The organism is Paenibacillus glufosinatiresistens, from assembly GCF_031470375.1.
Classification (GTDB): Bacteria; Bacillota; Bacilli; order Paenibacillales; family Paenibacillaceae; genus Paenibacillus_AQ; species Paenibacillus_AQ glufosinatiresistens.
In genome coordinates this window covers 115,343-173,013 of the sequence record NZ_JAVFHT010000005.1, presented here as the reverse complement: position 1 = coordinate 173,013, position 57,671 = coordinate 115,343, and the positions used below count along the sequence as shown (strand labels likewise).

51 protein-coding genes (2 of these 51 running past the window's edge) are annotated in these 57,671 nt (G+C 53.7%); all 51 read left to right on the top strand.

The annotated features are described in order from the left end of the window. Window positions 1-941, top strand: partial view of a F0F1 ATP synthase subunit beta gene (atpD, locus tag RBI05_RS08580; protein ID WP_150459517.1) — the 3' portion only. The gene continues 460 nt to the left of window position 1, outside the view; 941 of the gene's 1,401 nt are visible here — the last part of the coding sequence; its start codon lies off the left edge, out of view; its stop codon occupies window positions 939-941. Window positions 942-994: 53 nt separating this feature from the next. Then, window positions 995-1,411, top strand: coding sequence for a F0F1 ATP synthase subunit epsilon (locus tag RBI05_RS08575; RefSeq protein WP_150459516.1), 417 nt, complete (start codon window positions 995-997; stop codon window positions 1,409-1,411). A 274-nt stretch (window positions 1,412-1,685) separates the two neighbouring features. After that, window positions 1,686-1,943, top strand: a complete 258-nt coding sequence (locus RBI05_RS08570) for a DUF1146 family protein (RefSeq protein WP_310550778.1) — start codon at window positions 1,686-1,688, stop codon at window positions 1,941-1,943. Window positions 1,944-2,147: 204 nt separating this feature from the next. Then, the gene (gene murA / locus RBI05_RS08565; protein ID WP_310550777.1) at window positions 2,148-3,518 is read left to right on the top strand and encodes a UDP-N-acetylglucosamine 1-carboxyvinyltransferase; all 1,371 of its coding nucleotides are present in this window, start codon (window positions 2,148-2,150) and stop codon (window positions 3,516-3,518) included. A 169-nt stretch (window positions 3,519-3,687) separates the two neighbouring features. After that, a complete protein-coding gene (locus RBI05_RS08560; RefSeq protein WP_310550776.1) occupies window positions 3,688-4,857 on the top strand; it encodes a SpoIID/LytB domain-containing protein in 1,170 nt (389 codons plus the stop codon). Between the two features lie 53 nt (window positions 4,858-4,910). Beyond that, on the top strand, window positions 4,911-5,666 hold the full coding sequence (locus RBI05_RS08555; RefSeq protein WP_150459512.1) for a M23 family metallopeptidase: 756 nt from the start codon (window positions 4,911-4,913) through the stop codon (window positions 5,664-5,666). Window positions 5,667-5,869: 203 nt separating this feature from the next. Beyond that, window positions 5,870-6,157: a sporulation transcriptional regulator SpoIIID gene (spoIIID, locus tag RBI05_RS08550; protein WP_310550775.1), complete on the top strand. Its 288-nt coding sequence runs from the start codon at window positions 5,870-5,872 to the stop codon at window positions 6,155-6,157. 128 nt (window positions 6,158-6,285) lie between these two features. Next, window positions 6,286-7,284, top strand: a complete 999-nt coding sequence (mreB, locus tag RBI05_RS08545; RefSeq protein WP_150459510.1) for a rod shape-determining protein — start codon at window positions 6,286-6,288, stop codon at window positions 7,282-7,284. Between the two features lie 37 nt (window positions 7,285-7,321). After that, window positions 7,322-8,203 (top strand): flagellar hook-basal body protein, encoded by an 882-nt coding sequence (locus RBI05_RS08540; protein ID WP_150459509.1) that lies wholly within the window; start codon window positions 7,322-7,324, stop codon window positions 8,201-8,203. A 15-nt stretch (window positions 8,204-8,218) separates the two neighbouring features. After that, window positions 8,219-9,052 carry a flagellar hook-basal body protein gene (locus RBI05_RS08535; RefSeq protein ID WP_310550774.1) on the top strand — a complete coding sequence of 278 codons (834 nt, stop codon included), beginning with the start codon at window positions 8,219-8,221 and terminating at the stop codon, window positions 9,050-9,052. A gap of 8 nt (window positions 9,053-9,060) precedes the next feature. Beyond that, on the top strand, window positions 9,061-9,288 hold the full coding sequence (locus tag RBI05_RS08530; protein ID WP_150459507.1) for a DNA-directed RNA polymerase subunit beta: 228 nt from the start codon (window positions 9,061-9,063) through the stop codon (window positions 9,286-9,288). 231 nt (window positions 9,289-9,519) lie between these two features. After that, entirely contained in the window at window positions 9,520-9,942 is a 423-nt protein-coding gene (gene fabZ / locus RBI05_RS08525; RefSeq protein WP_150459506.1) for a 3-hydroxyacyl-ACP dehydratase FabZ, read from the top strand. 26 nt (window positions 9,943-9,968) lie between these two features. Beyond that, window positions 9,969-11,690, top strand: coding sequence for a phospho-sugar mutase (locus RBI05_RS08520; protein WP_310550773.1), 1,722 nt, complete (start codon window positions 9,969-9,971; stop codon window positions 11,688-11,690). Between the two features lie 161 nt (window positions 11,691-11,851). Next, entirely contained in the window at window positions 11,852-13,909 is a 2,058-nt protein-coding gene (locus tag RBI05_RS08515; RefSeq protein ID WP_310550772.1) for a DUF5693 family protein, read from the top strand. After that, window positions 13,885-15,027, top strand: coding sequence for a polysaccharide pyruvyl transferase CsaB (gene csaB, locus RBI05_RS08510; RefSeq protein ID WP_310550771.1), 1,143 nt, complete (start codon window positions 13,885-13,887; stop codon window positions 15,025-15,027). Before RBI05_RS08515 ends, csaB begins: the two co-directional genes overlap by 25 nt. Before the next feature lie 63 nt (window positions 15,028-15,090). Then, window positions 15,091-15,792, top strand: a complete 702-nt coding sequence (locus tag RBI05_RS08505) for a WecB/TagA/CpsF family glycosyltransferase (RefSeq protein WP_310550808.1) — start codon at window positions 15,091-15,093, stop codon at window positions 15,790-15,792. Between the two features lie 112 nt (window positions 15,793-15,904). Next, on the top strand, window positions 15,905-17,032 hold the full coding sequence (locus RBI05_RS08500; protein WP_310550770.1) for a glycosyltransferase family 4 protein: 1,128 nt from the start codon (window positions 15,905-15,907) through the stop codon (window positions 17,030-17,032). A gap of 176 nt (window positions 17,033-17,208) precedes the next feature. Next, entirely contained in the window at window positions 17,209-20,820 is a 3,612-nt protein-coding gene (locus RBI05_RS08495; RefSeq protein ID WP_310550769.1) for an S-layer homology domain-containing protein, read from the top strand. A gap of 165 nt (window positions 20,821-20,985) precedes the next feature. After that, entirely contained in the window at window positions 20,986-21,327 is a 342-nt protein-coding gene (locus RBI05_RS08490) for a hypothetical protein (protein WP_150459500.1), read from the top strand. A gap of 467 nt (window positions 21,328-21,794) precedes the next feature. Next, a complete protein-coding gene (locus RBI05_RS08485) occupies window positions 21,795-24,551 on the top strand; it encodes an S-layer homology domain-containing protein (RefSeq protein WP_310550768.1) in 2,757 nt (918 codons plus the stop codon). An 83-nt stretch (window positions 24,552-24,634) separates the two neighbouring features. Next, window positions 24,635-25,204 carry a hypothetical protein gene (locus tag RBI05_RS08480; RefSeq protein WP_310550767.1) on the top strand — a complete coding sequence of 190 codons (570 nt, stop codon included), beginning with the start codon at window positions 24,635-24,637 and terminating at the stop codon, window positions 25,202-25,204. A gap of 173 nt (window positions 25,205-25,377) precedes the next feature. Further along, complete coding sequence (locus RBI05_RS08475; RefSeq protein ID WP_150459497.1) at window positions 25,378-25,647, top strand: alpha/beta-type small acid-soluble spore protein; 270 nt, start codon at window positions 25,378-25,380, stop codon at window positions 25,645-25,647. 161 nt (window positions 25,648-25,808) lie between these two features. Continuing rightward, window positions 25,809-27,011, top strand: a complete 1,203-nt coding sequence (metK, locus tag RBI05_RS08470; RefSeq protein ID WP_310550766.1) for a methionine adenosyltransferase — start codon at window positions 25,809-25,811, stop codon at window positions 27,009-27,011. A 246-nt stretch (window positions 27,012-27,257) separates the two neighbouring features. Continuing rightward, complete coding sequence (locus RBI05_RS08465) at window positions 27,258-29,987, top strand: stalk domain-containing protein (protein ID WP_310550765.1); 2,730 nt, start codon at window positions 27,258-27,260, stop codon at window positions 29,985-29,987. Between the two features lie 56 nt (window positions 29,988-30,043). Next, on the top strand, window positions 30,044-31,204 hold the full coding sequence (locus RBI05_RS08460) for a sensor histidine kinase (protein ID WP_310550764.1): 1,161 nt from the start codon (window positions 30,044-30,046) through the stop codon (window positions 31,202-31,204). 5 nt (window positions 31,205-31,209) lie between these two features. Then, complete coding sequence (locus tag RBI05_RS08455; protein WP_150459493.1) at window positions 31,210-31,932, top strand: response regulator transcription factor; 723 nt, start codon at window positions 31,210-31,212, stop codon at window positions 31,930-31,932. Between the two features lie 75 nt (window positions 31,933-32,007). Next, window positions 32,008-32,436, top strand: a complete 429-nt coding sequence (locus RBI05_RS08450; RefSeq protein ID WP_310550763.1) for a hypothetical protein — start codon at window positions 32,008-32,010, stop codon at window positions 32,434-32,436. A gap of 163 nt (window positions 32,437-32,599) precedes the next feature. After that, window positions 32,600-34,567 (top strand): DEAD/DEAH box helicase, encoded by a 1,968-nt coding sequence (locus tag RBI05_RS08445; protein ID WP_310550762.1) that lies wholly within the window; start codon window positions 32,600-32,602, stop codon window positions 34,565-34,567. Next, window positions 34,564-35,472, top strand: a complete 909-nt coding sequence (locus tag RBI05_RS08440; protein ID WP_310550761.1) for a double zinc ribbon domain-containing protein — start codon at window positions 34,564-34,566, stop codon at window positions 35,470-35,472. The genes RBI05_RS08445 and RBI05_RS08440 overlap by 4 nt, the downstream gene beginning before the upstream one ends. A 135-nt stretch (window positions 35,473-35,607) precedes the next feature. Continuing rightward, window positions 35,608-36,018, top strand: coding sequence for a TIGR03826 family flagellar region protein (locus tag RBI05_RS08435; protein WP_150459489.1), 411 nt, complete (start codon window positions 35,608-35,610; stop codon window positions 36,016-36,018). Window positions 36,019-36,133: 115 nt separating this feature from the next. Continuing rightward, the gene (flgM, locus tag RBI05_RS08430; RefSeq protein ID WP_150459488.1) at window positions 36,134-36,421 is read left to right on the top strand and encodes a flagellar biosynthesis anti-sigma factor FlgM; all 288 of its coding nucleotides are present in this window, start codon (window positions 36,134-36,136) and stop codon (window positions 36,419-36,421) included. A 12-nt stretch (window positions 36,422-36,433) separates the two neighbouring features. Further along, window positions 36,434-36,934, top strand: a complete 501-nt coding sequence (locus RBI05_RS08425) for a flagellar protein FlgN (RefSeq protein WP_150459487.1) — start codon at window positions 36,434-36,436, stop codon at window positions 36,932-36,934. Window positions 36,935-37,134: 200 nt separating this feature from the next. Then, window positions 37,135-38,739: a flagellar hook-associated protein FlgK gene (gene flgK, locus RBI05_RS08420; protein WP_310550760.1), complete on the top strand. Its 1,605-nt coding sequence runs from the start codon at window positions 37,135-37,137 to the stop codon at window positions 38,737-38,739. A gap of 17 nt (window positions 38,740-38,756) precedes the next feature. After that, window positions 38,757-39,650 (top strand): flagellar hook-associated protein FlgL, encoded by an 894-nt coding sequence (gene flgL, locus RBI05_RS08415; protein ID WP_310550759.1) that lies wholly within the window; start codon window positions 38,757-38,759, stop codon window positions 39,648-39,650. 11 nt (window positions 39,651-39,661) lie between these two features. Beyond that, on the top strand, window positions 39,662-40,225 hold the full coding sequence (locus RBI05_RS08410) for a DUF6470 family protein (protein ID WP_310550758.1): 564 nt from the start codon (window positions 39,662-39,664) through the stop codon (window positions 40,223-40,225). 116 nt (window positions 40,226-40,341) lie between these two features. After that, window positions 40,342-40,794, top strand: coding sequence for a flagellar assembly protein FliW (gene fliW / locus RBI05_RS08405; protein WP_150459483.1), 453 nt, complete (start codon window positions 40,342-40,344; stop codon window positions 40,792-40,794). Window position 40,795: 1 nt separating this feature from the next. Beyond that, complete coding sequence (gene csrA / locus RBI05_RS08400; protein WP_150459482.1) at window positions 40,796-41,035, top strand: carbon storage regulator CsrA; 240 nt, start codon at window positions 40,796-40,798, stop codon at window positions 41,033-41,035. A 150-nt stretch (window positions 41,036-41,185) separates the two neighbouring features. Further along, window positions 41,186-42,082, top strand: a complete 897-nt coding sequence (gene hag, locus RBI05_RS08395; RefSeq protein ID WP_310550757.1) for a flagellin Hag — start codon at window positions 41,186-41,188, stop codon at window positions 42,080-42,082. 178 nt (window positions 42,083-42,260) lie between these two features. Continuing rightward, on the top strand, window positions 42,261-44,144 hold the full coding sequence (locus RBI05_RS08390) for a glycosyltransferase (protein WP_310550756.1): 1,884 nt from the start codon (window positions 42,261-42,263) through the stop codon (window positions 44,142-44,144). An 82-nt stretch (window positions 44,145-44,226) separates the two neighbouring features. Continuing rightward, a complete protein-coding gene (locus tag RBI05_RS08385; RefSeq protein ID WP_310550755.1) occupies window positions 44,227-44,616 on the top strand; it encodes a flagellar protein FlaG in 390 nt (129 codons plus the stop codon). 21 nt (window positions 44,617-44,637) lie between these two features. Continuing rightward, window positions 44,638-46,146, top strand: a complete 1,509-nt coding sequence (gene fliD, locus RBI05_RS08380; RefSeq protein ID WP_310550754.1) for a flagellar filament capping protein FliD — start codon at window positions 44,638-44,640, stop codon at window positions 46,144-46,146. Between the two features lie 32 nt (window positions 46,147-46,178). Further along, on the top strand, window positions 46,179-46,568 hold the full coding sequence (gene fliS / locus RBI05_RS08375) for a flagellar export chaperone FliS (RefSeq protein WP_150459479.1): 390 nt from the start codon (window positions 46,179-46,181) through the stop codon (window positions 46,566-46,568). Further along, a complete protein-coding gene (locus RBI05_RS08370) occupies window positions 46,561-46,896 on the top strand; it encodes a hypothetical protein (protein WP_310550753.1) in 336 nt (111 codons plus the stop codon). Before fliS ends, RBI05_RS08370 begins: the two co-directional genes overlap by 8 nt. A 173-nt stretch (window positions 46,897-47,069) precedes the next feature. Next, window positions 47,070-49,535 carry a hypothetical protein gene (locus RBI05_RS08365; protein WP_150459477.1) on the top strand — a complete coding sequence of 822 codons (2,466 nt, stop codon included), beginning with the start codon at window positions 47,070-47,072 and terminating at the stop codon, window positions 49,533-49,535. Beyond that, entirely contained in the window at window positions 49,532-50,929 is a 1,398-nt protein-coding gene (locus RBI05_RS08360) for a metallophosphoesterase family protein (RefSeq protein ID WP_310550752.1), read from the top strand. The genes RBI05_RS08365 and RBI05_RS08360 overlap by 4 nt, the downstream gene beginning before the upstream one ends. Further along, window positions 50,916-51,737 carry a LicD family protein gene (locus RBI05_RS08355; RefSeq protein WP_191089632.1) on the top strand — a complete coding sequence of 274 codons (822 nt, stop codon included), beginning with the start codon at window positions 50,916-50,918 and terminating at the stop codon, window positions 51,735-51,737. Before RBI05_RS08360 ends, RBI05_RS08355 begins: the two co-directional genes overlap by 14 nt. Before the next feature lie 7 nt (window positions 51,738-51,744). Further along, the gene (locus RBI05_RS08350) at window positions 51,745-52,752 is read left to right on the top strand and encodes a Gfo/Idh/MocA family protein (RefSeq protein WP_150459474.1); all 1,008 of its coding nucleotides are present in this window, start codon (window positions 51,745-51,747) and stop codon (window positions 52,750-52,752) included. Continuing rightward, window positions 52,745-53,860 (top strand): glycosyltransferase, encoded by a 1,116-nt coding sequence (locus RBI05_RS08345; RefSeq protein WP_310550751.1) that lies wholly within the window; start codon window positions 52,745-52,747, stop codon window positions 53,858-53,860. The genes RBI05_RS08350 and RBI05_RS08345 overlap by 8 nt, the downstream gene beginning before the upstream one ends. Then, complete coding sequence (locus tag RBI05_RS08340) at window positions 53,847-55,166, top strand: glycosyltransferase (RefSeq protein ID WP_150459472.1); 1,320 nt, start codon at window positions 53,847-53,849, stop codon at window positions 55,164-55,166. The genes RBI05_RS08345 and RBI05_RS08340 overlap by 14 nt, the downstream gene beginning before the upstream one ends. 25 nt (window positions 55,167-55,191) lie before the next feature. Further along, window positions 55,192-56,445 (top strand): glycosyltransferase family 2 protein, encoded by a 1,254-nt coding sequence (locus RBI05_RS08335; protein ID WP_150459471.1) that lies wholly within the window; start codon window positions 55,192-55,194, stop codon window positions 56,443-56,445. A gap of 22 nt (window positions 56,446-56,467) precedes the next feature. Beyond that, on the top strand, window positions 56,468-57,671 hold the 5' portion of the coding sequence (locus RBI05_RS08330) for a glycosyltransferase family 2 protein (RefSeq protein WP_150459470.1). The gene runs 92 nt beyond the window's last position; only the first 1,204 of its 1,296 coding nucleotides appear in the window; the start codon lies at window positions 56,468-56,470; its stop codon lies off the right edge, out of view.

The following is a 57,671-nucleotide window of genomic DNA, read 5'->3' as shown; positions in this document are numbered from 1 at the left end:
TCGGCGGCGCCGGCGTAGGCAAGACCGTTACGATCCAGGAACTGATCAACAACATCGCCCAGGAGCACGGCGGGATCTCCGTGTTCGCCGGCGTCGGCGAACGTACTCGCGAAGGAAACGACTTGTACCATGAAATGACGGACTCCGGCGTTATCAAGAAAACGGCGATGGTGTTCGGACAGATGAATGAACCGCCGGGCGCGCGCCTGCGCGTGGCACTGACGGGTCTGACGATGGCGGAATACTTCCGCGATGTAGAAGGACGCGACACGCTGCTGTTCATCGACAACATCTTCCGCTTCACGCAGGCGGGTTCCGAAGTATCCGCCCTGCTCGGCCGCATGCCGTCCGCGGTAGGTTACCAGCCGACGCTGGCTACCGAAATGGGCCAATTGCAGGAACGGATCACTTCCACCAAGAAGGGCTCCGTTACTTCCATCCAGGCCATCTACGTGCCTGCCGATGACTATACCGACCCGGCTCCGGCTACGGCGTTCGCTCACTTGGATGCAACGACCAACCTGGAGCGTAAAATTTCCGAGAAGGGCATCTTCCCGGCCGTGGACCCGCTGGCTTCCAGCTCGCGTATCCTCGCTCCGGAGATTGTCGGCGAAGAACACTACAATGTCGCTCAGGGCGTGAAGCAGCTGCTTCAGCGCTACACCGAGCTTCAGGACATTATCGCCATCCTCGGTATGGACGAATTGAGCGAAGAAGACAAGCTGATCGTGGCCCGTGCCCGTAAAGTCGAACGCTTCCTGTCCCAGCCATTCCATGTTGCGGAACAGTTCACCGGATTCAAAGGCAAATATGTGCCGATCAAGGAGACGGTTCGCAGCTTCAAGGAAATTCTGGACGGCAAGCATGACGATCTGCCCGAAGCCGCCTTCCTGTTCGTTGGAACGATCGAAGAAGCCGTGGAGAAAGCGAAAACGTTGTAATCCGGAGGCTCATGCCCCGGGCGCATAGGTAAAGCGGTTAGGAGGAATGGGAAGTGAACACCTTTTTGCTTGAAATCGTCACGCCGGATCACCTGGTCTACTCCAAGCGGGTCAACAGCCTTAGCGTGGTTGGCGCCGAAGGGGAGCTTGGGATTCTGCCGGGACACGTTCCGCTGGTGACTCCGCTCCGGGTCGCGCCAATGACCATCAAGTCGGAAGAAGGCACGACAACGCTCGCCGTTCATGGCGGTTTTCTCGAAGTGCATAAAGACAAGGTAACCGTTCTCGCAGAGAGCGCCGAGCTGCCCGCCGAGATTGATCTGGAACGGGCCGAGGCTGCCAAGGAACGCGCGCAGCGCCGTCTTCAGTCCCGCGGCAAGATGGACGAGGTCGATCACCGCCGGGCCGAGCTGGCTCTCCAGCGGGCGGTTACACGGATTAAAGTGTCCTCCCGTAGTGGACACCACTAAAAACAGGAGCAGTCTCGCCTTGGGCGGGGCTGCTTTTCATTTTGTCATAAGAAATTAAGGGGGGACGCAAGGAATTCGCTGTTAAGAACGAGCCGGAGTGAGAAGGAAAAGGCAGCAGCTGATGTCAGATTGTAATTGCTGACTGGACATTGATGCTAGATAGCGTTTACAAGTAACAAGTTGCTTAAATATTTGTAAAAGTACTGGATTCTTTCTTGAAGCGCAAGTATGATATAAGAGTCGATTTGCGACAGGCATAGACAAGGGGGTTCCCATGGAAGAGAATTTAGCCACCGAGCTGTCGAACACGACGGGTGCCGCCGGCATTCTGTTCATGGCCGTATCGCTGCTCTGTGTGGCCATCGCATGGTGGTCCTTGCAGAACCTCAAGCTGGATACGATCATAAGATATCCCAAGAGCCCTCAAGGGCGGCTTCTCCATCTGCTGCTTGCGATCGTGCTGGGACACTTTGTGGCAAACTTCCTGCTGGATTACCTGGGCTGGAGCCTGCAAATGCGCCGCCTGTTTTAAGGTGCGAAGGTTCGGTTATTAATGTCTTAAGCTATAGAGCCAAGTCATTCGCCGAATAATAACGATTTCAATGGCAAACACTGAACGAAAAGCAGCACTCCTTCGGGGAGTGGCCGCGGCGGCGGACGCGGAAGACGCTGAACTTGATACGGAGTAATGACACAAGCGACAATGAAAATAATGGACGCGGAGGGAACGAAGAAGATGAGCAAATTTATCGTCCGCGGCGGCAGAAAATTGACCGGAAGCGTAAAGGTAAGCGGCGCTAAAAACTCTGTATTACCGATCATAGCCGCCTCTCTATTGGCAGAAGAAGGAGTCAGCGTCATCATCGACGCACCTCCGCTCGATGATGTGATGACCATCAGCAGAGTACTCGAATCTCTGGGTGCGGGCGTTACATATTCCAATGATGTAATTGAAGTGGATGCACGCGAACTGGCGACCTGTGAAGCACCTTATGAGTGGGTGCGGAAAATGCGGGCTTCTTTTCTCGTAATGGGACCTCTTTTGTCCCGATTGGGCCGGACGCGTATTTCGCTGCCCGGCGGCTGCGCCATCGGCACCCGGCCGATTGACCAGCACTTGAAAGGTTTTGAAGCGCTGGGCGCGGAGATCAGTCTGGGCCAAGGCTTCATCGAAGCCCGGAGCCACGGAAGACTGCGCGGTGCCAAAGTGTATCTGGATGTCGCCAGCGTCGGCGCGACGGAGAATATTATGATGGCGGCGGCACTTGCCGAAGGCGTAACCACGATCGAGAACGCCGCCAAGGAACCGGAGATTGTCGATCTCGCCAACTATTTGAACAGCATGGGCGCGATCGTCCGCGGCGCAGGCACCGGCGTCATCCGGATCGAAGGCGTAGAGCGCCTTCACGGCGTGCGGCACACGGTCATTCCGGACCGGATCGAGGCCGGCACCTACATGGTGGCTGCCGCGATTACGGGCGGCGACGTCTATGTGGAGGGCGCAATTGCCGATCATCTGGGCCCGGTTATCGCCAAGATGGAGGAAATGGGCGTCACGATCCTTCCCGATGAGAACGGGGTGCGGGTAATCGCCGACAAGCCGCTGAAAGCGGTAGATCTTAAGACCCTTCCTTACCCGGGTTTCCCGACGGATATGCAGTCCCAGATGATGGCGCTGCTGCTTCGCTCGGAGGGAACCAGCGTAGTGACGGAGACGGTCTTCGAGAACCGCTTCATGCATGTCGATGAATTCCACAACATGAACGCCGAGATCAAGATTGAGGGCCGTTCGGCCATTATTACCGGCGGGGCACAGCTCGTCGGGGCCAAGGTATGTGCGACCGACCTGCGTGCGGGAGCGGCCATGATTCTGGCCGGACTCGTAGCCGAAGGCACCACCGAAGTCAGCGGTACACATCATATTGATCGCGGCTATGTACATCTGGCCGAGAAGCTTCAGGGCCTCGGCGCCGATATCTGGCGCATCTCGCTGGAGGAGAAGGCGACCGAAATCGGAAGCAAGCCGGAGACGGCGAAGGCCGAGGCAGCCGCTGCCCAGGCCGAGGAGATCGTTCCGCTGTTTCAGGTTCAGCCTACCTTGGGCTGAGAGCTTCTATGGCAGACATCCCTATAACTTTGTTATATAAGACGGGACCTTAGGGTCCCGTTTTTTTTGTGCGCGGGCCGAAGCTTGTTCCGTTACAGGGTTCTGTCCTGCCTCCTAATCTCATAACTATGAGTATACGGATGAATTGAGGCAAGGAGGATGAACCCGAATGAAAGAGTTCCGCCGCCGTTACCCTTACGGCCGGGGCGCGCGCCGCTTCGCGCCCGCGGTCCTGGCGGCGGCGCCGCTGCTTGCGGCGCTGCTGCTGCCGCTGGCCGTGGTGCCGCTGCGGCACCACGCGCCGGCTCCGCTGCCGCCCGCGCCTGCGGCGGCGCCCTCTCCGGCTGCGGACGAAGCCGCGCAGCCGGAGGTATCCGTCTATTTGTCGCGGAGCGGACAAATGGAGACGCTGCCGCTGGAAGACTACGTCAGCGGCGTGGTTGCGGCCGAGATGCCGGCCGACTTCGCGCTGGAAGCGCTGAAGGCCCAGGCTATCGCCGCCCGCACGTTCATTGTCCGCCGGCTGCGGGCCGGCGACCACAGCGGCGTGCCGGTTCCGGAGGCCGATGTCACCGACACGGTCAGCCACCAGGCTTATATCTCGCGGGCCGTCTTGAGGCGGGACTGGGCCAAAGGAGGCCGGTCAGCCGACCTCGCCAAGATCCGCCGCGCTGTCCGGGAGACGCGGGGCATTGTAATGACGTACCGCGGAGAGCCGATCACGGCGTCTTTCTTCGCTTCCAGTGGGGGGTATACGGAGAATTCGGAGGATTACTGGAAGGCGACGATTCCCTATCTGCGCAGTGTCGCGAGTCCCTGGGACAAGGAGCTGGCTCCCAACTACGCGGTGACCGTCACCTTCAGCCGCGAGGAGCTGCGGGAGAAGCTTGGTCTATCGGCTGTTCGGGCAGGGGCCGAGGCCCTGGGGGCCGCCGGGACTCCGGAGAATTCCGGGTCCGCCGGCGCGGCCGCCGCCGTGGGCGTCAAGACCCGGCATCGTCTCACGGGACTGCGCGGGCTGTCCGCCGCCGGTGCGGCCCCGCAGCTCCGGCTGGAGGCTGTGACTGCCGGCAAGCGGGTCAAGGCCGTCGAGATTGACGGCGTGACGTTCACCGGCCGCGAGGTGCGCGAGAAGCTGGGGCTCCGCTCCAGCCAGTTCACCTGGAAGCTTACGCCAGACGGCATAGCCATTACTTCTTACGGCAGCGGCCATGGGGTCGGAATGAGCCAGTGGGGCGCGAACGGGATGGCGCTGGAGGGATCGACAGCGACCATGATTCTCGAACACTACTACACGGGAATCGGCTTTGCCCAAGTCTCGACTCTTTTGAAAAAATAACGTGAAAGAAACGTATAAATGCCCAAACCCCGGTAACACTGGTTACTGAGGTGATGAGCAAAATGAATGAAAATCAAACAAACAAACCGTCCCAGGAGGAATCTCTCAAACCTAAATCGGGAGAAACCAAGCATCAGCCTTCCACCTGGAACAAAATGTTGTCCAGACGCTGGGTGTTCCCGGCGGTGTATACGGCGGCAGCGGCTATCATTCTAACGTTGGTGTGGGTCTACCAGGACGCCGGCACGCAGACGCCGAAGACCGACACCGCCGCTGTAGTCTCGCAGGATGTCGGAGGAATGCAGTCCGGAAGCGCCGATGTCAAGACGCCGGATCAGGACGCCGCTCCGGTAGTAGCCTCGGCCGAGAATCTGGCATGGCCGGTCGCAAGTCCGGGCGAGATTGAAGTCGTGAAGCCGTATTACGACCAGAATGGTACGGATGAGAATCACGTTCAGGCCATGGTGCAGAGCGGCGACACGTTCATGACGAACAACGGCATTGACCTGGCCCGCAAGGACAATCAGGAGTTCGACGTCAAGGCGGCCCTGAGCGGCAAGGTAACCCGGGTCGAAGATGTGCCGGTGCTCGGAAATGTCATTGAAGTTACGCATGACGGCAATCTGAAGACGGTATACCAGAGCGTCGGCGAAGCCAAGGTTAAGGTCGGCGACGAAGTCAAGCAGGGCGAGACGCTGGCAGCCGCCGGACGCAACGAACTGGAGAAGGATCTCGGAAACCACCTGCACTTTGAAGTGTACGAGAACGGCAAGGTGGTCAATCCTGCGGATCTGCTTCCGCAAAAATAAGTCTGCCCGGCCAGGAGCACGCCGCTCCTGGCTTTTTTGCGCAAACCGGAGGTAGGCGTCAAGTATCGGTTAAACGGGACTATCCGACGGTTGTCCGGCAAATTAAATGGGTCTGTCCCGGCATGTCTGGCCCGCAAAGCGCGAATATCTAGGCCCGCCCCTCATATAATGTACCAAACTATCCACAGTTGGGAGGCGGGAGCGTGCACGATTACATCAAGGAACGGACGATCAAAATCGGACGCTGCATCGTGGAAACCAGGCATACGGTCCGGACCATAGCCAAAGAATTCGGGGTTTCCAAAAGTACGGTGCATAAGGACCTGACCGAGCGTCTGCCGGAGATCAACCCGGATCTGGCCGATCAGGTGAAGCACATTCTCGAATATCACAAGCAGGTCCGCCATCTTCGGGGGGGAGAAGCCACCAAAATCAAATACAAAAAGTCGACCGTAAAGAAACGGGAAGTGGCGGTGGCGGCAAAGTCGTAAACTTTTGCATTTTTCGGCGGTTTTCCAGGGTTCTTGCATTGTATCCGTCCCCTAAAGTATGGTATTTTTAAATTTGGTATCAACCTCGGTTAATCCAATTAAAATAATACTTTGGGGGCTTTTTCATTATGCTTAGCAAGGATATCGGAATCGATCTCGGCACGGCTAATGTGCTTATACATGTTAAGGGAAAAGGAGTCGTGCTGGATGAGCCTTCCGTGGTTACGCTGGAAAGCGACACCAAGAAGGTCCTTGCGGTAGGCGAACAGGCCCGCCGGATGGTCGGGCGCACACCGGGCAATATTATGACTATCCGTCCGCTTCGCGACGGAGTCATCGCCGATTTTGAAATTACGGAAACGATGCTCAAATACTTCATCGACCGGGTTGGCGGCCGGAGCTGGTACGCGCGTCCCCGCATTCTGATCTGTGCCCCCACGAATATTACATCCGTTGAACAGAAGTCGATCCGGGAAGCGGCCGAACGCAGCGGCGCCAAGGAAGTCTTTATGGAAGAAGAGCCCAAGGCGGCAGCTATCGGAGCAGGAATGGATATTTATCAACCGAGCGGCAATATGGTCGTCGATATCGGCGGCGGAACGACGGATGTAGCCGTACTCTCTATGGGCGACGTCGTGACCGCCTCCTCCATCAAGATTGCGGGGGACAAGTTCGACGAGGCCATTTTAAAATATATCAAGCAGAAGTATAAGCTTCTGATCGGGGAACGGACGGCCGAGGATGTCAAGCTGGCCATCGGCAACGTGCGCCCTGGCGGCATGAAGGCGGAAATGGATATCCGCGGCCGCGATATGGTATCGGGACTGCCGCTGACGCTGACCATCTCTGCCGAAGAGGTGCAGGAAGCGCTGTGGGACCCGGTCTCCTCCATTGTTGCGGCGGCGAAGTCGGTGCTGGAGCGGACGCCGCCGGAGCTGTCGGCGGACATCATCGACCGCGGCGTTGTGCTGACCGGAGGCGGGGCGCTGCTGAACGGATTGGACGAGCTGCTTGCCGAAGAGCTGCATGTTCCGGTGTGGGTTGCGGAAGATCCGATGCACTGCGTGGTCAAAGGCACGGGAATCATGCTCGATCATTTGGACAAAGTCGTTAAGAAAAAGTTCTGACCAGCCGATATATACCTGTAGCAAAGGAGTGATCCTCATGATTCGAGGTTTATATACGGCTGCTGCCGGGCTTGTGACCCAGCAGCGCAGACATGACACGGCGACCCAGAATATCGCCAACCTGAATACGACCGGATACAAGCAGGTCGACAGCGTGAGCCATTCCTTCCCGGAAGCGATGATTACGGCCATGCAGGGCGGCGTTCGCCAGCCGATCGGCAAGCTGAACACAGGGGTGTTCGCGGAACAGGCGATTAACCAGTACCGGCAGGGCGATCTGATCGAGAGCGGCAAATCCACGGACTTCGCGCTCGCCGGCGAACTGGAGGCCGTCGATCCGGCCACGGGCCAGAATATTGTTTTTGATGCGACAGGCAAATTCATTAATGACCAGGGCGAGGTCAAGTACCGGCCGCAGGCATTCTTTGCGCTGCAGGACGCCAGCGGCCGGGCGCTGTACACCCGGAACGGAAGCTTCGCCGTCACGGCGGCGGGCGAGGTGCTGAGCAGCGAGGGATACCGGGTGCTCGGCGCCGACGGGCAGCCGCTGACGCTGAAGGGCGATGCGCTGAACGTTGCGGACGGCGGCCTTCGCGTGGACGGACAGGGCCGGATTCTGGACAAGACCGGACGGCCTTCGGGCGCAGCGATCGGCATCAGCGTGGTGGACAACCCCGAGAAGCTGGTCCGGGACGGCAGCGGTGTCTACCATGCCGAAGACGGAGCCGGAGTACGGCAGCCGACGACCGCTGACAATATTGATCTGCGCCAGGGCTATGTTGAAGGCTCCAATGTTGACGCGACCCAGGTCAGCGTCGATCTGAATGCCGCTTATCGCGCCTATGAAGCGAATCAGAAGCTGATTCAGATCTATGACACCAGCCTGCAGAAGACGGTCAACGAAGTCGGCCGAGTATAAGGGAGGAACGGGTAAATGAACAACTCCACCATCAGCGCGCTGGTCTCGATGAACGCCATGCAGCAGCGGCTGGATCTGATCGCCGATAATATTGCTAACCTGAACACGGCCGGCTACAAGACCAAGGAATCCTCGTTCGAGGATACGCTGACCCGAGTCCAGCAGCAGTCCAAGGATTATCAGATGGACGGCCGGGCTACGCCGCTGGGCTTCAATCTGGGATTTGGCAGCCAATTGTCGCTGCGCGGAGCGAACTGGGAGCAGGGAGCGATGCAGGAGACGGGCAATCCGACCGATCTGGCGCTGCAGGGGAACGGGTTGTTTGCCGTGTCGGTAGGCGGAACCACTACTTATACCCGTCAGGGGGATTTTCATTTTGAGCCCGATTCCGCCAATGCCGGCCGGATGCGTCTGGTGGACAACAGCGGAAATGCGGTTCTGAACACGGCGGGGGCGCCGGTTACGGTGCCGGTTGGGGTGGACGCTGCCATCAACGAGAAGGGCCAGGTGCTGACCAAGCGGGGCGAGAACGAGCCGGCGGTGGTTGCTTCCACGCTGAAGATTGTCGCTCCGCGGACCGAGAACGTTCTCCAGGCGGTCGACGGCAGCCGGTTCGTGCTAGCCGCCGGGCTGACCGAAACGCAGGCCTTCAGCGCGGCCGGCAATGCGGCGGTTGATGATCCGGCATCGGGCGTCGGCGTCCGCTCGGGGTATCTGGAGCAGTCGAACGTGGATCTTGGCAAGCAAATGTCCGAATTAATGATGGTCCAGCGTAATTATCAGCTGGCCGCCCGGGCGCTTTCCTCCGGGGACCAGATGCTGGGCCTCGCCAACACTATGCGCGGGTAGGTGATGCAATGAGCCGTCAGGCTGAAGAACAGGTCAAGGACGGGGAACCGCCGCAGAAGCGGCGCAAGCGTTCGGCCTGGAAGATCATCCAGTGGTTCCTGATTCCCCTGCTGCTGATTGCCGCCCTCGGCGGCGGCCTTGTTACCGGATACGTGGTAATGGGCAAGAAAGAGATCGCCGATGTGTTCCAGTGGAGCACATGGCGGCATGTGTATGATCTGGTCTTTGCCTCCTGAGGCAAAGCATTCCGTGAAGCGGACTCCCTTGTGCATTTCCTGTGCAAAGGGAGTTTTCTTTTTGTTCAAGGAATGGGTATAATGAGGGGGACTGTCAACGCAAAAGGGCCCTCTTGGCGAAGGCCCCTTATTTTAACCTCCACTTCTGCAGCGGGTGAAGGATATCTGTTATTCTTGCCTGCTCGGACGCTGTTTATGCATGCCTGTGAATGGGGAAGGAGTTATCGTCACATGATGGATGTCAATCAGATTCAAGAGATTATTCCGCACCGGCCGCCGTTTCTTCTGGTGGACAAGATTATCGAGATTGAGATGGGCAAGCGGGCCGTCGGTCTCAAGAATGTAACGGTGAACGAGCCGTTCTTTACCGGACATTTTCCCGGCTATCCGGTAATGCCCGGCGTCCTGATCGCCGAAGCGCTGGCCCAGGTCGGTGCCGTCGCCATCCTTGGCGTAGAGGCCAACCGCGGCAAGATCGGTTTTCTGGCCGGACTGGACGGATTCCGTTTTCGGGGACAGGTGGTGCCCGGAGATACGCTGACGCTTGAAGTGGAGATTACCCGGCTCAAAGGCAGCATCGGCAAGGGAAGTGCGGTTGCCAAGGTTGGAGACAAGAAAGTGGCCGAAGGCGAGATTATGTTTGCTCTGAATTAGACCATAGAGATGAAGGAGAGATTCTGATGACTGAACTTAGTCCAAAAGCTGCTGAGACCCTGGAGCGATGGCTGCAGGACGCATCCGTGGACGAAGAGACGAAGGCGGAATTGCGTGCCCTGGAGAATGACCCGAAGGAGCTGGAAGAGCGCTTCTACCGGGATCTGGAATTCGGTACGGGAGGACTTCGCGGCGTCATCGGCGCGGGAAGCAACCGCATCAACCGCTATACCGTGGGCCGGGCGACGCAGGGCTTTGCCCAATTCATTCTGGAGAGCCATTCGGGAGAAGGACGCCCGTCAATCGTCATTGCCCATGATTCGCGGCGTTTCTCGCCGGAATTCGCGCTGGAAGCGGCGCTGGTGCTGGCCGGCAACGGGATCAAGGCGTATCTGTACCCCTCCCTGCGTTCCACGCCGCAGCTCTCGTTCAGCGTCCGCCATTTGAAGGCGACCGGCGGCATTGTCATCACCGCTTCTCATAATCCGCCGGAGTATAACGGTTACAAAGTGTACAACGCCGAAGGCGGACAGCTGGTACCGCACGAAGCGGAGAAAGTTATTTCCTACATATTCCAGGTTGATTCCTTCGACGCCGTCAAGCGGATCACCCGGGAAGAAGCGGAAGCCGCCGGCCTCCTGGAATGGCTGGGCGAACGCGAAGACGAAGCGTATGCAGATACGGTTGCAGCCGTAAGCGTGGGCGCCGAAGAAATCCGGAACCGTCTGGGCGGGGATTTCAAAATCGTCTACACGCCGCTGCACGGCACCGGCAATCTGCCGGTCCGGCGCGTGCTGGAGAAGGTGGGCTTTACTCAGGTAACCGTTGTTCCCGAGCAGGAACAGCCGGATTCCGAATTCTCGACGGTGAAGTCGCCGAATCCGGAGGAACGGGAGGCCTTTACGCTCGCCATGAAGCTCGGCGAGGAGATTGGCGCGGATCTCTTGATCGGAACCGATCCGGATGCCGACCGCATGGGCGCCGTTGTGCGTGACAACGAAGGCAAATTCGTCGTCCTCTCCGGCAACCAGTCCGGCGCCATCATGATCTACTACTACCTCAGCCGCCTGCAGGAGCAGGGCAAGCTTCCGAAGAACGGCGCCGTCGTCAAGACGATTGTTACGAGTGAAATGGGCGCCGCCGTCGCCGAACATTTCGGAGCCACCGTATTCAATACGCTGACCGGCTTCAAATATATCGGCGAGAAGATGACCCAATTCGAAGAGTCCGGCGAATACACGTATTTGTTCGGATACGAAGAGAGTTACGGCTACCTGGCCGGCGGCTACGCGCGGGACAAGGACGCGATTGTCGCCTCGATGCTGATCGCCGAAGCCGGCGCCTACTATAAGGCGCAGGGGAAGACGCTGTACGATGTGCTCCAGGAACTGTATGCCAAGTTCGGTTATTTCCTGGAGAGCCTGGAGTCGCGGACGCTCAAGGGCAAGGACGGCGTCGCCCAAATTCAGGGCATTATGACCGACTGGCGGAGCAACCCGCCGACCGAGATCGCCGGGGCTTCCGTTCGCGAAGTGCTGGATTATTCGCTCGGTCTTGACGGTCTGCCGCAGGAGAATGTGCTGAAATATCTGCTGTCCGACGGCTCCTGGTTCTGCCTGCGTCCGTCCGGCACCGAGCCGAAGATTAAGGTTTACTTTGCCGTTCGGGGCAGCTCTGTCGAGGATGCGCGGAGCAAGGTGGCTGCCCTTTCCGGGGAAGTCATGGCGCGCGTCGACCGGCTTTCCTAAGCGGAAACGTCACGAAATATAGAACCTGTTAGGAACACTCAAAGTCTGGTGCGCCGCTGCGGTTTGTCGGCGTCACCGGACTTTGTGCCTGAAATGACAAGCAAGCTGTAAGACAAGCAGTCCTGAAGTGGAAGGACAAGCTTCGCGAGGAGGAACCTGAAGTGTTGCAGAAATGGCAGCAATGGAATATCGCTTCACGTAAATGGCTCTGGATTCTGGTGATTATCGGCGTGGGCTCTGCGCTGTTCGTCGCTAATGACCGCCTGAAGACGGAACGGTCGTCCAAGACCGTGGAATTTGTCTTTGATTACCGGGATTTGACGGAGGCGGCCAGTTACCGGGCCAATCCGCAGGATTACGCAGCTGAGCAGTTGGACCGCCTGAAGGCAGCCGGCGTCGGCAGTGTCGCCGTGTACGAGAGCACGCTCGAAGATTACCGGAAGGCGCGCCGGGCGATGTTCTGGGGAGCCCAGGATATTGCGAACCTGACCGACAGCGTCATTCCGGAGAATGAGAATTATACGTACGTGCTGTTCACCAGCGCAGCCAACTACGACGCTCTGGCGTCGGGCATCCGCGACACGTTCGAACGTCTGGATATTCCCGTCACCAACTGGACCTTCCGCGGCCAGCGGGGGCTCATCATCCGGACGCCGCTGGAGGACGCACTGCTCAAGCCGATTGCGCCCGATCCGGTGACGTTGGAGATGCTGCACCAGAAGGGCTTCCGGATCGTTCCCCGTATGGTGGACTCGCTCCCATACGATGAAGCTTCGATGGAGAAGCTGTTCGACCTTTATCAGAGTCTCGGGGTGACCCGCGTTCTGTTCGAGGGCGAATCCGTTAAGGGCTTCAACGACGATCAGGACCAGGGCAGTCTTACGGCCTTTGGCAATCTGCTGAAGAAACACGGCATCGGCATCGCTGCCATCGAGAACATCAAGCAGCAGCAGAAGGGGTTCTCCAAGCTGGCGTATAGGCTGGATTACAATGTAGTCCGTCTTTATTCCCTGAGCGAGAAAGACTCTTCCATCAGTGCGCAGACCATCGCTGACCGGTTCGCGCTTGCAACCAAAGACCGGAATATCCGCATGCTCTATCTGAATACCGCGCCGGCCCGCAACACGGCCAAAGCTCAGGTAACCGACAGCATCGACAACCTGATCAAGAGCCTGGAGGGACCGGACGGAGCCATCGCCAAAATCGAAGGCAACGGCTTCACCATCGGTCCGGCGACCGCGTTTGACGTTGCCGATTCTTCCTTGCAGCGCTACTTTAAGCTCGTAGCCGTTATCGGGGCCATCGCGCTGATCGCGCTGATGATTTCGTACTTCGTGCCGTGGCTGACGCTCCCGGCCTGGGCGCTGGGCCTTGTGGGCAGCGCAGGCTTGTACGTGCTCAAGCCGGTGCTGTTCGAGCAGGCGCTCGCCCTGCTGGCCGCCATTAGCGCGCCGACCGTGGCAGTCGTGCTGGCAATCCGGCGATTGAACCGGATGGGTCCGCCCCTTGTACGCAAAGACGGCACCGGCGCACGGATATCGTCTTCTTTCGCGGCAGAGACCCCTTTGCGGCGTCTGGGCCGCACCTTGGCGCTCTATGTGCAGACGGCTGTCATTTCGCTGTGCGCCGTACCGTTCGTCATTGCTCTGCTGAACAATATTACCTACAGCCTGGTGCTGAACCAGTTCCGGGGCGTAAGCCTTCTGCATCTGGCGCCGATTGCGCTGGTGGCGCTGTACGCCCTGCTGTACCGCGGCGAGTTCGTGCTGAATCAGACCGGCAGACTCCTCCGGACGCCGATCAACCTGGCTATGGTGCTCGCGGTAGGCGTTCTGGGCATCATCGGGATGTATTACCTGAGCCGGACCGGCAACAGCGGCAGCGCATCCTCGGTGGAACTCAGCTTCCGGACGTTCATGGAGAATACGTTCGGGGTCCGTCCTCGAAGCAAAGAGTTCCTGCTGGCGCATCCGTTCTTCATTCTGGGCGGCTTCCTGGCCCTGAAATACCGGAATGCGATCTTCCTGATGGTCGTCGCCGTTATCGGCCAGCTGTCGATGGTGGACACCTTCGCCCATATTCATTCCCCGATCAAGATTTCGATTGTGCGCGATCTGCTCGGTCTGGGCCTCGGTCTTGTCCTGGGTCTCGTGCTGGTGCTGGCTTGGCAAATTGTTGAAGGGTGTTGGAGAAAATGGTCGCCCCTGCTTACCAAGTAGTGCTGTCCGGCTATTACGGCTACCGCAACAGCGGGGATGAAGCGGTGCTTCAGTCCATTCTGATTGCGCTGGACCGCTGGTCGCGGGAGCTCGGCGTGCAGATTGTGCCCGTTGTGCTCTCGGGCGATCCCGCCTGGACAACCGCCGCCTATGGCGTCCGCGCGGTGCCCCGGATGTCGCTCGGCGAAGTGCGCCGGGCGATTGCGGAGAGCGACGCGCTGATCAGCGGAGGCGGCAGTCTCCTTCAGGATGTCACCGGCGCCAAAAGCATCCCGTATTATCTGGGCGTCATTAAACTGGCCCAGATGCTGGGCAAGCCAAGCTTTGTCTATGCCCAGGGCATCGGCCCGGTTAACCGGAAATGGTTCTATCCGATGATTCGCTCGGTGTTCCGCCGCTGCAAGCTGATCTCGGTGCGGGACGAGCAGTCCCGGGCTCTGCTGTTGTCGATGGGACTGAGAGCGGAAGATGTCCAGGTCGTTCCCGATCCGGTCATGGGATTGAAGCTTCCCGGAGAGGAGGACGGCGGGGGCCTGTCCCGCGTTCTTCCGTCCGAAGAGACCCTTCCTTGCATCGGCGTTTCTGTACGCTTCTGGGAGAAGGACCGGAGGGAGCTGGACGCGATAGCCGACGGCCTGCGCCAAGCCTGTCAATCCCGCCCCTTGCATATCCGGTTTCTGCCCTTCCATGTTCCATCCGACATCGAGGCTTCCCGATACTGCATGGAGCGTCTCGGGGAAGTTCCGATGGCAAGCGGAGGAAGCGTCAGCATCGCCGAGCCGGATGACCGTCCCCAGTCCATGCTGCGGGAAGTCGGGGAGTGCAGTCTTCTGCTCGGCATGAGACTGCACAGTCTGATCTATGCCGCGGGACGGCGGGTGCCGGTTATCGGAATTTCATATGACCCGAAGATCGACCATTTTCTGAGCCGTCTGGATGTGAAGCCGGTCGGAACCACGGAGTCGCTGGACGCCGATCTGCTCGGTGAAGAAGTGCTCCGGCTGCTGGAACACGGAACGGAGTGGCTGGTGGAGCGTGAGGAACGAATCGCTGCGCTGGTTCGCGAAGCCGAGGCTCCGGCCCGATATATCGTTGATTATTTTCGCCGCAAAGGGTGATTCCAAGTGAAAGACAAAGGCCGTGTGCCTGCAGTGCCGATATTTGGCATTCCCGTATCCAAAATGAATATGGCCGAGACCGTGGAGTATTTAAAGGAAGCGGTTCAGTCCCGCCGTCCCCACCATGTCATTACCGCGAATCCGATCATGGTGATGACGGCGCTGGAGAATCCGGCTTATCTGTCGATTATGAAGTCCGCGGAACTTATCGTTCCTGACGGAACCGGCGTAGTCTGGGCGGCTACCAAAGGCGGCGATCCGATCCCCGAGCGGGTCGCCGGCTTTGATCTGTTACATGAATTATTGAAGGCAGGAGAACACTATCATTGGAAAGTGTACCTCCTGGGCTCCACCTCCGAAGTGATTCAGGAAACGGCAAGACGGTTACAATTGCAGTATCCGGGGGTCGTGATCGCCGGCTATCGCGACGGGTTCTTCGGACCGGCGGAGGATGAGCAGGTGGTCGCTGAAATTGCGCGCACTGAATCGGATCTTCTGTTTGTCGCCAGAGGGGCGGACACCCAAGAGCCTTGGATCTCCAAGTATAAGGAACAGCTTGCCATTCCGGTGATGATGGGGGTTGGAGGAAGCTTTGATGTAATCTCCGGCAAGTCCAAGCGGGCTCCGATTGCCTTCCAGAAACTGCGTCTGGAATGGTTTTACCGGCTTCTTAAAGAGCCGACCCGTTACAAAAGAATGCTTGCGCTGCCGAAATTCGCAGTAAAAGTGCTGCGGGAGAAAGATACGGTAACGAAACGCGGCTAAAACCCGCGTTTTTTCTGAAAATAAACAAAAAACCGCCGATTTGGACTATTGGATTTGACAAAACAACGGCGTATAATTCATTGCGGTAGAGAAATGGGGGTCGACTGAACCAATGTTAATGATTTACATCGCCGGATTTATCGTCTGCATGGGACTGGCTCTGTGCCTCACGCCGCTCGTCAAGCAATTCGCCATCAAGATTGGCGCGACGGATGTGCCGAATGCGCGGAAAGTGCATACGAAGATTATGCCGCGCCTCGGTGGGCTGGGTATTTTTCTGGCGTTTGTATTGGGCCTGTTGGCCGTATCGCCTTTTATCCCGTATGATTTTTCCGCTCGGGAATTGGACTTTATTCAAGCGCTGCTCAGCGGCGGCGGCCTGATCGTGCTTCTCGGCGCGCTGGACGACCGGTTTGAGCTGTCGGCCAAGGTCAAGCTCCTTGGACAGATTGCGGCAGCCTGCATCGTCGTATTCGGATTCGATATTACAGTGGACTTTGTAAATATTCCATTTAACAACAGCTATTCTTCGCTGGAGAGCTGGGTTGCTATTCCGCTGACAATCTTCTGGATTGTCGGCGTGACGAACGCCGTTAACCTGATTGACGGGCTGGACGGGCTTGCGGCCGGCGTATCCGGCATCGCCATCGCCACAATGGCAACGATGGCCTTTATTATGGGCAATGTGATGGTGGCGATGCTGTGCCTGCTGCTGCTCGGCAGCATTGTAGGATTTCTGTTCTTCAACTTTCATCCGGCCAAAATCTTTATGGGCGATACCGGCTCGCTCTTCCTTGGCTTCTGTCTTGGCATGCTGGCGCTGCTTGGCTTCAAACAGATTGCCGTTGTGTCCTTTATTACGCCGCTCTTGATTATCGGCGTTCCGCTGTCCGATACCTTCTTTGCGATTGTACGCCGGAAGCTGCAGAAGAAACCGATCTTTGCTCCGGATAAAGGCCACCTGCATCACTGCCTGCGGGAGCTGGGATTCAGCCACCGCCAGACGGTGCTCATTATTTATGGCATTGCCGCTTTCTTCGGCGTACTGGCCGTGATTCAATCCTCCTCGGCGCTTTATGAAGCGAACTGGGTAACCTTCGTCGTCATCTGCATTATGCTCTTCTTCCTGCAGATCGGCGCGGAAGTTATCGGACTGGTCGGACAGACGAAGAAGCCGCTTTTAAGTTTTCTTTCGAGAGTATTCATGAAGGTCAGCCCCGAGAAGGGGTCTAAATCTTAATTTTCCAGCCTGGATGTACTAAGGCTGACCATGAAGCCTCGCTCCTGACAGGAGCGAGGTTTTTTGGTATTTCCCTAATCATTGATTTGCCCCCTTCCGATAAAAGAAAAAGAGAAGACATCAACCGCCGGTACAGACAGACAGCAATACCAAAACAGCAGTAGGAGGTTTCACAAGTGACCAAACGTTTCAGAAGATTAGGCAGTTTTGTCATGGCAGCCGTACTCCTGTTCTCGACGCTTGCGGCTTCGGGAGCAGCATCCGCGGCGTCCGGTCAATACTTTACGTTTACCAAATTCAGCACGTCCCAGGCTTCTCCGACCAGTGTCAACACCAGCACGGTCGATGTAGAGGGCAGCTTTAACGGGGTGTCTGCGGACAGCCTGTATTACAAAGTGGTCGGCCTTGTCAACGGCGTCGAGGTACCCGGATCCAACGGGACCGACGTCAAACCTACGATTACAAACGAAAAGTATTTTTCGTTCCCCAACGTAAAGCTGACGCAGGGGCTTAACCGGATTACGATCTACGGTACAACCTCCGACGGAACGGTAGCTACCGGAGAGGCTTACGTCAATTTCTCCAACGTCCCGGCGATCTACAACATCAAGCTGCCGGACGGCACGCCGCTGAGCGACAGCCAGCCTACGCTGATCAATACGGAAGGCTTAACGCTCACGCTGGAAGCTCCGAACGCCACCGAAGTTCTGATTAATTCGTCCAAAATGTACAGTGGCGGCAGTTCCACTTTTGTTATCGCCGACTACAAGCTGACCCCTGGCTATAACAAGCTGACATTTGTCGCAACGACAGACGGAGGAACCCGGACGTATTCGGTAACGCGCGAAGTTATATATGCGCCGGTGAGCACAGGGATTTCGCACGGTACCAAGCTGAACGGTCAACCCATCGACAAAGGCGATGTGATTACCAGTTCTTCCGACGGGAAATTGACGGGGTCGATCACCTTTAAGATTCCGGAGACCAACCCGGCTCCGGCTCTGCAAAATGTTACTGTTCAGATCAAGAATACGACAACGGGCAGCAACCTTACTTTTGATAATGGAACCTCAACCAGCACAAATCTCGCCCTTGGAGCGGGCACGGTATCCGGCGAGTTCATCACCTTCCCTTATAGCAGTGCAGTGGACATTCCGAAGCTAACATCCAACGGCAACTACACCATTATTTTCGGAGGCACTTATGACGGGAAGAGCATCGCCCCGGTCAATTTTATTTTCCGCGATGCTTCTACGCCTTATATTACCAGCATTCAACAGCTGTACAGTCCTTCGGTCAACAGTTCGGTTGTGTCCTATACGTCTTCGGGAGTATTTAGTACGAATACCAGCCTATTTCAGCTCCCGCTCTGGCTTGTAGTCAAGACCAGCGACAAGTCGCAGAATATAGCAATCAGCACCTTTCAGAACGGACAAGCGGTGACCGGCAATTTTTCGGCAGAGGCTAACCTGACCTCGTCCGAAGGATACCGTGTGATCAAGATTACGGGTCTGCCTCAAGGTGAACAGGCTCTGCATATTGATTTGAAGGACAAAGACGGCAATGTGGTCGATTCCCAGATTTTTGCGATCAATTATACCGCAGCCCCTTATATTGAACTGACCAATTTATACAACAACCAAATTTTCACGAATACAGGAAGCTTCAAAGAGATTACCGGCAATCTGATTAATTTCACCGCAAGCGAGAAAGGGACCGTAAGCATCTCGATCAACGGTACGGTAGTTAAGCCGACGTTATCGACGATCGACAACTCTTTTGTACTGAATACGACCAGTATTCCGCTCGTTAACGGACCGAACAAAATTACCGTGACCGGAACAGCCAACGGCATCCCGATTTCAACCAATGTAACGGTCTATTTGTTCCCCGATACGCTGCCGTCGCTGGCCGGCCTTGTTCCGCTCCCGGTTAACCAGACGACCGATCCGGATCAATTATTCGTCAAGACGGCGAATCTGGCTTATACCACCAACCAGACCAGCGCCGATATCCAGTTTGTCGTTAACAATGCGACGCAAATCGTAATCACCATTGACGGCAAGCAGGAGGTAGTAGCCAACTGGGATTCTTCCAAATGGAGCTGGTCGCCGGCATCCGCCAAGTTGTCTCCGCCGAACGGACAGAGCGGCGCCTTTACGCTGCGCGATCAAGCACTGCCTACCACCGGTCTGCGGACGATTGTAATTACGGCGCGGCTCGACAGCTCAACGGTATCCCAGGCGCTCCAGATTACCCGCGAAGTTCCGCCTTACAGCATCCTGTCGCCGAAACTGCCGAATGAGAGCATTATCAAGCAGAATTTCCTTGACGTCAGCATCAAGGCGGAAGGCGCCAACAGCATCATGATCGGCAAAACCGCAATGATCAAGGGCGATAAGGATATTTTCCGGTATCAGCTCAAAGACCTGAAGAAGGGCGTCAACACCATTAAGTTTACGATTACAACCGGCACGCAGAAGACTAACGGGAGCTTTACTGTGACCTATTCGGATGAAGTGCTGCAGGGGGCCCAGTACAAGACTTTATTGAGTTCTTCCGGGAAGCTGTCTGCCTTCCAGAACTCGGTTGTCATTAATTTCCCCAAAGGCACGATGCTGAGAGACGCGACGCCAGTCCCGGGCACGAGCAACACGCGCCAGATCAACCTGTTCAATTCACAGTACGTCTTGCTCGGCATCGCCGATAAGCAGGATGGCCGTACCGTCAAGCAGTACAATCCGGTCGGCGAGAAGGACAGCGGAGGCGTTTATCAAGACGGCAAGCTGAAGGAAGTGAGCGCCAGCTCGGGTGCCATTGCATTCCTGACGCCCAAGACGCATTACGGCTATGCTTCCAATCTGTACTGGATCGATCCGGGATACTTTGTATCCACTACGTCCATCAATGATTATGAGACCGTCGTCTCTTCGCATCCTTACAAGACCGGCAATGAGTTCTACTCCGGGCATATGGGCAAATGGCTCGAACCGACCCAGCAGGGCACCATTACGCTGAAGTATGATTCCAGTCTTGCGAATGCTGCTACCTCGAATATCTCCGTCTGGAAGAACGTAGATGGAGCGTGGTACAACATGGGCGGCAAGGTCAACACCAGTTCCAAGACGATTACGGCTACGTTTGACGGATTCGGGTATTACACGGTGATGAGCCTGCGTTACAGCTATGACGACATTGTCTCGCACTCCTATGCGCGGACCGAGCTGGAGACGATGATGGCCAAAGGAATTATGAATGCCAAGGATGCCAGCGAGTTCGGCGTATACGAGAATACGACGCGCGGAGAGTTCGCTACCATGCTTGTGAAGATTATGGGCATCCAGCTCGATTATGATCCGAACAACCTTACCTTCTCGGATGTGGTGAAGTACAGCGATTATCATTGGGATTACCGCTACATCGAGACGGCTGTCCGCAAAGGCCTTATTAAAGGGACCGCGCCACGGGTCTTCTCGCCGAACAGCGCGCTGACGCGCGAAGACGCAGCCGTTATGATTGCCAGAGCGATGAACCTGAAGCTTGGAACGGTAGAGAAGGATTTGCCGACGCTGCAAAAACAGTTCACGGATACCGGCTCGATCGTCTCCAACTACTCGGTGCCTTCCATTCTGGCAGTATATAAAGCCGGTGTGATTCCGGCGATTGCCAACAAGCTGACCAGCGGGCAGAAGAAGGCCACCTATCGCTTTGATCCTCAGGCCAAGTTCTCCCGCGCCGATGCGGCTGTTATGGCCCAGCGGATGATGGTGAAGATGAAGAAGATGTAGAGGATACGGATAGCTGCGGCAGGAGTGAGAGCCTCTTTTCCTTGGATGGGGAAGAGGCTTTTCTTCCAGTTTCCAGTTACAAATCTTTGTAATATGCCGGGATTTACGATACAATGACGTAAGAAGGTGCAAGAACACATTCACGCAAGAAGGAGAAAGCCGTAGATGAAACCGATTTTGTCAAAAGCTCAACTCGATTACATGAAAGCCAAAAACCAGTTTGAGAATAGAGCCAAGGTGCTGGAGAAAGAAATCACCGCCAAGAGAGCTACCCAGGAGATTACCCAGGAAGCTATGGAGGAACTGGTTCAGACAACCGGGTTCCACGACGCATACAATGATTTGATCCTTGCAGAGAATGCACTCATTGATTGGTCTCATTCTACGATCAAGCACGAGAAGACCTACCGCGAGAATCGGGAGGCCATTGACGCGATGTATGAGAACGTGAATTCCAGCCCCGAGAAACGCCAAGAGATGATTCAGCTATCCATGAAGATTCGCTAGATAACCCGATACAGAAAGCGCCGATTCGGCGCTTTTTTTGTTTTTCTTCTATAAAATATGATGCATGGCAAAAAAACGCGATTGGAAGAGTTTAGGGAAGAAAGGCTTGGTTTAATGAATTAACAATCGCTGTCATTCTGCACCCGGATTGCCGGAACGCATGGCTTTGGAATAAAGCTCTGAATATTTTTTGAGGAGAGCGCAACTTTTCCGAACAGCCTGCGTTTATAATGGTGAGTCACACGCAGTGCAGAAATGGGCGGCGTAAGACTCAAGGTTAATTGACCAAGCATAACGCTATGGAAAAATTAACTTTACGCGAAATGAGGCACATTGTATAATACGAAGGTAGAATTAGGAATCTAGTATTGTCATGCCCTCATAACGGTTTACCAGTTTCTGTGATACCCGTCACAGACATTATTTATACTTAATTGCTCAACTCGGGAAAGGGGGTGCATCGGCTAATGAGTAACATGAGCTACCCAACCAAACAAGATTCTCAGTTCATGAATGTTCAAGGAGGAGAAAAAAAGGTTATGAAGAAAATTTTGTCCGTAGCACTGTCTACAGCAATGGCATTCTCGATGTTTGCCTCTGTGGCTTTTGCTGATACTGCAGCAACAACTCCGCAACAGAAATTTGATGCCCTGGCAGCTAAAGGTATCCTGAACGGATATCCAGACCAGCAGGCTCACCTGGAAAAGGATCTGACTCGCGCTGAGTTCGCGAAGATCGTTACCAAGCTGTTCAACCTGAAAGAAGTTAACAACAAGCTGTCCTACAAGGACAAAGGCTACAACGCCAAGAACTGGGCTGTTCCTTACATCGAAGCTGCAACTGCTGCAGGTCTGATGCAGGGTAAAGATACTGTTAAAGGTATCTTCGACTACAACGGCAAAGTAACAGTTCAGGAAGTATCTGCGGTTCTGTTCCGCGCCCTGAAGCTGGACGCTCCGACTGCCACTGACAACAACGCTTCCGTATGGGCCAAAGGCTATGCTCAGGCTCTGATCGACAAGGGTCTGATTGCCAAGGGCACCAACTTCACAAGCAACGCTACGCGTTCCCTGGTAGTTGAAACGGTATACGCCGTTACACAGATGACCACAGCTCCGGCTGTCGTTTCCGCTGAAGCAACGAGCCCAACTGAAGTTACAGTGAAGTTCGCCAACGGCAAGGAAACGAAGGTTACTCTGACTACCGCTCTGGTAGAAGGCGTAGAAACTACAATCCCGGCCTTCACTTTTGAAGGTAACACTTACAACAACGTGAAAGTAACGCTGACGGCTCCTAAGGTTGTTGCCGCAACTGCTCCAAATGCGAAGCAGCTGGTAATTTCCTTCAACCGTGCAGTTGACGCTTCCACGCTGATTGCTGACGGCAAGCTGAAGAGCGGCGTTGTACAGGTTGTTCCTGTAGCTGGTGCCCAGAGCCCGGTAACGGTTAACGGTACTGTCGCTTCTCTGAACGATGCCAAGACAGCAGTAACAATCACGCTGCCTAACACTGAATTCATGAAGGGTCAGTACACTGTAGTGGTTACGGATGCTGTGAAGACTTCTGTTGGCACTGCATTCTCGACTTACACTTCCCTGCTGAACGTTGCTGACACAACGGCTCCTACTGTAGCAAGCGTTACGGCTGTAGCCAAGACAACAACGAACACAGTAACAGTGAAGCTGAGCGAGCCGGTTAAGAGACAGGGCGTTATTGCTTATGTCAACGGCGTAGCTTCCACAGCTACTGTATCCGACGACACTTATGACACGATTACCCTGACTACAGGTACGCTGAACAGCGGCGCAACTTATGATGTGTCCCTGCTGAACGTAACCGACTATGCAGGCAACGTTGCTAACCCGAACCCAATTAAGACATCGGTAACGGTTGTAACTGACGCTGCAGCTCCTACGGTTGCTAGCATTACTCCAGTTAGCGACACTTATGTTGATGTGAAATTCAACAAGAAGATGAGCTACGAGTCCTTTGTTGGTAACGTAAGATTTGTGGATGCCTATGGCAAGAGCCTGCCGCTGGCAGTCAACACGACTTCCAACAGCGACACGATTCGCCTGACACTGCCTACTAGCCTCACATTCCCAACTAACAACACGCTGGCTGCTTCGCTTGAATTCGGAGCAACAGTTCGTGATACGCTGGGCAACCAACTGGGCGCTGCAGTAACACAGCCGGTGACGGTTGTTAAAGACACTACTGCTCCTACGCTGGTAAGTGCTGTCTACACAAGCGGTAAGGGATTGGTCGTAACATTCAGCGAGAATGTTCAGGCTAACCTGACTACCGGAATGAGACTGATCAATGAGACAATTGGTCAGGTGGAAGCTAAAGACTTCAGCGGTGCGAAGGTATCTGATGCTACTGTAACATTCCCGAATGTTACTCTTGGTGCAGGAACTTACACGCTGAGCCTGCCGGCTGAATTTGTACTTGACGTATCCCGTTCGAAGAACAAACTGGCTGCTTCGAGCACAACTGTAACTGTGGCTGCTGGTACTGCTGCTGCTGATACAAAAGCTCCAGTTGTTACTCTCAACAGATACTTTGACAGCACCCCTACTTCGGATATCATTGTACGGTTGAATGTATCTGATGAACAAGGTCTGAGTGTCGCTTCCATCCGTGATCTGAACAGCTACACGCTGGCGGGTAAAGCACTTCCTGCTGGTTCCTCTGCTGTGCTGATTTCCTCTGATGGAACAACAACCCTTGCTCCTAAGAATGCCGTAGTAGAAATTACAATTCCTAGAGGTGCCATCAGCGAAACGAAGTCCTATGACTTTGTAGCTTACGGTATTACTGATACTGCCGGCAACCGCATGGCATCTCTTGACCCGATCCCAATGTCTCTGACTGACCGAGTAGCTCCTACACTGACTGGTGCTACAGTATCTTCCGGTGACAGCAAGGTTCTGGTTCTTTCCTTCTCCGAAGGAAGCCTGAACAATGTAGATGCTGGCGACTTCATCTTCACGATCAATGGTTCGGCTACGCCGGCTACGGTTCGTGGTACGATTACACAGGGTGCAGGCAATGATGCAGGTAAATACTATGTATCCTTCCAAAACAGCGATGCTTCTGCTGCTCTGGACCTGAACGCTGCCAGCGTGAACTCGATTTCGGTTAAGGTTGCTGATACTGCAAACATTACGGATGCGTATAGCAACAAGATCACGACTGGAACTGAAGTTTACGCGAGATAATCGCTTCCTTACCGAAGCAAGAATAGCCTCTTCGGAGGCTATTCTTTTTTTTATCACGAATTCCGAACCTCAAGGAGGAACCGATGAAACGTGCATGGAAACTGACGACCGCTGCTGCCTTGCTTCTGGGAAGCGTCTGGGGCGGGTCTCTTCTCAGCAACACCGCTTCCGGGGCTGAGGTAGGGAACCAGCCGGGTACTGCCGATGATCCGGTGGTAACAAAGAGCTACGTGGATCAGCAGATCCAGAAACTCCTGCAGGGCGGCAGCCTGCCTGCTGCCGGAACCGGAACGACGGCAACCGCAACTCCAACGGCTACTGCAAAGCCTTCGCTAACTACAGCGCCAACGGCGACGGCGACGCCAGGAACGTCGGCTGAAACAAGCAGTGTGATTGTAGATGTGAAACCGGGTCAGACGCTGATCGCATCGGCTGGGGCCGAGTTTATCGTGCGCGCCGGCAAGGCCGTTATCCGATCAGCGGATGCCAACGGTGTAGCAGATTTGACGGACGGCAAAGACCTGACCAACGGTCAGCCGGCGCCGTCGAACCATCTGCTGTCATTCCCGCGCGATGGCCGCGGGATTGCAGTTCAGGACGGCCAGAAACTTGGACTGGTCGTCATGGTAAGAGGCGGCTATACGCTCAAATAAAAGCCGGATAGGGAAGGGCCGCAGGCCCTTTTTCTAATACTAGTCTCTCCTGCTGCTGTTGGGTTTATACCGGTGTTTCTTCCAGAGCTAACAATCATTGCTGCGGGTAAGCCTGCCGTCTCCGGAACACAATAGGGATGTTATTCTATATCCTTATTGGAGGTGTATGCGTGATGGCACGCAGTAATCGCAAAGTCGTTCCGGAGAGCAAGGAAATGCTGAAACAGCTTCAGTTCGAGATTGCCGCTGAATTCGGACTCTACGGTCCGGGAATGGGCGGCGCCATGGATACGGAATTTGCCACCGAGCTTGGCATGGGCGGAATGAGTGCCTCGGGCAGAACGCCTTACCTCGGTCACTTGACCTCCAGAGAGAATGGTTCGGTGGGCGGCGAGATTACGAAACGGCTGATTCGTCAGGCGGAGCAGTCGCTCTACAGCTAGGTTATTTAGGCTTAGGCGGTTTGACACACTGGGGTAAATAGGATAGAATTCTGTTGAGGAAAACCGACCTTTTCCATGTGGAAAAGGTTTGTTTTTTTGGACAGGACGTTATTATGCAGCTTAACTCTTATATATAGAAGCAAGCAGGGAGGTAGACCATTATGTCCATCAAGGGACGGCATCTGTTCACATCGGAATCAGTTACGGAAGGACATCCGGATAAGATCTGCGATCAGATTTCTGATGCGGTTCTGGATGCCTTTCTGGCCAATGATCCCCATGCGCGTGTGGCCTGTGAAGTATCGGTTGCGACCGGACTCGTTCTGGTCATCGGGGAGATCAGCACCAAATCGGAATATGTCGATATACCGTCCATCGTGCGCAATACCATTAAGGAAATCGGATATACCCGGGCTAAATACGGCTTTGATTACAACACCTGCGCCGTGCTGACTTCGCTCAACGAGCAATCGGCCGATATTGCTCAAGGGGTAAATGCGGCGCTGGAGAACCGAGACCCGAGTCAAGTGGCAGAAGAGACGGCCAATATCGGAGCGGGGGACCAGGGGTTGATGTTCGGTTTTGCTACGAATGAAACGCCTGAATTGATGCCGCTGCCGATTGCCTTGTCGCACCGGATTGCCCGTCGCTTGTCGGAAGTGCGGAAGAACGGTACGCTGGATTATCTGCGTCCGGACGGCAAGACCCAGGTGACGATTGAGTATCAGGATGAGAAGCCGGTGCGCGTCGATACGATTGTTGTATCCACCCAGCATGCGGAAGACATTACGCTGGAACAAATCCAGGAAGACATCAAGAAGCATGTCATTGCGCCGGTTGTGCCGGAGAGCCTGCTGGATGAGGAGACGAGATATTTCATTAATCCGACAGGTCGCTTCGTTATTGGCGGTCCGCAGGGCGATGCCGGTCTGACCGGCCGCAAAATCATTGTGGATACGTACGGGGGTTATGCCCGTCACGGCGGCGGAGCTTTCTCGGGCAAGGATCCGACGAAGGTAGACCGGTCCGCTGCTTACGCCGCGCGGTATGTGGCGAAGAATCTGGTTGCAGCGGGACTCGCCGACAAATGCGAGATTCAGCTCGCTTATGCGATCGGGGTCGCCAATCCGGTATCGATCAACGTGGATACATATGGAACCGGCAAAATCTCCGAGGAGCGGCTTGTCGAGCTCGTTCGGAAGCATTTTGACCTCCGTCCGGCTGGCATTATCGCCATGCTTGACCTTCGCAGACCGATCTACAAGCAGACGGCGGCTTATGGGCATTTTGGCCGGACCGATCTGGATCTGCCTTGGGAACGAGTGGACAAGGCGGAGCAGCTGCGGGAACAGGCGGGTCTGTAAGCCGCATAACCCGATAGATGAACGTTAAGCAGTATCCTCTCTTTAAGTAAAAACAGGCCTGTTCTCGCGATGACGCGTGGGACAGGCCTGTTTTGTTTAGCAGCCTGCACCTTCCAGAGCAGATGAAAGGATGGCAGAAAGCGTAAAATTTTCGGTGAGTTTCGTAACTTTTCGGCCTAAATGCAGTCTATTAAACTGTAGAGACGCTTTCAGGCGAGCAAAGAGAGATGGGAGAGTTACGAGAAGATGAAGGAATGCAACAACGAACACCTGCATACGCATCAGGCGAAGAGCAAGCCCATGCTCCGAAACTGGGCCGTTCTTTCACTGGCGGGAGTATTATGGCTCGCTCCGGCCGCCGGAGCAGTGGGACCCGGAGCGTGGCAGCCATGGGCAATTCCTCTGGCAGGGGCTGCGTCTTCCATGACGGTATCCGCAGTCAGCCAGGAGCCGGTAACGTCCGGCGCGATTCTGAACACTTATAAATATACGACGACCCGTTCGGGGTCCAAGGCGACCGGTCGGGCGGATGTCATTCGAATTGATCTGAATAATCCTTATGTCTCCATTGATGTAATGACCGGCAAGAACGGCAAGCTGACAACACGCCAGAGCACAGGCGGAATGGCTAAGGAGACCGGAGCGGTCGCGGCGGTAAACGGCGATTATTTCAATACAGGGGGAGAGGGATCGCCAATCGGTGGACAAATTACCGCCGGAACCCTGGTCAGTACGCCGTCCCAGTTAAAGGGAATGTATGCGTTCGCGCTGACAAGCGACCGAAAGCCGATGATCGACCAGTTCACATTTGAAGGCAGCGTTACGGCAGCGGACGGTACGCCGTTTGCTCTGTCCGGAATCAACAAAGGGGCGTACAATCCGGAAGGCGGGACCTCGACTTACAGTCATGTGAACGCCATGTATGTCTATACCGATGCTTGGGCCGCCCAGGAACGTCCCAAGAACAGCAGCACGACGCCGACGGAAGTGCTCGTTGAGAATGGCGTGATCACTCAAATTTCGGAGTCGGGCGCGGCGGGGCTGCCTATCAGCGTACCGGCCGGAGCTTATATCCTGCGTGCGCATGGCACCGCAGCCCAGTATGTGCGCGACCATCTGGCGGTTGGGCAGCCAGTTCAGACTGCCTACGGCCTGCGTTCGCTGACGACCGGGCAGACGGTGGACCCGGCTTCGCTGCAGATGATGATCGGCGGCCATACCATTCTGGTGGACGGCGGCCAGGCAACGAGCTTCTCCCGTTCCGTCAATGACTTGAACGGCTACCGCGCCCGGACGGCGCTTGGCTATTCCCAGGACGGACGCTATGTCTACATCGTCGCGGTAGAGAAGAACAGCAACAGTTCGGGTATGTCGCTGACCGAATTGCAGACCTTCATGACGCAGATCGGGGTTTATAAAGGGCTTAATCTCGATGGAGGAGGGTCTACCACTATGGTAGACCGGCCGCTCGGGGAAACGTCGACAACGCTGACGTTCAACACAGAGTATGGCACCGAGCAGCGAAGCGTGGTGAACGGACTTGGCGTCTACACGAGTGCGCCTCAGGGCGAAGTGAAGGGCATTATTCTTAGCGGGAGCAAGTCTCTGTTAATCGGTCAGCAGGCCAGCTATTCCATGAAGGGCTATGATACGTACTATAACCCGGTTGATGTGAGCGCCGGGAATCCCTCCTGGACGTCCAGCAACGGCAGCGTGACGGTCAGCGGAGGGACGGTGACGGGCGTGAAGCCGGGAACGGCAACGATTACGGCTTCCAGCGGCGCCGCCAAAGCAACCTCTAAAGTGACGGTTCTGGGCGGCGGCGACCTGCAGACGCTGAGCGTCTCCCCGGCAACCGGCGCGCTGGCTGCCGGCGCCTCGATTCCCGTTGCCCTGACGGCAACGCCGCGGTCGGGAGCAGCACTGGCCGTGCCCGCTTCCTCCGTGAAGTGGGAATTTGTCGGCTTTCAAGGCAGCGTGAAGGACGGAGTCCTGTCCGTCAGCGCCGTTAATCCCGGCGTAACAACCGGGTATGCGATTGCCCGCTATGACGGGTTCAGCACGGCGATCGTACTGTCCGCGGCGGCTCAGACGATGTGGGAGGATTTTGAGAACACGGCTTACCCGGTCCAGTTCACGACGAATGTCTCTGCGGTTCAAGGAACGGCAGCCATTGCGCCTGGAACCGGAGACCACGGCTCATCCAAAGTGCTGAACCTCAGCTATGACATGAGTGCCGGAAGCGGCAAAATGTACGCCTATGCGCAGTTGAACGGAACGGCCGGCAAAAGTATTCCGGCTGCGGCCACCTCCATGTCGCTGGACGTCATGGGAGACAAGAGCCTGAACTGGCTGCGCGCCGAAGTTGCAGACAGCAGCGGAGCTACAGCTTATATCGATATCGCGAAGGTGATCGACTGGCAAGGCTGGAAGAACATCCAGCTCGACCTGTCGGGTTCGGGCATCAAATTCCCGGCAGCCATGAAGCGCCTGTATGTGGTCAATGTAGCGGAAGGACAGGATGAACGGGCGAAGACGGGAACGGTGGCATTCGACAATATTGCCTTTACCATGCCCGCTCTGACCAGCGAAGCGGGGCTGCCTACCGGGACGGCCCAGATGGTGATCGGACAGAAGAAACTGACGGTCAACGGAACGGCGAAGACGATTGATTCCGCTCCGATGGTTCAGGACGGCACCACCTATGTTCCGATCCGGTACGTGCTGGACGCTTTTGGCGGCAGTGCGGCTTGGGATCCGGCGTCCCGGCATATTATGGTACTGCGGGGATCGAAAGCGCTGGATCTCACCGTGGGCCAGAAGGAGTATGTGCTGAACGGACAAAGACAATCGGCCGAGGTATCGCCGCTGCTGATCGGAGGCAGGACTTTAGTCCCGCTCCGGCTTGTATCGGAACAGCTTGGCCTGACGGTAAAATGGGAACAGAAAACGAAGACCGTTACGATCCAATCATGATATGGTAGTATAAAGAAAATTCTTTATACGAATCGAGAGAAATGGGGCTAACGTCCGTGGAATTTCAACCCGATGCCATAGATCGCGTAATCAAGAATACAATTGACGTAATGGAAGACAGCAAGTACCAGATATTCGAGATTCTTCAGACGGCCCGGGACGAGCTGGAAGCGCTGAGAAAGGAACTGGAGCGGGTTCGCGAAGAGACCAATGAGACGGTAGACAAAGTGGATAAGCTGGAGGTCGATTACCACCGTTCCCGAATCCGGCTGACGGAAGTCAGCCGGGACTTTGTCCGGTATACGGAGAAGGATATCCGGATTGCTTACGAGAAGGCTACGGAGCTTCAGCTGGAGCTGATGATGACCCGGGAAAGGGAGCTGTATTTGCGGAATCGCAGAGACGAGCTGATGAAGCGGGTGCGCAGCGTGGAGAATTCGGTAGAGCGCGCCGAAGCGATCGGCTCGCAAATGGGCGTGGTGCTCCAGTATTTATCCGGCGAGCTTGGACAGGTTACACGAATTGTCGAATCCGCTAAGAATCGACAAATTATCGGGTTGAAAATTATCCTGGCCCAGGAAGAAGAACGCAAAAGAATTGCCCGGGAAATCCATGACGGCCCGGCCCAGATGCTTGCCAACCTGGTGCTTCGGACGGAAATTGTAGAAAGAATGCTGGTTAAGCAGGAATTTGGACTGGTGCAGGACGAAGTATTAGATTTGAAAAGCCAGGTTCGTTCCAGCCTTGAAGAGATGCGGAAGGTGATCTTCAATCTCAGGCCGATGGCATTGGATGATCTGGGATTGATTCCGACGATGCGCAAGTTTGTCCATGATTTTGAGGAGAAGAACAAAATTCGAACGTCCTTTGAGACAAGGGGCAAGGAGCATCGGCTCTCTTCTGCGATGGAGGCAGCGGTCTACCGGCTGATCCAGGAGGCGCTCTCCAACGTCGCGAAGCATGCGCAGGCCACTTATGTGTGGGTGGAAATTACATATCAGGCTCAAATGATCAAAATTGTCGTCAAGGACAACGGAATCGGCTTCAACCTTCAACAGATCAAGCGGGAACAATCCAAGCGCGAAAGCTTCGGCCTGGTCGGAATGCGCGAACGGGTGGAACTGCTGGAGGGCAGGATGGAGATCGAATCCGCAGACCAAGAAGGGACTACAATCGTTATTCATATTCCGACGAATGTGGATAAGGGGAAGGAGTAATGGCGATGGAGAACCAGAACGCCGGAAAGACGCCGATCAAGGTGCTGCTGGCAGACGATCATCAGCTTTTTCGGGAAGGGCTTAAACGGATACTGAACATGGAGGAAGACATCGAGGTTATCGGTGAGTGCGGAGACGGCATTCAGGTTCTGGAATTCTGCAATACCCAGAAGCCGGACATCGTCCTCATGGACATCAATATGCCAACGCAGAACGGTGTCGAAGCGACCGAGAAGCTCCGGGAACTGTTCCCGGATGTGAAAGTGATTATTCTCTCCATCCATGATGACGAGAGCTACGTATTCGAGACGTTGCGCAAGGGAGCCAACGGCTATTTGCTGAAAGATATGGAAGCCGAATCGTTGATTAACGCCATCCGTTCCGTCTGTGAGGGCCACGCTTTTATCCACCCAAAAGTGACCGGCAAGCTGATCAATCAGCTCCGCCGGATGACTTACCTGAACGAGGCGGGCGCGATTGCCGAGACCTCCGTTAAGGAAGCGGGCGTCAAGTTTGTCGCCGGCGACAATAATCCGCTCACGCGCCGCGAGGCGGAAGTGCTGCGTCTGATGGCCGAGGGCAAGAGCAATAAGATGATCGGCGAATATCTCTTCATCAGCGAGAAGACGGTCAAGAACCATGTCAGCAGCATTCTGCAGAAGATGGAAGTCGATGACCGCACACAAGCCGTAATCAACTCCATCAAGTACGGCTGGGTTACGCTGTAAACAGAGGATATGCGAAGGAGGCACCTTCATCTGGAACCGGCATATAGTGTCGGTATACAGAGGAGGTGCCTTTTCATGATCGCCCACTTATGCTGGATTGGAGCCGTTTACGCTCTGGCTGCCCTTGCAGTCCACGCGCTGCATGCCCGAAAGAGCAGACCAAGGGTGTGCGTCGGCAGGGAAGGCTGCTGCATCCTCATCACGCGAAACCATCAGGATGTGGTCGAGTGGTATATTCGGACGTTGGGATTGCTCTCTCTGCTGGGAGGCGTCCGCATGCGGATGGCCGTGGAGGATTGCGGCTCGATGGATCAGACGATGGAAATTGTAAGACGGCTGGAAGGGAAGTGCGCAATGGAAGTGGAGATCCGTCCGTACAGAGGGGACGAGAGCCGAAAGGCTCCGACCGAAGCGGTACTGGATCTGCGGTTCCGCAGCGGGCCGCTCGGACTGTCCGCCCTGCGCCGGGTGTGGACGACGGGAGTGGGGGAAGCCAAGCATTGAGGACACGGAAGAAACCGATAGAGGCCGAATCAGGAATGGGAAGACCAAAGTGAAGCACACTTGTGGTCCCTGCGGGGAGCAAGTGTGCTTTTTGCGTTGTTCGGGGCCTTAAGAGCGCGTCCATTACATGATGAATAGGAATGGGACAAAGAGGAGGAACGTAATGAAAGCAGGGGTTTATGCCGTTATGGACAAGAGGGAGTGGCGCTTGCGGCTGACGCTGGACTGGAGAGTCGATCAGTGGTGGTGGAGCGGACAAGGGCTCGCCGGACCAGAACCCCACCCGGGCCGGCCGGTTCTTCTGCACCCCGCTCTGCCGCTGAGCTGGGCGTCGGAAGCGCTCCGCAGGTTCCGGCCCGAGCCGGACATGCAGCGCTGGGACAGGGACAGATGGAGAGAACACTTCAGCGTTCTCATGAAGGAAATCAGCGGCGGCCGGCATGGAACCCTGGGCTCCTCCGGCGTGAAGCCCGGCGGTTGGCCGGAGTGTGGCGGAGGCGAGGAGCCGCCGCTCCCCTCCGCGGCAGCGCTGCTGGACAGCGCGGGCCGGCTTGCCGGGCTGCTGAGGGGCCGCTCGCTGCTGGCGGAAGAGGCCGAGGCGCTGCTGGCCGAGCAGGCGCCGGAGCTTCTTGCCGCGCCGTGGCGCAGCGCGGCGCAGCTCGCCTACCTGCAGGGCCGGCTGGACCTGCAGGCCGCCGTGCAGCCGCGCTCCTCCGGCGCGCGGCCCGGGACCCTCCGCGCCGGGCTGCGCCGGCGCCTCCTCCCGCGGCGCGCCTTAAGCGCCGCGGACGGCCCGCGCTGCCTGCGCTGCGGCAGCGCTGCGGAGGGCCGCACGGCCTGCGCCGCGTGCGGCCTGGACGGCTGCGCCTACTGCGAGGCCTGCCTCGCGCTCGGGCGCAGCCGCTCCTGCGCGCTGCTGCTGCGCAGCGCGCCGCCCGGGCCGGCCGTGCGGGGCACGGCCGCAGGCGGAGCCCCAGCCGCGCAGCGCTGGGGCCTGAGCGCGCCGCAGGCGCGGGCCGCCGAAGCGGCGCTGGCGGCCATGGCGGCCGGGCGTGAGCGGCCGCCCCTGGGCCGGGGCGCAGCGGCCCAAGGCCCGGCCGGTCCGCGGCCGGATGAGCCACCCGGGCGGTTTCTGCTGTGGGCCGTAACCGGAGCGGGCAAGACGGAAATGCTTTTTCCGCTGCTGGATTCGGTTCTCGCCGCGGGCGGACGGGTACTGGTGGCTACGCCGCGCCGTGATGTGGTGCTGGAACTGGCCCCGCGGCTGGCCAGAGCGTTCCCGGAATACAGCAGAGCCGTTCTGTACGGAGGGAGCACCGACCGCTGGAGAGAGGCAAGTCTGACACTGGCGACCACCCATCAGCTGCTGCGGTTCTACCGGGCCTTCGATCTGGTCATTATCGATGAGCTGGACGCCTTTCCTTACCATAACGATCCGATGCTGAGCTACGCCGCTGAATCGTCCTGCCGGCCCGGCGGGTTCTTCCTGTATCTGTCCGCGACGCCGCCCGCCGGGCTGCGGGCTGATGTCCGGCAAGGCCGGGCGGGAGCCGCCCGGGTGCCGGTCCGCTACCACGGTCATCCTCTCCCCGTACCGCGCCGGATTGCCATGCCGGGGCTATCGCAATGCTTGAAGCGGGGGAGTCTTCCTTCACGTCTTCGGGAGGAGCTGCTTCACTCGGTGGAGCGGGGCGCCCAGGTCTTCGTCTTCGTTCCCCGGATCGCAGATATTGAGCCGCTCCTCGCTCTGGTCCGCCGGATACTGCCGGATTCCGTTCCGGCAAAAGGCACTTCCTCCCGAGACCCGGACCGGAATGAAACCGTGGAAGCTTTCCGGAAACGGGAGATCCGGGTGCTGCTGACAACGACCATTCTGGAACGGGGGGTTACCGTCCCGGGAAGCGATGTCTACATTCTGGATGCCGATAATCCGCTCTTTGACGAAGCGGCGCTGATCCAGATGGCCGGACGGGCGGGAAGATCCAAGGAGGACCCGAATGGCTGCGTCCGGTATGCGGCCGCCTCCTGGACCCGCGCCCAGCGCAACGCCTGCCGCGAGATCCGGACGATGAACCGGGTAGCCCGGCGAAGCGGCTATCTTGCCGCGCACCGGAAGGGGGGAGTCCGATGAAGAAGCGGAACGGCTCCGCCATTTTGGAAGCTCTGCTGGCTCCTGCTTCCTTTGGCTGTCTGGCTTGCGGACGGCGGGGCGATCCTTCACCCGTGCTTCCCGGGATTTGCCGAAAATGCGCGGCGGAGGTTCCGTGGATTGAGCGGCCCCGCTGCCGCAAATGCGGACGGCCGTCAGGCTGTCCGGACTGCGCCAGAGGGTCGGCGCGGTTATCGGCCTGGATCTGCAACCGCAGCGCCGTCGCCTATTCCGATGCGATGCGGGATTGGCTGGGCCGGTACAAGTACCGGGGAGACCAGCGGTTTGCCGAGCCGCTGGGGCGGATGCTGGAGCAGGCGTACCTGCGGCTTGCGGAAGAGAGGGGAAGGCTGGAGAGGAACGCTGCCATCCGGGGAGAAGCTGCGGTTGACGCAGGTGTTCTGCCGCGGGCCTTCGCTTGGCTGCAAGGCGCGCTGGGTGCCGCCCATCCGGCGGGACCGAGAGCCGGGCGGTCCTGGCAGGCTGACCTGCTCGTCCCCGTGCCGGTCAGCGCGGTCCGTCTTGGGGAGCGGGGGTTCAACCAGGCCGAGGAGCTGGCCTGTCTTCTGGCCGGACGCCAGGGTCTGGAAGTGCTTCCCTTGCTTGCGCGCTCCCGTCATACCGGCAAGCAGAGCTTCAAGGGAAGAGCCGAGCGAATCGCAGACATGAAGCGGGTGTTTGTTCCGGACCCGGAGGCCCCTGAGATGCTCCGGCGATGGCTGGCTCCCGGTCCGGTCCGGGAAGGACGCGCCCTGAGAGTCGTCGTGGTGGATGATATCTATACCACCGGCGCGACCGTCACCGCCTGCTGCGAGGCGCTGGCAGAGCTGCTTGCAAGCTGCGGAATGAATATGCAGCTCTACAGTCTGACCTGGGCGCGTTCCTAGGCATGGAGCTCCCGAAGTCCAAAAAATGCGGAGCGGACGTCTGGCGGAGATAGACGAACCCGCCGCAATCATGTAATGTAGAAATCATAGAGTTTCGGTTAAGAATAACAGGGTAAGGAAGGAGCGGCACGGCAGATGAACCTCGATAATTGCCCAAGATGCGGCCGTTTGTATGTCAAGAATCCGTCCGAAATGTGCCAGTTCTGCTTTAAAGAATTGGAGAAGCAGTACGAGACCTGCGTCAAATATTTGAGAGAGCACCGCGGCGCCAATATTCAGGAGCTGTCCGACGCAACGGAAATACCGATCAAGGAGATCACCCGGTTTATCCGCGAAGGACGCATTTCGATCGCCAACGCGCCGAATATGACCTATCCCTGCGAGGTGTGCGGCACCCTGATCCGGGAGGGGCATATGTGCGACAATTGCCGATCCAGGTTAACCAAGGATTTAACCCAGGCCGCCAAAGAGGCTGCCGACGCCGAAGCCGCCAAGCGTGCCGGACATGGGGCTTATAAAGCGGTGGATAAGCTTCGCGACCGGTAAGGAAATGGAATTTGGGACGTAAAAATTGGCCTGCGCTATAAAGAATGGTTCAATAACGGTCGATAAACTTAGTAAAGATTATCGGCCTTTTACATTAGAAAGAAGGTGTATAATTGTGAAAATCAACGATACCGGACGAATTAATGCGATTAATCCGTATCAACGAAATATGGAATCGCAAAGGCAGGAAGCCATGAAGAAGACTACGCGCAAGGATGAAGTCACGATTTCGACTGAGGCGATGAAGCTGCTGGAAGCGCAGAACAATACGAAAGTCGATACCGAACGCGCCGCCCGTATTGAAAGCCTGAAACAGCAAGTATCCGCCGGAACCTACCATGTTGACGCCGCCAAACTCGCAGATAAACTCGCCCCTTACTTCAAGCCATCCTCCGAGAATTAGGTGAATGCATCTATGTCAGTAACATCTTTGATTGAGCTGCTGGAGCGGCTGGATGACAGCCACCGTCAAATGCTGGATCTGGCCGCCTCCAAGAAACAGGCGATCATGACCAACAATATCGATCAGCTCACCGAAATCCTCACCAAAGAATCCAGATTAATGAAGCTCAGCGGGCAGCTCGAGAAAGAGCGGGAGCAGGCGGCTTACACCTTCCTTCAGAGTGTGGGCATCCGCTCGAATCTGCAGTTGAACTTAACCGAGCTGTCCCGGCTGGTCTTTGATCCCGACGATAAAGCCCGCCTGCTGCATATTCAGGGCCAGCTGGCAGATACGCTCAGCCGCTTGAAGAAAGCCAATGAGCTGAATCAGAGGCTGATTGAACAGTCGCTGGATTTTATTGATTATTCTCTGGATCTGCTTGTAGGCAGGCCCAGTCAGGAAGTAACCTATCAGCATCCCGCCAGCGGGCCTGTCGCGCTTAAACGTCCGGGATTGTTCGATGCGCGGGGATAATCCTCCTGAAGCCATTAAAGGATTTGCGCCGATATGCCGATAATCTGAATAATGACGCTCAAAACGGTTAACCGCCAACTTATCCAGGGCGACGGCGAGCCGTTTCTTCTTTATCCGGGGCCTTTGGACCGGCATGAATTCATGATCAGATGCTCGGGAAGCGCTAAGCCTTCGAATGAGCATGAGGAGGAACATTTCCAGTGACATCTACTTTCCACTCCATAGAGACGGCCCGGCGCAGTCTGTTCACCCAGACCGCCGCGCTCAATACCACCGGGCACAACATTGCCAATGCCAATACGGAGGGCTATACGCGACAGACTGTCAAAATGACGGCTTCCCGTCCCATCGAAGCCTACGGGTTCGGGAACTCGACCGTACCGGGACAGCTCGGTACAGGCGTCGAATTCGGTTCCATTGAACGGGTTCGCGAGAATTTCCTGGACGATCAGTACCGGGGAGAGAATGCGGCTCTCGGCAGCTGGACGATTCAGTCGGATACGCTGGACAAGCTGGAATCCATCTTCCAGGAGCCGTCCGATACGGGAATCAGCACCGTTATGGATAAGTTCTGGAAATCCTGGTCGGACCTCAGCAAGAATCCGGAAGACGGCACCGCCCGGAAGATCGTGGTTCAGACTGCGCAGTCTCTGACGGATGCCCTGAATTACATGAGCCGGCAGCTGCAGAATCTCGACAGCGACCTGTCGACCAATGTCGATGTTAAGTCTACGGAAATTAACGGCTACCTGTCCTCTATTGCCGACCTGAATCAATCTATCTTTCGGATCGAGAGCATGGGCGACAAGGCCAACGACCTGCGGGATCAGCGCGATCTGTTGACGGACAAGCTGTCCAAGATTATGAATGTCAGCGTCCTGGAGACGGGAACCGGCTACAATATTGCGATGGGCTCCACCACGCTTGTTCAAGGCTTCACCGCTTCCCCGGTAACTTCTGAAACGCTGAACAGCGCATACGGAGACGGTTCCACCGGAGATCTCAAATCCGGCGAAGTCTACGGCATGATTGCCTCCAGCAAGAAATACGTCAGCGATTATAAAGCCCAGCTCGACAACTTGGCCCGGACGATGGCAACCGGCGCTGTGGAGATTACCGTACCCAAGGGTTCGGTCCTGCCGCAGGGAACGGTTCTCACGAGCGATGCGTCAATTATCCAGGCGGACGGCACAGCGGCAACGCTTGCCGCAGGCCAGGCTATGCCGCAGGGAGCGACACTGAACGCCGACGTCAAGACGACGGTGAACGGTCTGAACGGCCTGCACCAGCTTGGATATACGATGGACGGCACGCTCGCGCCGGGCGAACCTCTGTTCACAATTAACGGAGACGGCGACACGATTACAGCCGGGAACATCGTCTTCAATCCCGAGATTGCGGCCGACGCCAATCTGCTTGCCACTTCCCTGCGCACCTCGGGGACGGGCGATCAGGAGAAGGTGATGCAGGGCAACAACACCCTTGCGCTGCTGATTTCCAATCAGCAGACGGGAACCTTCGCGTCTTCAACCGGCATCAAGGGAACGCCGGGTTCTTTTTACAAGACGATGATCGGTCAGCTCGGCGTTCAATCACAGGAAGCCACCCGGCAGACGGAGAACTCCAATTACCTGGTGGAACAGGTCAATGCCAGACGACAGTCGGTGAGCGGGGTGTCGCTTGACGAAGAAATGTCTAATATGCTGGTCTTCCAGCATGCCTACAGCGCCGCTGCGCGTTTTATGACCACCTATGATGAAATGCTCGATAAACTGATCAATGCTACCGGTACGGTCGGCAGATAAGGAAGGAGGACGGAGACATGCTAAGAGTTACATCCAACATGATGAATTCCCAGCTGCTGCTTAACCTGAACCGCAATAACCGGGCAATGAACGACACCCAGCTGCAGCTGGCGACGGGGCGCAAAATCAATAAGCCTTCCGATGACCCGGTAGGCATTACGTATTCCCTGCGGTATCGGAGCGAGCTGTCGGCCAATGAGCAGTACCAGAAGAACTTGGACAGTACGGTCTCCTGGCTGGATTACAACGATACGATTATGTCGCAGGCGGGAGAAGTCGTTCAGCGTCTGCGCGAGCTCACAGTCAACGGAGCCACCGGAACCAATCCCCAGTCTGCACTCGACAGTATCAATGCTGAGGTTACCCAACTGAAAGCGCAGATGGTGGATATTGCGAACAGCCAGCTGAACGGGAAGTATATCTTCAACGGACAGCAGTACACCGATAAGCCTTACGATTCCGCAGATCCGAAGAATACGATTACGGATACAGGTTCGATCAATTACACCATCGGAGAAAGTGTGCAGCTTCCGATCAATGTGACGGGCAATGACTTCTTCGGCGCCAAAAGCGACCCGGATAACATATTCGCTATTCTCGATAATATTTCCCAAGCGCTGACCAGCGGCAATCAGACCGCCCTGTCCAGCGAATTGTCGAATATCGACTCGCGCACCGACAAAATGCTGGCTGTCCAGGCGGATGTCGGCGCTAAAACGAACCGCGTCGAGCTGATGCAGGGCCGGCTCAGCGACCTGGAGACGAATCTCACGGATCTTCAGTCCAAGACGGAAGACGGAGATTATGCAGAGTTGTTGATGCGCTCCAAGGTAGAGGAGAATATCTACAATGCTTCTCTCTCCGTCGGGGCCAAGATTATCCAGAACTCTCTCGTGGACTTCATTAGATAGAAGGTGACGGCGTGCAGCCTGTTCTTCAAATCATCCAGACTCGCGGCATTCTGGAGATGCAGACAACGCCGGGCGCTTACTCAATCCGGCAGCCCAAAGCGGATTTGAATATCCAGACTACACCCGGGCAGCTTCGCGTCGAGAGCGAAGCGCCTCAGCTTCAGATTGACGGAAGCCGGGTCCGGTCCTCGATGACCGGCGGCAACTGGCTGGAGATGAACCAGAGGATCTATGACGGCATCAAGCAGCGGGTGCTCCAGAACATTGCATCGCGCATGCAGCAGGGAGACCGGATGATGAATTATCAGCGTCCCGGGAACACCATTGCCGAGATTTACGGATCGGACTGGCAGCCCCAGCCTTTTCCCGAGACCCGCACTGCTGCTTCCAGCGACAATCTGAATATCCGGATTATTACTACAGAGCCGTCCGTTACGTTCAGGCCCTCCAGAGTCAACGTGGAGGTCACCGCTCATGCGCCGCAGATTGAATATAACCGGGGAAGCATCAGCTTCTATATGAAGCAGTATGCCGGTGTTCAATATATTCCGCCCGAAGTGGATATGCAATTATAGTGAATAGCCATAGAGGTAACGTTTCGTGCCTGCTGTGGCTTTTCTTATTTCCGGCGATCCATCATAATGAGAGAAAGGCCGCCGGGCATGGTGTGAATTGAAAGGAGACTTTTAGGATGAAAGTGGAAACAACCGCATGGGGAACACTCGAAATCGAAGAGGAGCAGCTGCTGAGCCTGCCCAAGTCGCTCCCGGGTTTTGACGATATCACGAACTTCGCGCTTCTTCCGGCAGAGCAGGAACCGTTTTATTATTTGCAGTCTCTGGACAATGCCGATTTGTGCTTTTTGCTGCAGAATCCCTTTTATTTTTTTCCGGATTATCAATTCAATCTGCCCGACGATGAGGCCGAAGAGCTGGAGATTACGGATCAGACTGGCGTAGAGGTCTACTGCATCACAACGGTTCGGTCCTCCATCAAGGAGTCGACCGCGAATCTGCTCGCTCCCCTTGTGGTGAATCCGGCGAAACGTGTCGGCAAGCAGGTCGTCCTTCATCAATCAGGTTACCAGACCAGACAGCCGATCTGGATATCCGAACCGGACAAGCCGGAAGAAGGAGGGGTATAGCATGCTTGTGCTCAGTCGCAAAAAGGGAGAAAGCATCATTATCCAGGACCACATCGAGATTAAAGTCCTGGCCGTAGAAGGAGATACGATCAAATTGGGCCTGGTTGCCCCGAAGCATGTGGATATCTTCCGCAAAGAGATTTATCTGGAAATCCAGGAGGCGAACCGGGAGTCGGCCTCTGCGAATCCGAATGGTCTGGCAGCCCTGCTGGGCCAGTTGAAGGATATCGGCACAGAATAAATTCTTCATTTTTTTTACGTTTGGTATTAACAACCTCCTCATACGAGTCGATATATGTATTAGGCACCCGGCAGGGGGGCGGCCGACTTTACCGGCAGGGTGCTTACCACATGGATGTGGAACTTAACGATCTCAGGGAGGAAATATAAAATGATTATCAACCACAACGTAGCGGCGCTGAACACTCATCGCCAACTGGCAGTAAACACAGCGAACACCAACAAGTCGATCGAGAAGCTGTCTTCGGGTCTTCGCATCAACCGTGCGGGCGACGACGCAGCCGGCCTGGCGATTTCCGAGAAAATGCGCGGCCAGATCCGCGGTCTCGACATGGCAGCCAAGAACTCGCAGGACGGCATCTCGCTGATCCAGACGGCTGAAGGCGCACTGAACGAAACGCACTCCATTCTGCAGCGTATGCGTGAACTGGCCGTTCAATCCTCGAACGACACGAACACCAACAAGGACCGCGAGTCCCTGCAAAAAGAAGTGGACGAACTGGCGAAGGAAATCACTCGCATTTCCAACACGACAGAGTTCAACACCAAGAAGCTGCTGGACGGTTCGGCGAAGAGCGGCTCCGGCGTAACGAGCGCAGCCAACCTGAACTTCCATATCGGCGCCAACAAGGACCAGAACATTACGCTGACCATCAACGCAATGGACGCTAAGACGCTGGGCGTAACAGGTACTTCCGGAACGAACTCTGCAGCAAGCGCTGGTACTGAAGCCAAGGCTGCTACCGGTATCAGTATCTCCACTCAGTCTGCGGCCAACGCTGCAATCAGCACTATCAACACTGCAATTGAAACGGTATCGACCGAGCGCGCTAAGCTGGGCGCTTACCAGAACCGTCTGGAACACACCATCAACAACCTGAACACTTCTTCCGAGAACCTGACTGCCGCTGAATCCCGTATCCGCGACGTAGACATGGCGAAGGAAATGATGTCCCAGACCAAGAACAACATTCTGGCTCAGGCTGCGCAAGCGATGCTGGCTCAGGCTAACCAACAGCCGCAGGGCGTACTGCAGCTCCTGCGTTAATCGATTAGCAGGCTTTAAGCTGATCCGCGATGAATGGAAGAGAATTGCCCGACCGATCCGGTCCGGGCAATTCTTTTTTTATGCGCTCCTGCAGCCGTTTAAAGACAGCCGGAACCTAAGAAAAACCGGAGATTTGCCGATATAAGAGGTATCCTAATTATCAGAGGAGACTCGCCGTATGAATGCCTCTATAGCTTTATGCATGATTGTGAAGAATGAACAACAGGTGCTGGAACGCTGCCTGGACAGCGTCAAGCATGCTGTGGACGAGATTATTATTGTCGATACCGGTTCGACTGACGATACCCTGACGATCGCCCGACGCTATACCGATAAAATCTATCCCTTTGCCTGGACCGACAACTTCTCGGATGCGCGGAACCACTCGATCCGTCAGGCGACGAAGGACTATATTCTGGTTCTGGATGCCGACGAGTATTTGGACCCCGAGTCCAACCTGCAGGCTGAACTGGAGTCCCGGCTGGACTATTATCTTCTTCCGATCAAGAGTTATCTGTCCGGAGGAGAGAGTTCAACGCACCGCGCCGTCCGGCTGTTCGCCAACCGGGGGGAACTGAAGTATGAGAACCATCTGCATGAACATTTGAATCTGCTGGATCATCCGCAGCTGACGGGCGGAGAATCCACACGGATTCTGATTCACCACAGCGGTTATCTGGATGAAGCCATGCAGGAAAAAGACAAGATACAGCGGAACCTGGCTCTGATGAAGAAAGCGCTGCGCGCTCATAAAGACGGGTATAACCTGTTCAATATGGGCAAGACCTATATGGCTCTGGAGGATTACTCCAAGGCGGTTCAGTGTTTCAAAGAGGCGTATCCCCTAAGCACCGGCCGTGTCTATCTGCCTGAACTGATTACCAAACTGTCTCTGTGCCTGGGAGAGCTAGGGAGAAATGAAGAGGGATTGAACATCCTTAAGGACGCCGTCAATCTGTATCCGGATGAGACGGATATGCGTTATGTCCAGGCTCTCTTATATAAGAAGGCGGGATATTTGAAAGATGCAGTGGCCGCCTATGAGGCCTGCCTGAAGATGGGCGACCGGGGAAGCACGGTGACTGAAGGAGCGGGAAGCTACAAAGCGCGGGTCTCCCTGGCGGAGATTTACCGGAACCAGCGGAAATGGTCCGAAGGATTTGAACAGGTCCTTCAGGCGCTTCAGGTAAAGAGCGGCTATGTCCAGGCGCTTCGTCTTTATTTTGAAATTACGCTGAAAGCGCAGATCCCCGCACCGAATGTTCTGGAGACGATCGGACAGTTCTCGGCAGTACGGACGGTCGAGCAGCTTCAGACGCTGCTGGATGTTCTCTATGCACAGCGCCACCCTTTAATGGAAGAAATTCTGAAGGCCTATCAGATTACGGCTCAGCCGCATATCCGGATGATTTCCAAGCTCTATGACCGGCAGTATGACGCTGCGTATGCCGAGTGGCAGGAGAGCGGGGATGCTTTTCCCAACGAAGTGGGAGCGGATTTGGCTCTGCTCGCCTATCTTCGCGGGGATGCCGAACTGATGAAGGCGGCTGTCCCTCGCCTGAATGCCAGCCAGCGCGAAGCCAAACTGCTGTACAAGTGGATCGGGGAGGGAACCTTGGATCCGAAGCAAATGACGAGCTTGGTGGAAGAACTCCTAGTAACGGTATCGGAACGGCTGCTGGTGCTTCGGGAGAACGAAGCTTTCGGGGCGGTATCCCGGCAGTTGGAGCAGAGTAAGCGCGAGGTGCAGTGCCGGCTGGCCGATATTTTGCTGGACTACGGTCAAGACAAGGCTGCGTTTGATCTGTTGGTGAAGCTCTATGAGAATCACCCCGATGAACCTCGAGTGCTGGAGCCTCTGGGTGATCTCTGCTGCAAGCTGGGCTACTGGGACGATGCCGAAGTGCTGTACGCCAAGCTGAAAGAGCAGAAGCCGGTCTACCGTTCGCTGGAAAGATTGTACGGTCTCTATGAGAGCCGCCGCACCTTTGAAGGCATGCGCATTGTCTGGCAGGAGATTCACGAGCGCTTTCCTCTCTCGCAGTGGAAGCTGACTCTATAAAATCGCAGCCGATTTCTTCACAAAAAGCGGTTGTTTTCCGATATAGGTGTTATCAATCAGTTTGATTTCGGAGGTAAAGCAGATGGATGTTCAATTCTCCTTGTCCGCGCATCCCGTCAGTCCTATCAAATCAGTGGTTTCAAGCGAGCCGGGGTTCAAGGGAGGGAATGTAGATTCAAGAGCCGATCAGATCAACACCAACCTCGAATTAAACCAGGCCGAACGTCAAGGCGTCAAGGTGCCGATCGGGGAAGAACAGCTGATCAAGGCTATTGATAAAGCGGTCAAGGCGCTGGAGGGTCCATCTACGACTCTGGAGATCAGCATTCATGAGAAGACGCACGAGCTAATGGTGAAGGTGCTTAATAAAGATACCGGTGAACTTATCCGGGAAGTGCCCCCGGAGAAGACACTCGATCTGGTTGCCAAGATGATGGAAATCGCCGGAATTCTCATTGATGAACGTGTCTAGGAAGGAGTTGAAGACTCAGACATGACTATGCGTATTAACGGATTATCTTCAGGCATGGACATCGACAGTATTGTCAAAGAGCTCATGACTGCCAAACGGCAGCCGCTGACCAAGCTCAATCAGTCTAAGACTCTGCTGGAATGGACACGGGACAGCTACCGGGAGATTAACAGCAAGCTGGTAGACTTCAAGATGAACAAGCTGTCCAACTGGAACAAGACCTCCCAAATGAACACCCAGCAAGCCGCCGTCACCGGCAATACGACAGCAGTGAAGGCGGAGGCCTCTGCCAGCGCCACGAATGTCGATATGACCGTAACGGTGAACAAGCTGGCGACGCGTTCCAGCGCCGAATCGGATGCGCTTATGAGCAGTTCCACTGGCAAGAAGGCTACCGGTGCCACCCTGCTCTCTGACCTTGCGCATAGCGGAACGGTCACCCTTCCAAGCAAAGTTACGATTAACAACGTGGAGATTGGAATCAGCAGCACCGATACTCTCTCCACATTCATTAACAAAATCAATGGCAGTGATACCAAGGTGAGAGCCAGCTTCGACGAAATAAGCGGCAAGCTTTCTCTGACTTCCACCCTGGACGGCTCCAACACCTATCTTCAAGCCAATCAAATGGACAGCTCTCTGAAGAGTCTGTTGAATCTCTCCACCTTTAAGGACGCCCAGAACGCAGAGGTCGTTATCAAATCCAGCAAGCAGGGCGCCAACGAAAACGGAGTGACCTATACGCCTTCCTCTAACTCGCTGCTGGTCAACGGCGTCCAGCTGACGCTGCTGCAAGAGTCGAAGGCGGCGACGGGAACGGCGGTGCCTTCGAACATCAGCCTGACTACCAATACAGACAAAGCGGTAGAGACCATTAAATCCTTTGTCGAGACCTATAATTCGCTGGTCAGCTCCATGACGACCAAAGTCGAAGAAGCGAAATACCGGGATTTTGCCCCGCTTACAGATGAACAGAAATCGGCCATGAAAGAAGCCGATATTACGTTATGGGAGTCCAAGGCCAAGAGCGGCCTCCTCAAGAATGACGATATTCTCAAGACGGCCATTTCCAATCTTAGAGCGGTTGTCTCCAATCAGATGGGCGGTCTGAGCGACCTCGGCATAACGACCGGCCAGTACTATGAAGGCGGAAAGCTGTACCTCAATGAGTCTAAACTCAAAGAAGCGCTGACAGCCAACCCGCAGAAGGTGACCGATCTGTTCCAGGGAACGGCGGGAAGTGTGAAGGGCGGCATCTTTACTCAATTGTCGACAGCGGTGGATAAAGCTCTGGATAATATCGCCGCGAAGGCGGGGACGTCCAAGTTTACGACGGATTTGACAACCACCTACAAGACCGAGAGCGTCATGGGGCGGATGCTCAAAGACTATAACTCCCGCATTGACACACTGACGGACCGATTGACGGATATGGAAACGCAGTACTACAAGCAGTTTACCGCCATGGAATCCGCAATGAATAAATACAATTCACAGTCCAGCAGTTTATCCAGCTTTATTTCGGGCTGAGATTGAGCATAACTTAGAGGGTGAAAACAACAATGGTAACTTCTCCATATGAAAAATACCGGCAGTCGTCGGTAAATACCTCCACGCCGTCACAATTGCTGATTATGCTTTTCGATGGAGCGATTCGATTTACCAGAGCCGGCGTTGAAGGCCTCAATGAATCCAATATTATCAAAACGAATCAGAATCTCGTAAAAGCACAAGCCATTCTCAGTGAACTGATGACCTCTTTGAATCCGGGGTATGAAATTTCCAAAAGTTTGTACAGCCTTTACGAGTACATCAAGCATTTGCTGATTCAGGCCAACATCAAGAAGGAGATTGCTCCGGCCGAAGAAGCGCTGGGTTATTTGACCGAGCTGCGGACAACCTGGATGGAAGCTTCCAAGCAATCGATGATGCAGGAACAGCACCATGGCTAATCGTGTCGATAGACTGGAAGAATTAACTCTGAATCTGCTTGGAACGCTCTCCCGGGCAGGATACGAAGAGATGGCTTCCTTCGTGGAGCAGCGCGAAGAGATCGCTCAGGAATTAACGGCGTCTTTTGAACAGCGGCTGCCGGATTCCGAAGAGGAAGAGAAACTAAGAGAACTGCTGGCCTATGACAACCTGATCAGCAGCCGGATGCGGGAATTGGCTGCGGAAGCCTCGCAGTGGCTGCTCCAGCGCAATCAGTCCAAACGGCAGCGCACGGCCTATGAATTCTCCTATGCGCCGGACAGCATGATGTTGGACCGGCGGAAATAAAGGCGGGTATCTACCTGACGGATAAAGGCTTCGTGAGCCCTTAGACGTCAGGTTTCTTTTTTGCTATATGCATTATATTATTCTGATATACTGAATTTAAAATTAACACTAAGTAGGGGATATCTTTGAGAAAAAGTATAAAGAGCCAACTCATACAAATATGGGTGACGTTCATGGAAGGCCTAGATTATATCAAAGCGGCTGATCTTCAAAATGCGCGAGTTGTTCTGGAGGATTGTCTTTATGTAGTCGATGCCGTTAGAGATAGTTTGAGCAGTCAATTAACTAAAGAACAGGCAGAAACATATAGACCGATATTGATTCAAATGGAAGAAAGTCTCCACCAGCTCTGGGAACAGAAGCAGCACAATGAAAGGGCGCTGCCTGATCTGTTGAAGCAGATAACTTGGCAGGTTCAAAATCTGCAGCAGCACATTGAGCAAGAACCTCTGCATTACGAGATTGTTTTCCTTCCGTACAAAGCATCTATGTGGGATGCTATGGAGAGTGTCTGGAGAGCCGCAGAGAAGGATCCCTCTTGTATTTGTCGGGTTATACCCATTCCGTATTATGACCGGAATCCGGACGGAAGCCTGGCTCAATTCTATTATGAAGGAGATTTATTCCCAGAGGAGGTCACAATTACCCATTATCTAGAATATAATCTAGCAGAACACCGTCCTGATATTATCTATATCAGTAACCCTTATGATGGGCATAACTTCATCACAACTGTTTATCCTCCCTACTATTCGCATGAATTGAAATCGTATACTGACTTGCTTGTTTATATTCCCTATTTCTTTACGGGCGGGAGTTTTCCAGAGGCCCAGCTTAACCTGCCCTCCTATCAGCATGTGGATTATATTATTGTACAATCCGAACAGGCCATGAATAGTTTTACGGACCCGGTAATTCGTGCCAAGCTTTTGCCCCTAGGTTCACCCAAAGCGGACCAGATTCTCCGTTACGAGGCTAGTCCGCCTCCCATTCCGCATGAATGGAAGGAACGAATCGGCTCAAGAAAAGTCGTATTCTATAACACTAGTATATCCAGTCTTTTGGAGTTTGGAGAGAAGGCGCTGAGTAAGATTCTTTATACAATGCAAGGTTTCGCTGGCCGTGATGATCTTGTACTCTTATGGCGACCGCATCCCCTATCCAAGTCTACTCTCCAGAGCATGCGTCCCGAATTGGCCGAAACGTACACGAAAATTGAAACTATGTTCTTAGAAAAGAACCTAGGCATTCTGGATACAACACCCAATGTGGAGGCTTCGATAGCAATTTCGGATGCGTATATCGGGGAAGGCTCGTCTTCTATTGTTCATATGTTCGGAATAACCGGTAAACCCACCTTTATAACATATGCCAACATTGAAGTACCTCTCCTGTTAGAGGAAGAAAAAAGAGCTGCCCAGTTCGTGGACTTTTTCGCGGAAGAAGATAAGTTATGGTTCGTAGACGGATTATATCAAGCTTTGTGCCAGATAGACTTGAGAGACGGCAGGATCACTGTAGTGGAACATATGGTAGAAAGAGGCGCCGGGCTATATCCCTTTGTCAGTGTATATAAAGCCGGAGATCAATTAATAATCAGCCCGTTTAATGCCAAGCAAATCGTTCAGTATCATCTGGGAGATCGGTCAAGGGCTAACTATCGACTGGATAATGCCCGGGAACGGCATAATTTTGACGAGATTATTTCCTACGGAAATCAGATATTTTTGAAGCCGGTTACTTATCCGGGAATCCTATCTATGAATTCAAACGGGCTATTCACCGAGCATCCTATTCCTTGTAATAAGTCTGATGAGACTGAAATGAAATGGGGCAAGGGAACGTGTCTTGTTGGAGAAACTTTGTTTATTCCTTGTATGACATCCAATCAGGTGCTGGCCTTTAATCTTAGCACTTTCAATATGACGATCCATACCGTTGGATCCGACACTTATACCTACTTTGGTATAGAGTATGATGGCGAAGCATTCTGGATAATTCCATATGAAGGTAAGTCTTTAATTAAATGGAATGAAGCGACGGGAGAGACCCGAGAGTATAGCGCCTATCCTGAAGGATTTGAGGGAAATAACCATCTCTTTAGTGGTCTGGTCTACTGCGGCGATTATTTACTGGCATTTCCGCGAACTGCAAATATGATCATTAAAATTAATACTGCTACCGGTCAAATGAGCAAGGTGGAGTGGGAGTTGCCTTATACGGAAGGCAGTCGTCAATCGGCTTTATATGATTATCCGAATCATTACTTTTTTGCAAAAAGAGTGAGTGATCGAAAAATAGCGGCGCTATCCGCATATAATAACAGCCTGGTTGTCTATGATATCGTGACCGATGAGGTTGTGGTTATCCCCTGCCGGTTTGAAAACAATGATGTTTCTTCACTTGCTGGTCATGCAATTGAGCTCTCTTTTGGTAAAGAAGAGGGAGGGCTTCCCTATTGCTGCGCGGAAGATGGTAAGCTAAAACGGATGGAGTTCTTCTTGGATTATTTATCGGTTTCACAGCACGACAGGCTTGAGCAGAAGCAGGCATATGAAGGAATTCTGAACCATCTGGATGGAACAGCAGGATTCCACATCCATCAAGCTTGTTTAAAGAGACGAGTGGGGAAGGAATGAATCCGGTTAAGCTTTGCGGGAAAGCTGGGGTAACGATTTACGCTTCGACCGGAAGAGCCGGCTATGGCGTTCCTGACCGGATGTCGTCACTGCACTTTTATAAAGCGTACCCCGGCAGCCAGATTATACTAAGAGATGTTCGGTATTTGTTTAATGTCGCTACTTATTCCTTGGAAGTAAATCCGAAATATATATACACGTACGATTATGAGCCGGAGTGCAGTTGGACGACGTATAATGGAGATTTGAACGGGAACACCTACCGGCAGGAGAATTATGTGTTTGAACAGGAATGCTACTTCCGTCTTTGCTTTAAGCGAACGGACGGTGGTGCTTTTACCTCTGAAGACGAGGGACGCTTCGGAATGATTGTGGACTTTGAACAAGGGGAGGCCTCCTTTTCTGATAAACCCTTTTTCAGAGAAGAAGCCTGCAAGACGGCCGCTTCCCTATTGGAGCAAGCAGCTGCAGACGCGGTGATGCTGGCAGTTGTAACGGACAGTCACTATACTGTGAACGGAACATGGGATGATACCGCCAGCAATATAGCGATGGTCCATAACATGGCGGCTTTTCACGGGATTGTTCATCTTGGGGATTTGACAGATGGAATGCTCCCGGCTGAACTAACCCGTGACTACGCGGAAATGGTGATGCAGGATCTGATAGCCAATCAAGTACCTCTTTATGTGGTGCCGGGCAATCATGATTCTAATTATTTTATGGGAAATCCTGAGCCCTTTGAAGTGAAAGCGCAAGCCGATATCTATCTGTCTTATACGGACCGCTACACTGTTCGGGAAGGCAAACTTCCAAATTATTATTTTGATTATCCAGAATCGAAATTGCGCTGTTTTGTTTTGCATTCTTTTGATTACCGGGAGGATGTCCGGTACGGGTATGCGGAAGAAACCCTGGATTGGCTCAGTCAGTCACTCCAGTGTACAGAGACTGGCTATTCCATATTGCTCTTCAGCCATGTTCCACCGTTGGCGAATCTGCATTACTGGAGTAATGAAATCCGCAACGGTGAGGCGTTGATTTCTCTGCTAGAAGACTATCAGCGAGAGAGCAGCAATGAGATTCTGGGACTTGTTCACGGTCATAATCATGCCGATGCTGTAGATCTGGAACGGGACTTTCCGATCATTTCCATCGGCTGCTCCAAACTGGAGTATTTTACAGACAAGAAGCCGAAAGGTTCTTATACGCCTCCAAGACAGCGTGGGACGGTGTCCCAAGACCTGTGGGATGCAGTGAGAATAACGCCGTCACAGTCGCGAATAGACCTGATTCGTTTCGGAGCGGGAGAGGATCGTATAGTATATCGCGATTTAAATGGAGTGTGGCGTGCTACATCGCCAAATACAGGAGGAGCCCGTGATTCAGATTGATAAAGAGGCTTTGAGGCGAATACAGCTTATCCAGCTCGAGATGCTGATCGAGGTTGACCGGATCTGCCGCATCTGCGGTATCCGCTATCAAATTATTGCAGGCACCATGCTGGGAGCCATTCGTCATGGTGGATATATTCCTTGGGATGATGACGCTGATGTAGCCCTGCTTCGCTCAGAATACGAGAAGTTTCGGAAAGCCTGTCTGACAGAGTTGGACACGAGCCGTTTCTACTTCCAGGACCACCGGAATACACCCGGCTACCGTTGGGGCTACGGCAAGCTGCGGCGGAAGGACAGTTTGTTTCTCCGAGAATATCAGGAGCATATGCCCTATGAACAAGGGATTTTTATTGATATTTTTCCGCTTGACGGGACGCCGGATATGTATCCCGTACGTGTTCTTCACAATCTGAAATGTTTCTGTGTACGGAAGACTCTTTGGTCGGCGGTGGGGAGGTTCTCAGAGCCCAAACTTTTCGTGCGCTTGCTCTACCGCTTTCTCTCTGGTATTCCGGAAGAATGGGCACTCCGCCGCTACGAGAAGCTGATCGTGCGCAGCAATCGGAAACGAACGACCCATGTCCGTATCCTTATGTTTCCTACACCTAACCGAACTTACGGTTACAAGCGGAGTTGGTACGAGAACAGTACGCCGGTTATGTTTGAAAATCATATGTTCCAAGGTATTCAAGCCTATGAGGAATACTTAACATTTAAGTTTGGTGATTATATGATACTGCCGCCGGAGTCAAAGCGGAAAGTACATCCGGTATCGGCGCTAGTGGTTCCGAAAGGAGAGAAATAGAGGAATAATGAGAACCCATCTGGATGGTGCTATACGCATTGGAATTATAGGAAGTGGTCGGATCGCCGAACGATTTATTTCGGAGGCGCAGCAGGTACAGGGAATTGAGGTTGTCGGTGTCTATAACCCGCGATTCCCGGCTGCCCGTGAGTTTGCCGATCGGCATCATTTGGAAATAGCTGCCGAGAGTGAAGAGATGCTCTACAAAGGGGTAGATGCCGTATATATTGCTTCTCCACATGAAACGCATTTTTACTATATTATGAATGCTCTGGTCAAAGGCAAGCATGTCTGGTGCGAGAAGCCAATGGTACTGGATAAACAGGAGGCGGAGAAAGCCTTTGCTTGCGCCAAGCATCAGGGCTTGGTATTAATGGAGGCCATCAAGACTGCATATTGCCCCGGATTTCTTAAGGTATTGGAAGTGCTGGATAGCGGCAGGATCGGGCTTATCCGAGATGTGGAAGGAACATTTACGAAACTCTCACCCCCTGGAGAACACTGGAGAGAACTTTCGCCTTCGCCATGGGCCGGAAGTTTTACGGAATTGGGCAGTTACCCGCTCATGGCCGTCCTGAGCATCTTAGGAGACCAATATGAGTCGCTGCGCTTTGAACACATCCCCGGCCAACATGGACTGGATTTGTATACAAAAGCGTATTTTCGCTATACAGACAGTCTGGCTACCGTTAAAGTTGGGCTTGGAGTCAAGTCAGAAGGCACGCTCGTAGTCAGCGGAAGCAAGGGCTATCTCAAGGTAGTCGCTCCGTGGTGGAAGACCGATGCATTCTCGCTCTATTATGAAGATGCCACCTCTCGCGATGACTTTGAAGAGGAGTTCGCCGGTGAAGGCTTAAGATATGGACTGAGCTGGTTTGCGGCAGCAATTCAGGGGAGTCAGGAGGCTGTCCGGTTGTTGCCATCTAAAGTATCCATCGGGATAGCTGCTATTATGGCCGCATTTTTGAAAGAGAGAAATGGTGGTAGAAGAGGTGTTGGAAGAACTAATGGATAAAATTAATATTTTGCAATTCCCCATCGCTAACACTTCCGGCGGTATTACCAACTATGTACTGAATAATTGGAGACATATTGATAGGGATCGGTTTCACTTTGATTTTGCAACGTTCAGCAAGAAGAAGCTCGACTTTGAAGAGACATTGACAAGCCAAGGCTGTAAAGTGCACTATCTGTCCTGCTATGCTGAAGAGAACGAGGAGAGGTTCATTGAAGAGATGAATCACATTTTGGAAGAGGGCTACGATGTTATACATCTCCATACCTCCTATTGGAAAAGCTTTCTGGCAGAGAAACTTGCCCTCCGCCATCGGGTTCCTCGGATCATCGTGCATGCGCACAGCACCATGGTAGATAAGGCAGACGAGAAGGAACGACTGATAGCCATCAGGCACCATCAGGAGCAGAAGAAATTATTTCACAGGGGGCTGGCGACCGATTATTGGGCCTGCTCGGAAGCGGCAGCGGACTGGTTGTTTGGTGAGCAGATTCCCAGAGAGCGGATTATCCTTATGAGGAATGCAATTGATGTTAGAAAGTTTGCCTTTAACCTTGTGCTTCGCCGAAATTATCGACAACGTTTGGGACTCAACGATTGCTTGGTACTGGGACATGTCGGAAGGTTTGTTCACACCAAAAATCACGAATTTTTAATTGAGGTCTTTCGAAGGGTGGTATCTGTATACCCGCAAGCGAGACTCGTCCTGGCCGGTGTCGGGCCGATGGAGGAGCAGATTCGACAGCAAGTCAATGATTTTGGATTGGGCTCAAGTGTCATCTTTCTTGGCGCAAGAGAAGATGTTCATGGAATTATGCAGGCAATGGATCTTTTTTTGTTGCCTTCGCATTTTGAGGGATTGGGTATTGTGCTGATTGAGGCCCAGGCGGCTGGATTACATTGTTTGGCCAGCGATAAGGTTCCCTATGAAGCCAAGATTACCGGAAATCTTGACTTTCTGCCTCTAAAAGAGGAGGCTTGGTACGCTTGGGTTAAACAGAACGCCGAGAAATACCATAGGGGCCAGACCGAGGAGCCTATCACGGCGGCCGGGTATAATATCGTATCGGAAATCAAACGGCTGGAGGAAGGATATGGACGTAGTTAACCCCTATAAAGTTTCGGTTATTATTCCGATTTATAATATGGAGAGTTATCTGGAGGAGTGCTTGGATAGTGTTGTGAACCAGACGTTGGCGCCCATTCAAATTGTTGCGGTTAACGATGGCTCCACAGACAGATCCTTAATAATTTTGGAACGCTATGCCACCCTATATCCAAACATTTTTATCATTAATCAAAAGAACCAAGGGGTGTCTAAAGCACGAAATCGCGCTCTTGAGGCATCGACTGCCGAATATATTGCCTTTATGGACCCAGACGACTACTATCCCGATAATCAAGTGTTAGAGCGCTTATTTAACAAGGCTGTAGAGCATAAAGCGGAGATTTGTGCAGGATCTTACTGCTATTGGGTGAACGATCACAGACTTACCGATTTCTCAGGCCCCTTCTCAGCACTCACTTTTCCATTTGAGGGCATGATCACCTTTTCAGAGTACCAATTTCCTTATGGGTTTCAAAGATTTATGTATAAAAGAGATCTTCTGGTACGTAATGGGTTATTGTTTCCGCTGTATGAGAGATGTGAAGACTTACCCTTTTCTACTCAGGCCTTAGTCCTCGCTGAACAATTTTACGCGATACCCGAATTCGTATACTGCTATCGTGTTAGACATAAATATACCACTTTAAACCTGCGTAAGACTACAGATTGCGCCCGCGGTGCCCTGGATTTGATCCGGGTGGCTGAACAGGAAGGACTTTGCCACCTATATAATTTAGCTGTCCGTATCTTTTATGACGACTTGTATCGGGCTTTTTATAAGTTCATTCAGAAGCAGCTACCCAAAACTCATGAGCTTCATGAACTTCTCAATGAAATCGATCAGTCCATCCATTTCGATTGGCTGACTGAAGAGAACCAAGACTACTATAACCGCTATCCATTAAAACCGCATCAGATCAAACAATACGCAGCAAAGATGCCTGAAATCCAAGAGAAATTGGTTAAGCGATTGCGGGAGAACCAGCCGGTCATTATATACGGTGCAGGTGTTATGGGGGAAAAGGCAGCAGCATTCCTTAAAGGGTATCCAGAAGTTGAAGTAATTGGTGCAGCAGTAACTAAACTTGGCAGCGGCAAACGATATATCACAACTATTCCGGTTAAACAAATTGAAGATTATCTTTATTTGAAAGAAAAGGCTACAGTACTTATTGCTACGTTTTCCAATCTGCACAACGAGATTAAGCTCCATCTAGAGTATTTGGGGTTCCAGCACCAGATATATTTGAATTCCTTGGAGTTTCAATTATTTGGAATCGACCGAAATAGCGTAATTCAGGTTTAACTATTTTGAAGTTTGGAGAGAGAATATGATCCTTGAGCCTCCTAAAGTTTCTGTTGTGATTCCTGTTTATAATGTAGAGAGATACCTGGACGAGTGCCTGCAAAGTGTGATAGGGCAAACGCTGACGGATATTGAAGTGATATGTATTAATGACGCTTCGACCGACAACTCTATGGATATATTAGAGAAATTCCGGACCAATGATAAACGTATTCAAATTATAACTCATCCCCGTAATAGGGGACTATCCTCTGCCCGAAACACAGGACTTAGCAGAGCCTCTGGGAAATACATTTATTTTCTGGATTCTGACGACTATATCGTCCCTGAAGCTATGGAAGAATTATTCAATAAAGCCGAAAGTGGTGTCTTGGATGCAGTCTTCTTTGAAGCAGAGCTTCTTTATGAAGATGACCAGCTAAAGACCCAATTTATCGGTTATAAAGAGGAGTTTCGTCACTCTTATGAGAGAGTTATGTCAGGCAGTGAGTTGTTTCCGTTGCTAGTTTATCGCGGAGAGTGGTTTGGCTCTGTATGTCGGCAGTTCTGGAACAGAGAATTTTTAATAACTCGTTCGTTTGATTTTTATGAAAATATTATTCATGAAGATGAATTGTTTTCTTTCCTTACTCTTTTGTCCGCTGAGCGGGTGGAATGCGTTCACAAGAAATATTTCGTACGGCGCCTTCGTCAGAAATCGATAATGACCAGCGGCGCGACAAAAAGGAACTTTATTGGATTGTTTATAACAATTTGCGAGATGCTAGATTACTGGAAGGGCCAAGAAATAGATGAAACCCTTGATGCTGCGATTGCCCGGCATATCTTCAATCTCTACACCCGTCTTCATGTTCGGTATGCCCAGATAAAAGGGGAAGTCCACTTAAACGACTTTCAGGAAGTTGGTTCTGGTTCTCTTCCAGGACATTTGTTCCAACTTTATATGAATACGAAGAGGAGACGTGAACTTGATATATCGGAAATTTATTCCATAAGTAAATATCCGAAGGTAGTTATATATGGAGCCGGAGTAGTCGGCAGACAGATACTTGAGGTTTTAGATAAGCAACAAATTGGAATCAATGGATTTATGGTTAGCGAGAAGCAACATAATCCCGAATTTGTCTTGGGCCATCGTGTATACTCGATTGAAGAATTGCATCCTTACCGCCAAGAGACACTGATTCTACTGGCAGCGACTCCCAAGTATTTGGTCAGTATGCGGGAGAAACTTGAGGAGTTTGGGTTTGAGCATTACATGGATCTAGATCCATACTAAACCGATATTATCGGAGGAAGACATGCCGAAGTTAACACCCCCTATATCTGTTATCATACCGATCTATAACGTGGAGCGTTATTTAGAAGAATGTTTGAATAGTGTGCTGGACCAGACTCTCCCGGGTATCGAGATTATATGTATCAATGATGGTTCTACGGATGGCTCACTGGAAATATTGCAGAAATATGAGGCTCGTTATTCACATTTGGTCACTATAAGCCAATCTAACCAGGGGGTTGCGGCTGCCCGCAATCGCGGATTACTTATGGCCAGTGGAGAGTATGTAGCATTTATGGATCCCGATGATTATTACCCTGACAATGATATTTTAGAATGTCTTTACACAAATGCGATCAATCATAATGCTTTAATTTGTGGAGGATCGTTCAGCCTATTAGACAATGGGAATATAATTGAAAACTTTCAGAGTTGGTACCAAGATTATCGTTTTAAAAGTGACGGAATGATTGCGTTTGAGGATTATCAGTTTCCATATGGCTTTACCCGTTTTTTGTATCAACTTGAGTTTTTACGCAACCATAGTATTTCGTTCCCTACTTATAATTACTTTGAGGATCCTCCCTTCTTTGTCAAGGCCGCGATTCAAGCTAAACAATTTTATGCTCTATCGAAAGTTACTTATCGGTATAGACAAGGACATAAGAATCCAGCTATACCGACTCATAAATGGGGCGATTTTGCAGCTGGTCTACTTGACCTGCTAACTTTATCAAAAAAACATAATTTATATAAATTACACAACATAGTGGTCAAAATTGTATATTTAGATTTATTCAGACCCTTTTACAAGCAGGTTGCAACAGGGCGGAATTCTAGTGGGATGTTGTTAGAGGAAATCGAACAAGCTATTAATATGGAATGGTTAACAGAGGAACAAAGGTTAATGGCTGATCGCTTTCCCCTAAAACACGCCCATCTTGAAATCTTTGCAAAGGAAAATATAGAATTGCAGAAAAAATTTAATAGGTTTTTACAAGGCGGAAATCCAATTATTATTTATGGTGCTGGCTGTATAGGCCAAAAAGTAGCGATGTATATTCAAGAAATTCAGCATGTGCATCTTGTAGGGTATGCGGTAACCTCTGCTGTTGGGAACCCTAGAGAAATTGAGGGGATAACTGTAAGAGAAATTAGAGACCTGGCAGAGCTTTGCCCTACTGCTTCTGTCGTCTTGGCTACAACGGACAGTTTCCAGAATGAAA

Coding starts and splice junctions, on each gene's coding strand:
- RBI05_RS08570 (WP_310550778.1), top strand. CDS start 1,686: ATGGAAGAGAATTTAGCCACCGAGCTGTCGAACACGACGGGTGCCGCC.
- murA (WP_310550777.1), top strand. CDS start 2,148: ATGAGCAAATTTATCGTCCGCGGCGGCAGAAAATTGACCGGAAGCGTA.
- RBI05_RS08560 (WP_310550776.1), top strand. CDS start 3,688: ATGAAAGAGTTCCGCCGCCGTTACCCTTACGGCCGGGGCGCGCGCCGC.
- RBI05_RS08555 (WP_150459512.1), top strand. CDS start 4,911: ATGAGCAAAATGAATGAAAATCAAACAAACAAACCGTCCCAGGAGGAA.
- mreB (WP_150459510.1), top strand. CDS start 6,286: ATGCTTAGCAAGGATATCGGAATCGATCTCGGCACGGCTAATGTGCTT.
- RBI05_RS08540 (WP_150459509.1), top strand. CDS start 7,322: ATGATTCGAGGTTTATATACGGCTGCTGCCGGGCTTGTGACCCAGCAG.
- RBI05_RS08535 (WP_310550774.1), top strand. CDS start 8,219: ATGAACAACTCCACCATCAGCGCGCTGGTCTCGATGAACGCCATGCAG.
- RBI05_RS08530 (WP_150459507.1), top strand. CDS start 9,061: ATGAGCCGTCAGGCTGAAGAACAGGTCAAGGACGGGGAACCGCCGCAG.
- fabZ (WP_150459506.1), top strand. CDS start 9,520: ATGATGGATGTCAATCAGATTCAAGAGATTATTCCGCACCGGCCGCCG.
- RBI05_RS08520 (WP_310550773.1), top strand. CDS start 9,969: ATGACTGAACTTAGTCCAAAAGCTGCTGAGACCCTGGAGCGATGGCTG.
- csaB (WP_310550771.1), top strand. CDS start 13,885: ATGGTCGCCCCTGCTTACCAAGTAGTGCTGTCCGGCTATTACGGCTAC.
- RBI05_RS08505 (WP_310550808.1), top strand. CDS start 15,091: ATGAATATGGCCGAGACCGTGGAGTATTTAAAGGAAGCGGTTCAGTCC.
- RBI05_RS08500 (WP_310550770.1), top strand. CDS start 15,905: ATGTTAATGATTTACATCGCCGGATTTATCGTCTGCATGGGACTGGCT.
- RBI05_RS08490 (WP_150459500.1), top strand. CDS start 20,986: ATGAAACCGATTTTGTCAAAAGCTCAACTCGATTACATGAAAGCCAAA.
- RBI05_RS08485 (WP_310550768.1), top strand. CDS start 21,795: ATGAGTAACATGAGCTACCCAACCAAACAAGATTCTCAGTTCATGAAT.
- RBI05_RS08480 (WP_310550767.1), top strand. CDS start 24,635: ATGAAACGTGCATGGAAACTGACGACCGCTGCTGCCTTGCTTCTGGGA.
- RBI05_RS08475 (WP_150459497.1), top strand. CDS start 25,378: ATGGCACGCAGTAATCGCAAAGTCGTTCCGGAGAGCAAGGAAATGCTG.
- metK (WP_310550766.1), top strand. CDS start 25,809: ATGTCCATCAAGGGACGGCATCTGTTCACATCGGAATCAGTTACGGAA.
- RBI05_RS08465 (WP_310550765.1), top strand. CDS start 27,258: ATGAAGGAATGCAACAACGAACACCTGCATACGCATCAGGCGAAGAGC.
- RBI05_RS08455 (WP_150459493.1), top strand. CDS start 31,210: ATGGAGAACCAGAACGCCGGAAAGACGCCGATCAAGGTGCTGCTGGCA.
- RBI05_RS08450 (WP_310550763.1), top strand. CDS start 32,008: ATGATCGCCCACTTATGCTGGATTGGAGCCGTTTACGCTCTGGCTGCC.
- RBI05_RS08445 (WP_310550762.1), top strand. CDS start 32,600: ATGAAAGCAGGGGTTTATGCCGTTATGGACAAGAGGGAGTGGCGCTTG.
- RBI05_RS08440 (WP_310550761.1), top strand. CDS start 34,564: ATGAAGAAGCGGAACGGCTCCGCCATTTTGGAAGCTCTGCTGGCTCCT.
- RBI05_RS08435 (WP_150459489.1), top strand. CDS start 35,608: ATGAACCTCGATAATTGCCCAAGATGCGGCCGTTTGTATGTCAAGAAT.
- RBI05_RS08425 (WP_150459487.1), top strand. CDS start 36,434: ATGTCAGTAACATCTTTGATTGAGCTGCTGGAGCGGCTGGATGACAGC.
- flgL (WP_310550759.1), top strand. CDS start 38,757: ATGCTAAGAGTTACATCCAACATGATGAATTCCCAGCTGCTGCTTAAC.
- fliW (WP_150459483.1), top strand. CDS start 40,342: ATGAAAGTGGAAACAACCGCATGGGGAACACTCGAAATCGAAGAGGAG.
- csrA (WP_150459482.1), top strand. CDS start 40,796: ATGCTTGTGCTCAGTCGCAAAAAGGGAGAAAGCATCATTATCCAGGAC.
- hag (WP_310550757.1), top strand. CDS start 41,186: ATGATTATCAACCACAACGTAGCGGCGCTGAACACTCATCGCCAACTG.
- RBI05_RS08390 (WP_310550756.1), top strand. CDS start 42,261: ATGAATGCCTCTATAGCTTTATGCATGATTGTGAAGAATGAACAACAG.
- RBI05_RS08385 (WP_310550755.1), top strand. CDS start 44,227: ATGGATGTTCAATTCTCCTTGTCCGCGCATCCCGTCAGTCCTATCAAA.
- fliD (WP_310550754.1), top strand. CDS start 44,638: ATGACTATGCGTATTAACGGATTATCTTCAGGCATGGACATCGACAGT.
- fliS (WP_150459479.1), top strand. CDS start 46,179: ATGGTAACTTCTCCATATGAAAAATACCGGCAGTCGTCGGTAAATACC.
- RBI05_RS08370 (WP_310550753.1), top strand. CDS start 46,561: ATGGCTAATCGTGTCGATAGACTGGAAGAATTAACTCTGAATCTGCTT.
- RBI05_RS08365 (WP_150459477.1), top strand. CDS start 47,070: ATGGAAGGCCTAGATTATATCAAAGCGGCTGATCTTCAAAATGCGCGA.
- RBI05_RS08360 (WP_310550752.1), top strand. CDS start 49,532: ATGAATCCGGTTAAGCTTTGCGGGAAAGCTGGGGTAACGATTTACGCT.
- RBI05_RS08350 (WP_150459474.1), top strand. CDS start 51,745: ATGAGAACCCATCTGGATGGTGCTATACGCATTGGAATTATAGGAAGT.
- RBI05_RS08345 (WP_310550751.1), top strand. CDS start 52,745: ATGGATAAAATTAATATTTTGCAATTCCCCATCGCTAACACTTCCGGC.
- RBI05_RS08340 (WP_150459472.1), top strand. CDS start 53,847: ATGGACGTAGTTAACCCCTATAAAGTTTCGGTTATTATTCCGATTTAT.
- RBI05_RS08335 (WP_150459471.1), top strand. CDS start 55,192: ATGATCCTTGAGCCTCCTAAAGTTTCTGTTGTGATTCCTGTTTATAAT.